Source organism: Thermomonas sp. (assembly GCF_035369645.1).
Lineage (GTDB): Bacteria > Pseudomonadota > Gammaproteobacteria > Xanthomonadales > Xanthomonadaceae > Thermomonas.
The window spans coordinates 1-53,177 of the sequence record NZ_DAOOUM010000012.1; the positions used below are offsets into that span (position 1 = coordinate 1).

49 protein-coding genes and 2 tRNA genes are annotated in these 53,177 nt (G+C 60.2%); 30 read left to right on the forward strand and 21 right to left on the reverse strand.

Features of this window, described 5'->3' with window-relative positions:
* Positions 1–271 precede the first annotated feature (271 nt).
* Together PK789_RS03700 and crcB are read left to right on the forward strand one after the other, a co-directional pair.
* A complete protein-coding gene (locus PK789_RS03700) occupies positions 272–1,552 on the forward strand; it encodes a replication-associated recombination protein A (RefSeq protein ID WP_503011887.1) in 1,281 nt (426 codons plus the stop codon).
* Positions 1,549–1,947, forward strand: a complete 399-nt coding sequence (gene crcB, locus PK789_RS03705; RefSeq protein ID WP_324307108.1) for a fluoride efflux transporter CrcB — start codon at positions 1,549–1,551, stop codon at positions 1,945–1,947. The genes PK789_RS03700 and crcB overlap by 4 nt, the downstream gene beginning before the upstream one ends.
* Positions 1,948–1,976: 29 nt before the next feature.
* Here crcB and PK789_RS03710 read toward each other — a convergent pair whose 3' ends face one another.
* Genes PK789_RS03710 through PK789_RS03735 form a run of 6 tightly spaced genes read right to left on the reverse strand, consistent with a single transcriptional unit; the run spans position 1,977 to position 7,485 of the window.
* Positions 1,977–3,059, reverse strand: a complete 1,083-nt coding sequence (locus PK789_RS03710) for a radical SAM/SPASM domain-containing protein (protein WP_324307109.1) — start codon at positions 3,057–3,059, stop codon at positions 1,977–1,979.
* Positions 3,056–3,349, reverse strand: coding sequence for a PqqD family protein (locus PK789_RS03715; protein WP_324307110.1), 294 nt, complete (start codon positions 3,347–3,349; stop codon positions 3,056–3,058). Before PK789_RS03715 ends, PK789_RS03710 begins: the two co-directional genes overlap by 4 nt.
* 8 nt (positions 3,350–3,357) lie before the next feature.
* Complete coding sequence (locus PK789_RS03720; RefSeq protein WP_324307111.1) at positions 3,358–4,116, reverse strand: hypothetical protein; 759 nt, start codon at positions 4,114–4,116, stop codon at positions 3,358–3,360.
* A 53-nt stretch (positions 4,117–4,169) separates the two neighbouring features.
* Positions 4,170–4,613 carry a S24/S26 family peptidase gene (locus PK789_RS03725; RefSeq protein WP_324307112.1) on the reverse strand — a complete coding sequence of 148 codons (444 nt, stop codon included), beginning with the start codon at positions 4,611–4,613 and terminating at the stop codon, positions 4,170–4,172.
* A 46-nt stretch (positions 4,614–4,659) separates the two neighbouring features.
* Positions 4,660–4,839, reverse strand: coding sequence for a hypothetical protein (locus PK789_RS03730; RefSeq protein WP_324307113.1), 180 nt, complete (start codon positions 4,837–4,839; stop codon positions 4,660–4,662).
* A 21-nt stretch (positions 4,840–4,860) separates the two neighbouring features.
* Positions 4,861–7,485 carry an autotransporter outer membrane beta-barrel domain-containing protein gene (locus tag PK789_RS03735; RefSeq protein ID WP_324307115.1) on the reverse strand — a complete coding sequence of 875 codons (2,625 nt, stop codon included), beginning with the start codon at positions 7,483–7,485 and terminating at the stop codon, positions 4,861–4,863.
* A gap of 172 nt (positions 7,486–7,657) precedes the next feature.
* Here PK789_RS03735 and PK789_RS03740 point away from each other — a divergent pair, with 172 nt between their 5' ends.
* Positions 7,658–8,779 (forward strand): MraY family glycosyltransferase, encoded by a 1,122-nt coding sequence (locus PK789_RS03740; RefSeq protein WP_324307116.1) that lies wholly within the window; start codon positions 7,658–7,660, stop codon positions 8,777–8,779.
* Between the two features lie 28 nt (positions 8,780–8,807).
* Here PK789_RS03740 and PK789_RS03745 read toward each other — a convergent pair whose 3' ends face one another.
* The 3 genes from PK789_RS03745 to PK789_RS03755 form a co-directional block, all read right to left on the reverse strand.
* Positions 8,808–9,671, reverse strand: a complete 864-nt coding sequence (locus PK789_RS03745; RefSeq protein ID WP_324307117.1) for a tetratricopeptide repeat protein — start codon at positions 9,669–9,671, stop codon at positions 8,808–8,810.
* Positions 9,672–9,974: 303 nt separating this feature from the next.
* On the reverse strand, positions 9,975–10,601 hold the full coding sequence (locus PK789_RS03750; RefSeq protein WP_324307118.1) for a TetR/AcrR family transcriptional regulator: 627 nt from the start codon (positions 10,599–10,601) through the stop codon (positions 9,975–9,977).
* A 14-nt stretch (positions 10,602–10,615) separates the two neighbouring features.
* On the reverse strand, positions 10,616–10,873 hold the full coding sequence (locus tag PK789_RS03755) for an acyl-CoA-binding protein (protein ID WP_324307119.1): 258 nt from the start codon (positions 10,871–10,873) through the stop codon (positions 10,616–10,618).
* A 149-nt stretch (positions 10,874–11,022) separates the two neighbouring features.
* Between PK789_RS03755 and PK789_RS03760 the strand changes: the two genes are divergently transcribed.
* Entirely contained in the window at positions 11,023–13,011 is a 1,989-nt protein-coding gene (locus tag PK789_RS03760; RefSeq protein ID WP_324307120.1) for an SDR family oxidoreductase, read from the forward strand.
* 103 nt (positions 13,012–13,114) lie between these two features.
* Here PK789_RS03760 and PK789_RS03765 read toward each other — a convergent pair whose 3' ends face one another.
* From PK789_RS03765 to PK789_RS03775, 3 genes are all read right to left on the reverse strand, one after another.
* Positions 13,115–14,014, reverse strand: a complete 900-nt coding sequence (locus PK789_RS03765) for a restriction endonuclease (protein WP_324307121.1) — start codon at positions 14,012–14,014, stop codon at positions 13,115–13,117.
* Positions 14,015–14,230: 216 nt separating this feature from the next.
* Positions 14,231–14,917 carry a phasin family protein gene (locus PK789_RS03770; protein ID WP_324307123.1) on the reverse strand — a complete coding sequence of 229 codons (687 nt, stop codon included), beginning with the start codon at positions 14,915–14,917 and terminating at the stop codon, positions 14,231–14,233.
* A 94-nt stretch (positions 14,918–15,011) separates the two neighbouring features.
* Positions 15,012–16,277: a patatin-like phospholipase family protein gene (locus PK789_RS03775; protein ID WP_324307124.1), complete on the reverse strand. Its 1,266-nt coding sequence runs from the start codon at positions 16,275–16,277 to the stop codon at positions 15,012–15,014.
* Between the two features lie 88 nt (positions 16,278–16,365).
* Between PK789_RS03775 and PK789_RS03780 the strand changes: the two genes are divergently transcribed.
* On the forward strand, positions 16,366–17,094 hold the full coding sequence (locus PK789_RS03780; RefSeq protein WP_324307126.1) for a DUF8198 family protein: 729 nt from the start codon (positions 16,366–16,368) through the stop codon (positions 17,092–17,094).
* Between the two features lie 32 nt (positions 17,095–17,126).
* On the opposite strand, the gene PK789_RS03785 is transcribed toward PK789_RS03780, so the two are convergent.
* On the reverse strand, positions 17,127–17,933 hold the full coding sequence (locus PK789_RS03785; RefSeq protein ID WP_324307127.1) for an FHA domain-containing protein: 807 nt from the start codon (positions 17,931–17,933) through the stop codon (positions 17,127–17,129).
* A 93-nt stretch (positions 17,934–18,026) separates the two neighbouring features.
* Between PK789_RS03785 and PK789_RS03790 the strand changes: the two genes are divergently transcribed.
* From PK789_RS03790 to aroA, 5 genes are all read left to right on the forward strand, one after another.
* A complete protein-coding gene (locus PK789_RS03790; protein ID WP_324307129.1) occupies positions 18,027–18,299 on the forward strand; it encodes a polyhydroxyalkanoic acid system family protein in 273 nt (90 codons plus the stop codon).
* 116 nt (positions 18,300–18,415) lie between these two features.
* The gene (gene serC / locus PK789_RS03795; protein WP_324307131.1) at positions 18,416–19,501 is read left to right on the forward strand and encodes a 3-phosphoserine/phosphohydroxythreonine transaminase; all 1,086 of its coding nucleotides are present in this window, start codon (positions 18,416–18,418) and stop codon (positions 19,499–19,501) included.
* Positions 19,494–20,630: a prephenate dehydratase gene (gene pheA / locus PK789_RS03800; RefSeq protein ID WP_324307132.1), complete on the forward strand. Its 1,137-nt coding sequence runs from the start codon at positions 19,494–19,496 to the stop codon at positions 20,628–20,630. The genes serC and pheA overlap by 8 nt, the downstream gene beginning before the upstream one ends.
* Positions 20,627–21,739, forward strand: coding sequence for a histidinol-phosphate transaminase (hisC, locus tag PK789_RS03805; protein ID WP_324307133.1), 1,113 nt, complete (start codon positions 20,627–20,629; stop codon positions 21,737–21,739). The genes pheA and hisC overlap by 4 nt, the downstream gene beginning before the upstream one ends.
* Positions 21,736–23,037: a 3-phosphoshikimate 1-carboxyvinyltransferase gene (gene aroA / locus PK789_RS03810; protein ID WP_324307134.1), complete on the forward strand. Its 1,302-nt coding sequence runs from the start codon at positions 21,736–21,738 to the stop codon at positions 23,035–23,037. Before hisC ends, aroA begins: the two co-directional genes overlap by 4 nt.
* A 2-nt stretch (positions 23,038–23,039) precedes the next feature.
* Here the strand turns inward: aroA and PK789_RS03815 are convergent, their stop codons facing one another.
* The 4 genes from PK789_RS03815 to recN are packed head-to-tail and all read right to left on the reverse strand — an operon-like array spanning position 23,040 to position 28,384.
* Positions 23,040–24,395 carry an FAD-dependent oxidoreductase gene (locus PK789_RS03815; RefSeq protein ID WP_324307135.1) on the reverse strand — a complete coding sequence of 452 codons (1,356 nt, stop codon included), beginning with the start codon at positions 24,393–24,395 and terminating at the stop codon, positions 23,040–23,042.
* Entirely contained in the window at positions 24,388–25,659 is a 1,272-nt protein-coding gene (kynU, locus tag PK789_RS03820; protein ID WP_324307136.1) for a kynureninase, read from the reverse strand. The genes PK789_RS03815 and kynU overlap by 8 nt, the downstream gene beginning before the upstream one ends.
* Positions 25,656–26,666 carry an amidohydrolase family protein gene (locus tag PK789_RS03825; protein ID WP_324307137.1) on the reverse strand — a complete coding sequence of 337 codons (1,011 nt, stop codon included), beginning with the start codon at positions 26,664–26,666 and terminating at the stop codon, positions 25,656–25,658. Before PK789_RS03825 ends, kynU begins: the two co-directional genes overlap by 4 nt.
* A gap of 38 nt (positions 26,667–26,704) precedes the next feature.
* Positions 26,705–28,384 carry a DNA repair protein RecN gene (gene recN / locus PK789_RS03830; RefSeq protein ID WP_324307138.1) on the reverse strand — a complete coding sequence of 560 codons (1,680 nt, stop codon included), beginning with the start codon at positions 28,382–28,384 and terminating at the stop codon, positions 26,705–26,707.
* Between the two features lie 94 nt (positions 28,385–28,478).
* Here recN and grpE point away from each other — a divergent pair, with 94 nt between their 5' ends.
* From grpE to PK789_RS03860, 6 genes are all read left to right on the forward strand, one after another.
* Positions 28,479–28,982, forward strand: a complete 504-nt coding sequence (grpE, locus tag PK789_RS03835; protein WP_324307139.1) for a nucleotide exchange factor GrpE — start codon at positions 28,479–28,481, stop codon at positions 28,980–28,982.
* Between the two features lie 117 nt (positions 28,983–29,099).
* Positions 29,100–31,013 carry a molecular chaperone DnaK gene (gene dnaK, locus PK789_RS03840; RefSeq protein ID WP_324307140.1) on the forward strand — a complete coding sequence of 638 codons (1,914 nt, stop codon included), beginning with the start codon at positions 29,100–29,102 and terminating at the stop codon, positions 31,011–31,013.
* 72 nt (positions 31,014–31,085) lie between these two features.
* The gene (gene dnaJ / locus PK789_RS03845) at positions 31,086–32,216 is read left to right on the forward strand and encodes a molecular chaperone DnaJ (RefSeq protein ID WP_324307142.1); all 1,131 of its coding nucleotides are present in this window, start codon (positions 31,086–31,088) and stop codon (positions 32,214–32,216) included.
* Positions 32,217–32,267: 51 nt separating this feature from the next.
* Positions 32,268–33,395: a prephenate dehydrogenase gene (locus tag PK789_RS03850; RefSeq protein ID WP_324307144.1), complete on the forward strand. Its 1,128-nt coding sequence runs from the start codon at positions 32,268–32,270 to the stop codon at positions 33,393–33,395.
* A gap of 116 nt (positions 33,396–33,511) precedes the next feature.
* A complete protein-coding gene (locus PK789_RS03855) occupies positions 33,512–35,758 on the forward strand; it encodes a DUF1631 family protein (RefSeq protein ID WP_324307146.1) in 2,247 nt (748 codons plus the stop codon).
* A 92-nt stretch (positions 35,759–35,850) separates the two neighbouring features.
* On the forward strand, positions 35,851–36,564 hold the full coding sequence (locus PK789_RS03860) for a 4-hydroxy-tetrahydrodipicolinate reductase (RefSeq protein WP_324307148.1): 714 nt from the start codon (positions 35,851–35,853) through the stop codon (positions 36,562–36,564).
* 48 nt (positions 36,565–36,612) lie between these two features.
* On the opposite strand, the gene PK789_RS03865 is transcribed toward PK789_RS03860, so the two are convergent.
* Positions 36,613–36,688, reverse strand: a tRNA-Glu gene (locus PK789_RS03865).
* 141 nt (positions 36,689–36,829) lie between these two features.
* Between PK789_RS03865 and pcnB the strand changes: the two genes are divergently transcribed.
* The 14 genes from pcnB (at position 36,830) to pnp (ending at position 51,649) form a co-directional block, all read left to right on the forward strand.
* The gene (gene pcnB / locus PK789_RS03870; RefSeq protein WP_324307150.1) at positions 36,830–38,179 is read left to right on the forward strand and encodes a polynucleotide adenylyltransferase PcnB; all 1,350 of its coding nucleotides are present in this window, start codon (positions 36,830–36,832) and stop codon (positions 38,177–38,179) included.
* The gene (folK, locus tag PK789_RS03875; RefSeq protein WP_324307151.1) at positions 38,176–38,685 is read left to right on the forward strand and encodes a 2-amino-4-hydroxy-6-hydroxymethyldihydropteridine diphosphokinase; all 510 of its coding nucleotides are present in this window, start codon (positions 38,176–38,178) and stop codon (positions 38,683–38,685) included. The genes pcnB and folK overlap by 4 nt, the downstream gene beginning before the upstream one ends.
* Before the next feature lie 70 nt (positions 38,686–38,755).
* Positions 38,756–39,571: a 3-methyl-2-oxobutanoate hydroxymethyltransferase gene (gene panB, locus PK789_RS03880; RefSeq protein ID WP_324307153.1), complete on the forward strand. Its 816-nt coding sequence runs from the start codon at positions 38,756–38,758 to the stop codon at positions 39,569–39,571.
* Complete coding sequence (gene panC, locus PK789_RS03885; protein WP_324307155.1) at positions 39,568–40,422, forward strand: pantoate--beta-alanine ligase; 855 nt, start codon at positions 39,568–39,570, stop codon at positions 40,420–40,422. The genes panB and panC overlap by 4 nt, the downstream gene beginning before the upstream one ends.
* 93 nt (positions 40,423–40,515) lie before the next feature.
* The gene (gene panD, locus PK789_RS03890; RefSeq protein ID WP_324307156.1) at positions 40,516–40,896 is read left to right on the forward strand and encodes an aspartate 1-decarboxylase; all 381 of its coding nucleotides are present in this window, start codon (positions 40,516–40,518) and stop codon (positions 40,894–40,896) included.
* Entirely contained in the window at positions 40,893–42,413 is a 1,521-nt protein-coding gene (gene pgi, locus PK789_RS03895; protein ID WP_503011888.1) for a glucose-6-phosphate isomerase, read from the forward strand. Before panD ends, pgi begins: the two co-directional genes overlap by 4 nt.
* Before the next feature lie 64 nt (positions 42,414–42,477).
* Positions 42,478–42,554: transfer RNA gene (locus PK789_RS03900), tRNA-Met, on the forward strand.
* A gap of 173 nt (positions 42,555–42,727) precedes the next feature.
* Positions 42,728–43,345, forward strand: a complete 618-nt coding sequence (gene rimP / locus PK789_RS03905) for a ribosome maturation factor RimP (RefSeq protein ID WP_324307158.1) — start codon at positions 42,728–42,730, stop codon at positions 43,343–43,345.
* Between the two features lie 6 nt (positions 43,346–43,351).
* Entirely contained in the window at positions 43,352–44,839 is a 1,488-nt protein-coding gene (nusA, locus tag PK789_RS03910; protein ID WP_324307159.1) for a transcription termination factor NusA, read from the forward strand.
* 116 nt (positions 44,840–44,955) lie between these two features.
* On the forward strand, positions 44,956–47,595 hold the full coding sequence (gene infB, locus PK789_RS03915; RefSeq protein ID WP_324307161.1) for a translation initiation factor IF-2: 2,640 nt from the start codon (positions 44,956–44,958) through the stop codon (positions 47,593–47,595).
* A 15-nt stretch (positions 47,596–47,610) separates the two neighbouring features.
* A complete protein-coding gene (gene rbfA, locus PK789_RS03920) occupies positions 47,611–47,973 on the forward strand; it encodes a 30S ribosome-binding factor RbfA (RefSeq protein ID WP_324307169.1) in 363 nt (120 codons plus the stop codon).
* Positions 47,957–48,964, forward strand: a complete 1,008-nt coding sequence (gene truB / locus PK789_RS03925; protein WP_324307162.1) for a tRNA pseudouridine(55) synthase TruB — start codon at positions 47,957–47,959, stop codon at positions 48,962–48,964. The genes rbfA and truB overlap by 17 nt, the downstream gene beginning before the upstream one ends.
* Before the next feature lie 157 nt (positions 48,965–49,121).
* Positions 49,122–49,382 (forward strand): 30S ribosomal protein S15, encoded by a 261-nt coding sequence (gene rpsO / locus PK789_RS03930; RefSeq protein WP_223627461.1) that lies wholly within the window; start codon positions 49,122–49,124, stop codon positions 49,380–49,382.
* A gap of 161 nt (positions 49,383–49,543) precedes the next feature.
* Complete coding sequence (pnp, locus tag PK789_RS03935) at positions 49,544–51,649, forward strand: polyribonucleotide nucleotidyltransferase (protein WP_324307164.1); 2,106 nt, start codon at positions 49,544–49,546, stop codon at positions 51,647–51,649.
* 100 nt (positions 51,650–51,749) lie between these two features.
* On the opposite strand, the gene PK789_RS03940 is transcribed toward pnp, so the two are convergent.
* The 3 genes from PK789_RS03940 to PK789_RS03950 all read right to left on the reverse strand — a co-directional run.
* Positions 51,750–52,292 carry a 3-hydroxyanthranilate 3,4-dioxygenase gene (locus PK789_RS03940; protein WP_324307165.1) on the reverse strand — a complete coding sequence of 181 codons (543 nt, stop codon included), beginning with the start codon at positions 52,290–52,292 and terminating at the stop codon, positions 51,750–51,752.
* A gap of 4 nt (positions 52,293–52,296) precedes the next feature.
* The gene (locus PK789_RS03945; RefSeq protein WP_324307167.1) at positions 52,297–52,722 is read right to left on the reverse strand and encodes a RidA family protein; all 426 of its coding nucleotides are present in this window, start codon (positions 52,720–52,722) and stop codon (positions 52,297–52,299) included.
* A partial coding sequence (locus PK789_RS03950; protein ID WP_324307168.1) for a carbonic anhydrase occupies positions 52,719–53,177 on the reverse strand: 459 nt, incomplete at its 5' end. The genes PK789_RS03950 and PK789_RS03945, both read right to left, overlap by 4 nt.

Below are 53,177 nucleotides of genomic sequence, written 5' to 3' on the forward strand. Positions count from 1 at the left end.
GGCCTGCCTGCGAACCATTGGTTCGCAGGCCGTTCATTGCCCCGTCGAATAGACGGGGCCGGGGCTCTTGGCCTGCTTGCGAACCATTGGTTCGCAGGCCGTTCATTGCCGCGGCTGTGCGGTTGGACTATCACGGATCGCAGTCGTTGCGACGGTTGAGCTTTACAATTCTCCGGTGAAACGCACCCACACCCCTGCTGCTGATTTACTGCACGCGCAGGCGCAAGCCGACACTGCGACGCAAGCGCTGCTGCAGCCATTGGCTGAACGCATGCGCCCGCGTCAGCTCGGTCAGATGGTGGGGCAGCGTCGGCTGCTGGCCGAAGGCAGCGCACTGCGGCGGGGGATTGAAGCCGGGCATGTGCATTCGATGATCCTGTGGGGGCCGCCAGGTTGCGGCAAGACCACCTTGGCGTTACTGCTGGCGCAGCACGCGCAAGCAGAATTCGTGGCGATTTCGGCGGTGCTGGCGGGCCTGCCGCATGTGCGCGACGTATTGGCGGCGGCGCAAACACGGTTTGATGCCGGGCAGCGCACATTATTGTTTGTCGATGAGGTGCACCGCTTCAACAAGGTACAACAGGATGCTTTTTTGCCGCATATCGAGCGCGGCACGATTGTATTTGTGGGCGCAACCACCGAGAACCCCTCGTTTGAACTCAACTCGGCGCTGTTGTCGCGCTGTCGGGTACACGTGCTGGAGGCGGTGTCGGCCGATGATATCGGCATCGCGTTGGGGCATGCACTGGCCGATAGTGAACACGGCTTGGGTGGACGTGGGCTGGTGATTGCCGATACCGCCGTGCATGAAATTGCGGTGGCCGCCGATGGCGATGTGCGGCGTGCACTGACCTTGCTGGAAATTGCCGCCGATATCGCCCAAGGCGAGGGGGGGCAGATTGGCGTTGAAACCCTGCATCAAGTGTTGGCCGACCGCACCCGCCGGTTTGATAAAGGCGGCGAGCAGTTCTACGACCAGGTTTCTGCCCTCCACAAAACCGTGCGTAGCTCCAATCCCGATGCGGCGGTGTATTGGTTGGCGCGGATGTTGGATGGCGGCTGCGACCCCGCGTACCTGGCGCGCAGATTGACGCGAATGGCGGTGGAAGACATCGGGCTGGCCGACCCGCGTGCATTGCAAATGGCCATCGATGCGTGGGAAACCTTTGACCGCCTGGGCAGCCCAGAAGGTGAGCTGGCGCTAGCGCAACTCACGATTTATTTGGCAAGCACCGCCAAGTCCAATGCCGCCTACACCGCGTGGAAGGCGGCATGCGCCGATGTGCGCGAGTACGGCACGCAAGAAGTGCCCCTGCATATTCGCAATGCGCCGACCCAGTTGATGAAGTCGCTGGACTACGGCAAGGGCTATCAATACGACCACGATGTTGCCGGTGGTGTGGCGCTGGCGCAAACCGGCTTTCCCGATGCAATGGGCGAGCGTGTGTATTACCAGCCGGTGCCGCGTGGGTTGGAAATCAAATTGAAAGAAAAACTTGATGGATTGCGTGCCGCACGTCAGCAAGCGCGCACAAACAAAGGAAACGCATGAGCCTGTGGTGGCAGCAATTGGTCTTGGTAATGTGCGGTGGCGCGCTGGGCGCAGGTGGCCGCTATTGGCTAGGTGGCGCACTGCTGCGACGGTTGGGTGAGGGCATCCCGTGGGGGACCTTGGCGGCCAATTTGATCGGCTCGTTCGCCATTGGCTTTCTGGCCGTCTGGCTGGAAGGCCGCGGCCCGCATACCTTGTATTGGCGGGCATTCTTGATCGTGGGTGTGCTGGGTGGGCTGACCACGTATTCGTCGTTGATGCTGGAAGTCTTGCTACTGGCCCGCGGCCCGCGCAGCACGATGGCACTGCTGTATCTGGGCGCAACCTTGATGTTGGGCTTGTTGCTGGTGTGGCTGGGCACCAAGACCGCAGCAGGGATTCGCGCGCCATTTTGACGCGGACTGTTGGCGGCAGCCGTTAGCGATTACAGCACCGCCATCGGAATGGTGCGCAGCTTTTTCTTTTGCAGGTTGTACGAGGCCACCCCGGTACGGGCATAAGATTTTTCGCAATCTTGAATCGACGGCCCGCGCATATTGCCTTCTAGATACGCCAACCCGGGGCAGCGCGTGCAGTTGGAGCTGTGGATGCAGGACGAACAGCCTTCCAGATCCGAGACTCGGATTGCCCGCACTTCCTGCAATTGTGGGGAGTGCTGCCAAATGTCAACGAAGCGTTGCTTGCGAATATTTCCAGTCAAATAGGGGAATTGCACGCAAGGGAATACCTCGCCATATGGCGAAACATAGCAGGCAGTATGCCCAGCACTACAGGGCAGGCTTAGCTGCGCATCTTCTTTGGATGCCGGCGCCATGGGGGCCGTGGTCATGGCTTCGGCTTCTTCGCCCAAAAGGCTTTGGTCACGAAATACCTCGGCCAATCGGTCTTGGTTCACATTCAAGGACAAGATGGAGCGGTCACCATCCATCATCGGGGTGATAGTGGCATCCATGCTGAAGGCTGCGCCCATGGTCTGCGCCAACGCACGCACGCCGTGATAATCGTCCGCATTATGGGACATCAAGACGCAGGCAAAGCGCACCTTGACGCCGTGTTCGATCAATAGCCGTGCACCTTCCAGCGTGCGTGCGTGCGAGCCCGGGAGCAGGGTGATGGCGTCGTGGGTTTCTGGGATGTGCGAATACAGGCTGATTTGCACTTGATCCAGACCCAGTTGGGCCAGCCGCTTGGCTTTGGCGGCACGGATCATCACCGCATTGGTTTTCAGTTGCACCGAAAAGCGCAGGTCTCTAGCATATTCCAGAATCTGGAACAGATCCTGCCGCATAAAGATCTCGCCGCCACTGATGCTGAGGAAAAACGTACCGGCAGCAGCAAGTTGATCCAGTAGATCCAGAATTTCGGCGGTGGTCATCTCGCCATGATCTTCATGATCCAGATAGCAGTGGACGCAGCGTTCGTTGCAGCGATAAGTCAGATCCAGATGCACCCGCATCGGAATCCCTTGTTCCAATGCCCGTTCGCTCATCCCCTGCATCAGATTCATGACGTGGAGCCCTCAGTTTGGAAAGGCGCATGGGAAAGCTGCAGAATGCCGTTGGCGGCCAGCTGTTCCACCACTTCGCAGGCATCGGTGTATGCCACATCCTGACTGACATCAAATTGTGCGCACAGCGTGCCAACGATGACATCCAGCGGGGTATTGCCGTCGGCGGCATCCCACAGCAAAGCCGCTGTGTCATTGAGGCTGTAAAGCGATGCGTTGCTACTGGCCATCAGCATCAACTCCCCCCCAATTCTTCTGGCGGCGATATTGGGGCTGCGGAGAATGTACATCGGGCTGGTCATTGTGTGTTCCCAATCAGATCCCATACCCGTTGATCGGGCAGGAAGGTCAAGCGTTGCACTGGTACAGCATTTGCCAAGGCAATCGCGGCATCGAATACGGCGGCCGAAAGCTGCGGGTCTTTGGCAAAAAACAGAATATTGCCCATTAAACCACGCACGGCTTCTTGTGGCGTGAGTGTGTCAATCCGGTTTTCGGGGCCCTGCGCAAGCAAAAAGATGCCAGCAAGTGGGGCGTGGATATTCTCGCCTGGGCGCGCCAACTCCCCTGCAAAGGGCGTGCCATAAGCATGATAGCCAGAGGACGTGCGGCGGATGAAGGACATCTCATCGGTCAGCAAGTGCACATCGGTGGGTGCCAGGCGGGAAATGGTGGTCTTGCCAGCGCCGGAAACACCGGTAAACACATAGGCGCGTCCGTTCCGAATGGCGCTGGATGCATGCATCAACATGCTGCCTTCTTGCGCCAGCATGACGGTGTGGACAATCCGCAGTAAAGAATCCAGCGAATAGGGGCTGAGCAACATCTCGGCTTGGCCACGGCGTGCCACCGGATCCCAGCTTGCGGTGAAATCGTTGCGCGTCATCCGCCACAGCGATCCTTCCCTCCAAACTTGGACATCGTCCTCTTGGCGTTCTTCTGGGGCGGGGGGCACCAGTGTGATGGTGAATTCGTAATCCGGGGTTTCAACCTGACCCATGAAGCCGGCGAAGCGCGCGGCCATGGTGGCGGCAAATTCTGCCGATGTGGTGTGCAAGCGGACCCATAAATCGCCGATGCCAACGTCAACCGCGTGAGATGAAATGATCGTCATGAAAGTCTTAGGCAAAAATTGGGCCAATGCAGTATGGCTTTACGCATCAGACTGCTGCGTGCAGCCAGCCAGCGGGTCAGTTTGGCCCAACGGGTTTGCTGCAATGGTCGCAAAGGGATAGGGTTGCCATTGCGGAACTGGGCAACCAGCACGCCAAGGATATCTGCATCGAAAAGTGGGGGATCATCTTGTTGCAGACTGTCGCCGCGGGTGATCCAGCCGGTCGCGGTGCGTGACACCAAGCGATGAACAAAGACGCGCCGCTCACGATGCAGAACAACGATGTTGCCGATTGCAAGCCCAGTACTGCTGCGCACGGGCAAAAAACTTAATTCGTCACCCGGCAAAATGGCGGGCAGCATGCTGCTGCCATAACAACGTAAATGCAGCTTGCCGTGTTGCTGCAGGCTGCTCTTGATGTCTGTGATATGGGGATACATCCAGCTGAAAGGCGGCTACCGGAAGGGTAGCCGCCTGTGTTCAAGGTCAAGACGCTTTGCGCTGCTGCCGGCAGGCGTTCTGGGTGATGGCGATCTTGCCGCAGGCCAAGGCCATGGTTTCAAAAATGGTCTCGCTGCGGAACGCCGGCTTCTGGTAGGGGCGCTTGCCGCCGTCAGTCTGCGGTGATTGATCCTGCGGGGCGTGTGCTTGAGGGGTGGGCATCATGTTGTCTCGACGGTGGTGGGGTCAGTTCAAGCCGTTCTGGGTGGCTTGAATCGCATTACCTTGGGTGGAGGCGGTGCCTTGGGTGATGGTGATGACATTACCCGTTCCGGCAATAGCTTCGGTTACCAGTGTATCGGAAGGGTTGCCCTTCTGGGCATAGGTAATGACCACGGTGCCGTCTGTGCCGTTGCCTTCGCCGGCAATGAAGAAGCCCGGTACTTTGGCCGCCAGCAAGCAGGCGCGCAGTTCAACCGCATCACTTAAAGCATTCCCACCCATGTAGAAGTTGCCGCCGGTACTGGTGCAGCTGGTGGCGGCAGCGTTGCCGGTAAAGGTCACCCCATTGACGGTGAAGGTGCCAGAACTCTGGTCGGCGGCACCTGCAAAGGTCATGGTCCAGCGCTTGAGCACGGCGGTGTCCAGCTGAGTGAAATAGACCTGCGAGCTGCCCAGATCGGCGGCCGGGCGCATATTGTCATACACAATACCGCCGGTGCCACCGGTCACCGCCAAGGACGCGCCGGGGGTGTTGCCCGTACCCCAAGCGATGGGGGTGCTGGAGTCGGGGGTGCCTGCACTGCCATCGGTAAATGCAGAATTGCTAATTCGGTTCATGTTCTCAGTAACATTTGCTGCACCGATACCGCCAGTAGCCATTCTGGTGACCGTAAATTCGCCAGCAGTAGCCGTCGCTTGGGCCTGATAGCCAGAAATGGAATTGATCTTAGTGACCAGTGCAGTGCGATCCTCGTCGCGGTTCCCTGTCGTACTAAAGTCCGTATTCGCTGTGAGTACGGTACCGTTCACCGTGAAGGTGCCAGTTTCATTGCTTGGAATGCCGTTGCCATTGTTGTTGGAAATAGCAAATGTCCAAGTGGCGTTGCTGGCAGGTGTCCCCGGTACAAAGGTGTTAAGGGGGTACATATACACACACGCCCCGGTGCAGCCGCTGGCGGTGGCATCGCGGAATTCACTGAAATAGATGTATTCCAGCAGGGTGTTCGGGTTTCTGGCATAGGTCACCGGGGAGATGTCCAAGATGCTGTTGCTGCAATTGGGCTGCGATGTGCAGGCGGTCACGTTGTTGCCCACTTGCGCGCCTTGGATGGGGTTGCCCATCACCCCCGCCGTCAGCGGTACCTTCCATAGTGATGGCTCATAGGTGGTGCCCGGCTTTCCACCCACGATATACATCGCACCGGTACCATTGGCACTGCTGTAATACGCATCGTCAAACGCACCGGCATACAGGGCGCTGACGCGGCTGTTGCCACGGCCGACATAGGTGCGTTGCAAGGGGGATGCCCCATTGGCAAAGCCGGTGGCAAACCGCACGATGGTACGGCAGGCATCAAAGTTGCCTACGCCTGGGTCGGTTGGCTGACAATAGGTGCCATCGCCGGTGGTGCCGTCATTGAACAAGAACGCGAACACGCTGTTGGTGCCGGCATCTATGATCACCGATTCGCGGATGCCGGTGGAGTCTGCCACGGCCAGCTTGGTGCTGCTGGCTACGCTGCCATTGCTGGCGTTGACGCGGTGCAGCTTGCCGCCCACGGTGCCACTGCCGCTTTGGCTGCCCACATACACATCGGTGCCGGTGGACACGGGAGGCGATAGATCCATACCCGCTTCCACCACGGCGGGGAAGCCGCCGGTGGTCACTTCGGCTGGATTACCTTGGAACACTTGGCGGAACTTGTGCAAGTTGCCATTGCCATCCCCCACCCACAGGTTATCGGCCTCGTAATCGACATAGGGCGAGGAATAGGTGGGCACGTTGTCGTTATTGCTGGTGCCGCTGAACGGGATCACGAAGTAGCAGTTAGATGCACAGGCGCGATACGCCGCAGCCGAGGGTGACAAGGTGGGCGTGGCGGGCGTGGCAACGCTGCCTTGGCCGGCTTGCCACTTCAGCAAGACCAGTTGCAGGCTGCCGTTGCTGGTGTTGCGCTGGACAAAGGCGACCTGCTTGCCGCCGTCTAAGTAGGACAGCACGGGCGAGGTTTCAGTGATAAAGCCTGTGCCCGTGGTGTAGGACCACATGACATTGGGGGCTTTGATGGCACCATTGTTATTCCAAGTGCCTTTGCAGGCGCCTTGATACAGCTGGTTGAAGGCAACGATGCTGGGCTGGGTGCCGGCGGAGGGGGCATTGGTGCCATACACCACGAAGTCATTGGCGCAGCTGGGCGCGGCGGTGACATCAAAATTGTACTTGGCCGGGAACATGCCCACTTTGCCGCTGGCAAAGCTGCCGATGCTGGCGCTCCAGTCACGCTGAATGGCGCTGGGGTCATTGCCGGGCTTGGGCCTAGGCTTGTGGCGGTCTTCGTGGGTATTACGCACGGCGGCCAACGCATCGGTGAGGGCGGTGGGCAATACGGCACGGTGGCCTTCACGTTCTACCCGTTGCAGCACGGCGGCCACATAGCGAGGGTTGCGATAGAGGCGGTTCATGTCGGCACTGCGCCCGGCAGTGAGCAACTCATCCGGGGTCTTGGCATTGCGATAGATGACCGCGCGGTTGCTCCAGTCTTGCGGGGCACCGATGGGTGTTTCGCCGGCTTGGGCCGTGGCGGCAGCGGTAGCAAAAAGACTGGTGGCAATGACCAATGCAGTGCGCTGAGTGCGTGTTTTGAACATTCTGTTTAACCCCCTGATAGGTAAAATAAGGATAACTCGGTCACAAAGTGGCCGTCAAACTGTGCATGTGACGCAAATTGTCAGTGTGTCGACGTCGGGGTAATAGTTCGACATTTGCTTGGTAAACTGCGGGTCTTGTCAGGCTGAAAGGTCGTGGGTGAAGGTGATTAACATGCTGTATGGACTGGACTTCGTTTCTGGGGTCATGTCGTTGCTAGTCACAACCTTGGTCTTATGGGTATTGCAGCCATTGGCGCGGCGCTTGAACTTGTTAGATCACCCGTATGGACGCAAGGATCATGCCAATCCAACCCCGGTGACCGGGGGAGTCGCTATTTTCATTGGGTGTGCGGTTGCGTTTGTCTGGAGTCAAACCAGTACACCCAGTACGCAGGCTTTTTTGGCTGCTGCCGGTGTGGTGGTGGCGATGGGTGTGTATGACGATATGCGGGATATGCGTTGGTACACGCGCATCCTGATTCAGGCATTTGCTGCATTGATCATTATTTTTTGGGGTGGCGTGCGGGTGGAACAATTGGGGCCCGCATTTGGGTTGGAATCGTTGCCCTTGGGCTGGCTGTCGGTTCCGTTCACGGTGTTTGCCACGATTGGCATTATCAATGCCATGAATATGATCGATGGGGCGGATGGCCAGGCGGGGTTGCTGGGTCTGGCTGCATTGGTCATGCTGCTGGCGGCGTCCGTGTATGCCGGCAACATCGTGTTGGCCAGTCGCCTGTCGGTGCTGTGTGGTGCCTTGGCCGCGTTTTTGGCTTGGAACATGCGCCTGCCGTGGCGTCCACGCGCCAAGGTATTTTTGGGGAATGCCGGCAGCGCCTTGCTGGGGCTGATCATTGCTTGGGTGAGTTTTCGGCTGACCCAAAACCCCGGACACCCGGTCAACCCGGTGCTGGCGCTATGGTTGCTGCCAGTACCGATTATGGATTGCCTGGTGGTCAGCGTGCGCCGCCTGCGTGAGGGGCGCTCGCCGTTTGCGGCTGGGCGTGATCACATCCACCACATTTTGCAAGACGCGGGTTTTGGCCCCACCCGGGCGGCGGTGCATTTGACGTGGTTCAGTTTTATTTGTGGGATGTCAGTCGCATTGTTGATACGAACCCACAAAGTGCCGTACCCCGTACTGCTGTTGGGCTTTTTTGTGCTGTGCATGGCGTGGTATGGGTTGAGCTACGACCGTCCGCGTGCGGTGGCGTTATTACACCGTTTGCGCACGCGTGGGCGGGTGGGACGGCGTGAGGCTTTGCAGCCGGACGGAAACGAGACCGGCCGCTAAACCTGTTCGCACCAAATCGGCCGCCACGTTACTCGATCAAGCCCCGCGCGTGTGCTGCATCTAATGCTTCCATGGCATCCAGTGGCTTGCATTTGCCGGCCTTTTCATAGGCACTGGCGGCGGCGTCTTCGTTGCGAGCTTCGTCCAACAGCAACAGCACATTGCCGTGTTCCAGATGAGCAATGGGCGAGGCCGGGGTTAGCTTGAGGGCTTCTTTGATGTGTTTGTCTGCCGCGCTTGCCTTGGCACCATAGGTCAAGCCACCGATCATTGCGCCGATTTTATTGATGATCTCGGCGTGATACACGGCCAGTGCGGTATGCGCTTCGGCGTGCTTGGGAGCTAGCGCCAAGGTGGTGTCCAGTGCGCTGCGCACTTTGCCGGCGATGCCCATTTTCAAGGCTTTGGTGATCGACAGGCCTTGGCTGTAGCGACCCAACGCAAAGGCGTGGCGATAGTGACTGTTGGCTTCGTCGGGAAGGGCTTTGATGGCGGCTTCGGCCAGGCTGGCGGCGTGTTCGTAGCGTTTGAGTTTTTCGTCATCGTCACCCACCAGATAAGTGGCGTGGATACCCAATGCCTTCACCGCAACGGATGCCCCCACCGCGCCCAGAGCGCTGCCGGCATCGAACGCAGTCTTAAAGTTGCCGCTATGAAACGCGCGCCACGCCTCCTGTAAGGCATCTGCCAGTGCATCGGCATCCAGTTTGGGGGCGGCCTTGCCTGCGGCCTTGAGCAAGTGGGCCGCGTGCTTGGTGTCCGGAAAGGGCTCGCAGTCGCCGGCATGCAATTTTGGCCAGGCTTTTTTCAGCGCATCACCGGCGTAGGCATAGGCGTTGGCATCGTGGGGAAAGGCGGCCCAGGAAGATGCGGCGTTTTTTTTGCTGGCCATACGTGCTGCCCTCGTGGTGTGGGTGATGATAATTGGGTGCGATTGAAGATGGGTTGCAGGGGATGCAAGTTGCAGCATCCTGCGGTGATGGGATTCTGGCAAGGGGGCGATAGTGTGTTTGCTCGACGCGGCATGGGCAGGCTGTGCTGCCGTATCTTCACCCAAGAGGGTCGATCATGCCGAAGCTGCACTTTTCTGCTGCTGCGCACGCGCCCAAGCTTGGGCTAGACATCACACCACGGCATCTGTGGCTGGCTTGCCTGGGGGTGTTGGCGCGGCTGCGCAAGGCCGCCGCCACGGAGATCAGGTGATGTAGGCGCGAGTCAGCGTGTTGAGGTGGACGCGCTCGGCATCGCGTAGGAACGGTGCCACCAGCATCATCACTTGCACAATGCCGTCACGGATCGACGCGCGTTCGTCCTTGTCGCCACGTGCGGCGGCGTAGTTCATCCAGAACGTGGCGATCACCAAAATATTGGTGGCGGCGGCATTCACTTCATCGGCCGAGGCACGCATCACCCCGGCCTGCACCAAGCCGCGCATTACCGTGTGGGCCTGTTCGTCGGCGCGCTTCAAAATTCGCGCAAACCGCAATCGTAGGCGGCGATTACGGCTGAGGATATCGACCAGATCACGGTACAAAAAGCGATAGTCCCAGATGCACTCAAACACCAAATGCAGTTGCAGCCAGATGTCTTCCAACCCCGGTAGCCGGCCTTCGGGTGCCACCAGTGCGGTGTCCATGCGCGCTTCGTAGCCGGCAAACAATTGCTCGATGATGTCGTCTTTGTTGCGGAAGTGGTAGTACAGATTGCCAGGGCTGATTTCCAGCTCATCGGCGATGTGGTTGGTGGTGACATTGGGCTCACCTTGCGCGTTGAACATCGTGAGCGATGTTTCCAAGATGCGCTGGCGAGTTTGGCGGGCCATGCGTGCGTGCTCGCTCAGCTGCCGAGTTGCTTGACCAAATCGACGTACTTTTGCATGGCCGCGTCTTGTGCCGTGCCCTTGAGCTTGGCCCACGCCTCGTATTTGGCGGTGCCGACAAAATCGAAGAAGCCCGGCTTGGCACCGCTGACATCGCCTTCCGCGCCTTGCTTGTACAGCGCATACAAGCGTAGCAGGGTGTCGTTGTCGGGGCGCTCGGTCAGCGCGTGCACATCCTTGGCGGCTTGCTCGAACAGGGCTTGCAGATCGGCCATGAGGGTTCCCCTTGATTGATATGTGCATATCACCACGCACACTTGCATGGGTCAATACGCAGGGGAATTGTGAAGTACGCAAAGCTCTGGCAACGTAGGCGACAACGGCACGCACGCGGCCGATCATTTGTCTGACAGGGAGACGCGCAATGAGCTATTTCGTCACCGGTGGTACCGGGTTTATCGGCCAGTACCTGATCGATAACTTGCTCAAGCGCAAGGGCACGGTGCATGTGCTGGTGCGCAAGGCGTCGATGAAAAAGTTTGATGCCATGGCAAAAGCGCGCGGCTGGGATCCTAAGCGGGTGCTGGCGGTGGCTGGTGATATGACCGCAGCCAACTGCGGGGTCAGCGCGGTGCAACTGCGTGCACTGGCCGGCAAGGTGCAGCATTTTTTCCATCTGGCGGCGATTTACGATGTCACTGCCAGCGCCGAGAGTCAGCAGGCCGCGAATGTGGATGGCACCCAGCACGCATTGGACCTTGCCGCTGCACTCAAGGTGAAGTGCTTCCATCACGCCAGCTCGATTGCTGCTGCCGGGTTGTATCAAGGCGTGTTCCGCGAGGATATGTTCGAGGAAGCCGAAGGCCTGGATGACCCGTATCTGCGCACCAAGCACGATTCCGAAGGGTTGGTGCGCGCAGAAAAACGCAGCAAGTGGCGGATCTACCGCCCGGGCATGGTGGTGGGGCATTCCAAGACGGGTTATATCGACAAGATCGATGGCCCGTACTACTTCTTCACCTTTCTCAAAAAACTGCGCGAAATGCTGCCACCGTGGATGCCAACCTTGGGGATCGAAGGCGGGCGCATCAATATCGTGCCGGTGGATTTTGTGGCCGATGCGATGGATCACATCGCGCATAAGCCCAAGCTCGACGGCCATTGTTTCCACCTGACCGACCCTGACCCGATGCGGGTGGGCGAGGTGCTGAACACGTTTGCACGGGCCGGGCATGCGCCAGAAATGACCATGCGCATCGACGCGCGAATGTTCGCGTTCTTGCCGGGCAGTGTGCGCATGGCGGTGGGTGGTTTGCCGCCGGTGCGGCGCTTTATCGGCATGTTGCTGCGCGATTTCCGGATCCCCAAAGAGACGTTGAAGTTCATCACCTATCCCACCCGTTTTGACAACCGCGAAACCGAGCGCGCGCTGAAAGGCAGCGGGATTGCGGTGCCGCGCCTGGACGATTACGCATGGCGGCTATGGGATTACTGGGAGCGCCATCTTGACCCCGACTTGTTCATCGACCGCAGCCTGAAGGGCAAGGTCAAGGGCAAGGTGGTGGTGATTACCGGGGGGTCGTCGGGGATTGGCTTGTCCACCGCGCAACGGGTGGCCGAAGCCGGCGCCACCACCATTATCGTGGCGCGCGGCGAGGAAGAATTGTTCAAGGCGCGTGATGCGATGAAAAAGGCCGGCGGCAAGGTGTTTGCTTACACCGCAGATTTGGCCGACTTGGCCAGCTGCGACCGTTTGGTGGCCACTATCCTCAGCGAGCACGGGCATGTGGATGTGCTGGTCAACAATGCCGGGCGTTCGATTCGGCGCTCGATCGAGGCCAGCTACGACCGCTTCCACGATTTTGAACGTACCATGCAGTTGAATTACTTTGGCAGCATCCGTCTGATCATGGGTTTCATGCCGACGATGGTGGAGCGCCGACGCGGCCACATCATCAATATCAGCTCGATTGGGGTGCTGGCCAACTCGCCACGGTTCTCGGCGTATGTGGCATCCAAGGCGGCGTTGGATGCCTTCAGCCGCTGCGCGCAGGGCGAGTTGTCGGGCAAGGGGATCAGCTTCACCACCATCAATATGCCGCTGGTGAAGACGCCGATGATTGCGCCCACCAAGATGTACGACAGCGTGCCGACGTTATCACCCGACGAGGCGGCGGATTTGGTGGTCAAGGGCATTATCGAAAAGCCCAGCCGGATTGCCACGCGCTTGGGCATCTTCAGTGCGCTGATCAATGCGGTGGCCCCCAAGGCCTATGAGGTGGTGATGAATACCGCATTCGAGCTGTTCCCTGATTCTGCGGCGGCCAAGGGTGACAAAAAGGCCTTGCGCGATGAAACCCCCAGCCAGGAGCAAATCGCGTTTGCCGCGCTGATGCGCGGGGTGCACTGGTAAGCGTGGCCTGCTGCTAAATCAAAAAGCCAACCTGAGCGGGTTGGCTTTTTGTTTGGTCGATGTGCGGATGATTTAACCGATCAGGCGGGATTGCTGGCGCCGGTCAATACGTGCGGCACTGCTTGAAGCGTACTGCTTTGGTGCTGCCGGGCGGTGGTTGCAGCTGCACACGCGATGAAGCCAGCTCAGGGTAGCGCTCCAGCAACGGGCACAGCTCATTGATGGGGTCAGATTGCTCGGAGTTGAGATACACCATCAAAGTGGACTGGGTGGACCACAACGCGCGATCGACGCCAAACAAAGTAGAGATGGCGTTGGCGGCTTCACGGCGATGCCGTTCGATCACGGCGGGATCGGTGGGGTAGGGCTCGCTGCTTCGGGCAACGGCTGGCTTGGCGTTGGGCGCGCTGGTCTTGGCGGGTGTTGAGGGTGAGGCTGCTATCGCGGTGGCGACCGCGGGCGTTGGCTCGGAAGGGGCTTCGGTGGCCGGTTGCAAGCCTTGGGCAATAAACCACACCACGGCAGCAATCAGTGCAGCACCGCCCCATGCCATCAGCGCAGCATTCGCTTGTGGTGCCGGCGCTATTGGCGTGGCATCTTGTGGGCGTGCTACGTACGGGCGAACTTCCGGCCACAGCTCGCCACCATCGATCAGCTCAATATGCTGCGGCACAGCGATACGTTCGGCCTCATCGTCAAATTTGCCGGGCGTCACCACGATGACATTGACGGCACCCCGCAGGCTGGCTGATTTGGACAAGCCCAGCAGCGATTGCGCGCTGACGATAGAGCCAGTGCCATATTTGCACGACAACAGGGCGCGCTCGTCGCCGCGCTCCAGCAAGATGTCACTGCCATCGGTAGGGATGCCATCAGCAGGCGTGCCTGTTTCGATCACGGGCCGATAACCGCGCCCGTGCATGGCCTGTAGCACCAGCTTGGTGAAGTCGCGCCAGCGGAGTTGGGCAAGTTGCTCGGCACCCCGGGTGGCGGATTCACCCACAGGCTGAGACTTCTGCTTTTGCTTAAGCCAGAAGCTTAGGCCAAAGCCCGATAGAGCGAATACGAAGAGGGCAATCAGGGCTGCGATCATAAAAGTAGGTAGTGCCGAAAACGAAGGTGGCAACTATACCGACTGCAACGCAGGAAGCGTGTAATCCCCGGACAGGCGGGTGTGGGTTTGGGTTAGCAAACGGTGCACACCCGCATGTGTGCAGACTCAGACGGCGTCAGTGATGGGTGCGGTTTCAACCGCGACTGCCGGCTTGACCACGGACTTGCGGCTCAGCTTGGCAGGCTTGCTGGCCGGCTTGCTGGCTTTGGGCGCCTTGGCCTTGGCGACTGGCGCGGCTTTGGCGGTTTTTGCGGGCTTGGCCGGTTTGCTGGATTTAACCGGCTTGACGGCTTTGGCAGGGGTCTTGCTGCTTGCCGGTTTGCCGGGGCTCTTGCGCAACTCAGCGGTTAGGCGTTCTACACGCTGGGTCAGGGCATTGAGGTCTTCGCGCCCCGGCACGCCCAATTTGACCAGCGCACGCTGGACGCGTTCTTCGAATACCTTTTCCAGCTTGTCCCAGGTATCGGCGGCGCGTTCACGGGCCTGATCAACGCGACCTTCCACAGCATCACGCACCACCCCGGCGCGGCTGCCGGCAAACTTGCGTGCGGTTTGCTCCAGCGACAGTCCATCACGCACCAGAGTTTCGAACAATTTGCTGCCTTCAGACTGTGCGCGATTGAATGCACCCATACCGGCCAGCCAGATGTGCTGCGCCGATTCGGTGATCGACTTCGGGCTGAGTGCGGCGTGCGGCTTGCCAGCAGCGGCCTTGCGGGGGGACGTTTTGCCGGCCGGCTTGCTGGCCGGTTTGGCGGTGGAAGGACGCACGGTTTTTTTCAGCTTGGCCATGTGGATAGCTCCGCGTCTGGATGACGCATTGGGAAAAATGCAGGGGACAACAATGCAGCAGTGCGATGCAGAATCGCGGGCTTGTCTAGAGCATTCACACCATGCGCTGACGTTGCAGGCGATGTTCAATCTCATCCAATGCGCGATTGAGGCGCGCGGTGGTTTCGGTCATGCGGGGGGCAGATGGAAGGTGCGCAACGATCGAACGCGGGCGATCGGCAATGACATCCTCGCGCAGATGGATGCCATGCCTGGCCAGCACCGGTGCCAGCTCGGCGCGACGCAGGCGCAGGTCGGTCAATGTATTGCGATACGCCAATTGCGAGATGCGGCGGCGTGCGGAGAAGCTAAACACATTGGTGTAGAACAATTCGCGGTCGGCGGCGTTGGGCTCGAATACCGCTTGGTCGATGTGTGGATACTGCTGCGGGTAGCGCGCCAGCCCCACCTGCATGCGTGATTGCAGCATGGTGCGTAACGTTTGCGAGAGCACGCCGGGCAGGCCGCCTTCGGCAATCCGGCGGTCACTGTCGCGATGCTGTTGTGCGTCCTCACTGCTGTCATCGCCGGGGTTGAACGGCACCAACGGGTTGATGCCCAGCAGCAAATCAACATCACGCTCCAACACGACCGAGGCATGCATGGTGCGGCGTAGCGCCCCATCCACGATATGCCGTGTGCGTCCGTTTTTGTCATGCAATTCCACCGGCGGATATAGGCCGGGCAGCGCCGCGCTGGCTTGCACTGCTTGGGAAATGGGGATGTCATCCCAACCAGCATCACCAAACCGCACCGCTTCGCCACTGTCGAGATCCACGCCAATGACATAGAGCGGTCGATCTAGCTTACGAAAATCGTTGCTGCGGCCTTGGCGGGTAAATACGTCGTGCAGAAAACGCTCGACTTCGCGGTTATCAAACAAACCGGTGGGCACCAAACTTCCGACGCGATTGAGCAAATCCGACCAGCGCGAATCACTGCGGCCATGCCATAGGTCGCGTAGCAAACGCGCGGAAAGCGTGGGGATGGCAGTGGCACGGCGCAGGTATTCGCCAAGTGCTGGGCGCAGGAAGGTTTCGGGGTTGAACTGCACGTCCTGACTGTCGCCGGTGATGAAGATGCGGCATAGCTCGGCGGTGTCCATGCGGTTGGCTAGGCCGGCGGCAAAAAATGCGCCGGAACTGACCCCGACATAGCAATCCAAACGGGTGAGATCTAGACCATCGCAGGCTTCGTCCAGTGCGCGCAATGCGCCCAATTCATACATCGCGCCGACGGGGCCGCCGCCGGCAATGGCCAAGCCGATACGCGGCTGGCGCGAACGCGAGTTTGGGCTGTGAGCGGCGTGCAGTGACAGCATGGGAAAGCTCTGTGGCAGGGTTGGCCCGAGTGTAGCGGAGTGAATTGGAGTATTGCGTCCATGCACCTGTTGCCCCGACACTGCACGCATGTCCACGCGCCCAGATCTGCAAGCGCGGCTTGCACGCCAATTATTCAATCATCAACGTTTGTTTGACCCGCACCGCGAGCCACGCAATCAGCTGCGATGGTTGCAGCCGTTGCAACGCTGGCAGGCGCAACGCTTGGAGCACAGTTTTGCGGGATTCTTGCAAGACCCTAGGCGGCGGGCTGCGGCCAAGTTTTTTTTGACCGATGTGTACGGCGATCGCGATTTTAGTCAGCGCGATGCCGACATCGCCAACGTGCTTCCCAAAATGCAGCGGCTGTTGCCGGCCAGTTTGTTGGCGACAATGGCCGACGGGATCGAATTGGCGGCCTTGAGTCATGCCTTCGACCTGCACATGGCGGGCGCATTGCAAGACATCGCCATGCCGGATGCAGGACGCATATTGGATGTGCAGATGTATGCACAGGCGTATCGCAGGGTGGGGCATCGGCGTCTGCGTACGCATCAAATCCGCTTGATTGGTGAGGTGGGCCACGGATTGGCGGCAGCGTTGCGGGTGCCAGGGGTGAGTACGCTGTTGCGCGTATCACGCTTGCCGGCGCGTTCGGCGGGACTGGGCGAGTTGCAGTCCTTCCTTGAGCGTGGGTTTGCAGCCTTTACCCAACTGGGCGACGCGGCTGCGTTTTTGGCTGATATTCAGCAGAGTGAAACCCGAGTGATGCAGCGGTTGTTTGCTGGGGTGGCGGCACCTTTCACGAACGACCCATAAGCGCGTACCAGCATGTACCGCAGGGGCGCGGATCAGCGTGCGCCAAATACCAACAGTCCGGAAAGCGCGGCGGCCAGCAACACAGCGGCTACCAATAACCACGGAACCCGCGCGCTCCAGCGGCGACTGGCTGGCGGTGTGGGGGGGGCATCGGCATGCAGGTCTGCGGATTGCTGCGGGCACGCAGCATCGGCGGCAAGCACGTTGGAGCCTTCCACCACAAACCGATGCTGCACGCCAAAGAACAGTTGATCACCCGGTTGGAGTTGTGCCTGCTGCACCGGGCGACCATTCAAGCGCACACTGGCCGCCGCATTGCGCAGCACTGGCGTGCTGCCAGCCATTTCAACCAAGGCATGTTCAGCACTGATGCCGTGGCCTTCAATGCGCAAATCGGCATTGGCGGCGCTGCCAATCCGGCGTGGACGTTCCAAGCTCAGGCTGCGGCCATGATGTGGGCCACCAACACCGCGCAGCACCAAGCGCAAGTTACCGGCCGCATCGCGGGATGCGTCATTGGCGGGTTGTGCAGCGTCATTGCTTGCACGCAGCAGCAATTCTTGACCTTCCACATGAATACTGTCGCCGGCGCGCAGCAGTGCCAGTTGCAGCACCGGCCGGCCGTTCACATGCACCCCGCGCAGGCCTTCGGCAACGTGCAGCCAAAGGCCGCGGCGGTCATTGCATAGTTGCAGCAGCCAAGGGCCATCGGCGGCCATCGGGCTTAGCCCTGCTTGGCTGTGGCCCAGCGCAAGCACGCCGGTGTCTAGCGGCAGGTCAGCACGGGTGTTGTCGCAAAAATGCAGGCACAGGTCATTCATCGCCGTGCAATCTAGCATGTGAGCATGTGGTTACGGCAGCCATCGTCACGTGCTGTTCGTGCGCGGGTGGAAACGGCAAAATGGGGGCCACACCATCAGCCAATCACCGCCATGTCCAAAATTGATATTCGTCATGCTCACTCCCTGCCAATGCCGCAAGCACGCAAGGCAATCGAAGACGTCGCCAAGAAATTGGAAGACCGCTTCCAGATTGACTATGACTGGGACGGGGATATCTTGAATTTCAAGCGCTCGGGTATCGATGGGCATATCGAGGTATTGGAAAACACCTTGCACGTCCACGCCAAGCTGGGCTTTCTGGCGGCGATGTTCAAAGACCCCATCGAGGCGGAAATTCAGCGGGTATTGAAAGAAAAGTTCTAACCAACGAGCGGGTTCTGGCGTGATGCCAATCGGTCATGGACGGTTTCGCCGGAAACCGCGCGCGCAAGCGTGCTGCGCTGCGGCATACTTGGGACTTTCCGTTTTGAGAGACAGCCATGACGCGCGCGTTCAACTTCAGCCCGGGCCCGGCGATGCTGCCCGAATCCGTGTTGCGCCAAGCGCAGGCCACGATGCTGGAGTTTGGGAGTACCGGCGCGTCGATTCTGGAAATCAGCCATCGTGGCGCGGATTTTATTGCCGTTGCACAGAAGGCCGAGGCCGACTTGCGCACCCTGCTTGCCATTCCCGACGACTATGCGGTGATTTTTACCGCTGGTGGTGCCACCACCGTGCAAGCGCTGCTGCCACTCAATTTTGCCGCACCCGGGCAAGCCGCCGATTACGTGGTCAGCGGCCACTGGGGCAAGACCGCGCTCAAACAAGCCGCGCCTTGCGTGGATGCGCGTATCGCGGCCAGCAGTGAGGCCGGTGGCTTTCGTGATGTGCCGGGGCGTGCGCAATGGCGGCTGTCGCCCGATGCGGCGTATGTGCATGTGACTGCCAATGAAACCATCCACGGTGTGGAATGGCAGAACATCCCCGAGGCTGGCAATGCGCCGTTGATTGCCGATTTCAGTTCCTCAATTGCGTCAGAGCCGCTGGATATTTCGAAGTTCGGCATCGTCTACGCCGGCGCGCAAAAAAATCTGGGGCCGGTGGGCATCACGGTGGTGATCGTGCGCCGTGACCTGCTGGAGCGTGCCGGCCAGCCGCGTGCGCCGATATTTGACTATCGCGCGCAAGCCCAGGCCGAGTCGATGCTCAACACGCCGCCCAGTTGGAATTGGTATGTGCTGGGTCTGACCGTGCAATGGATGTTGGAGCAAGGCGGCGTGGCCGAATTCGCCCGCCGCAATGCAGGCAAAGCGGCGCTGTTGTATGCCGCGATTGATGACTCAGGCGGCTTTTATCGCAATGACGTGGCCGCCGCTGCGCGTTCGCGCATGAACGTGCCGTTCTTTTTGCACGATGCGGCGCTGGACAAGGTGTTTTTGGACGAGGCCAAGCAAGCCGGGTTGCTGGCACTGAAGGGCCATCGCGTCTTGGGCGGGATGCGCGCCTCGTTGTACAACGCCATGCCCGAAGCAGGTGTGCAGGCGCTGGTTACTTTCATGCAGGAGTTCAAACAGCGTCATGGCTAAGAAAATTTCAAGCAAAGTGCCAACAAACACGGCCGCGCCTATCGCCGAGGCCAAGCCCGACCTGGCCCAGGTCCGTGCGCAGATCGACGGGATCGACCAACAAATTCAAGCCCTGATTGCCGAGCGCGCCAACTGGGCGCACCAAGTGGGCAAAGCCAAGGGAAAATTGGCCGCAGCGGTGGATTACTACCGCCCCGAGCGCGAAGCACAAGTGCTGCGGCGGGTGGTGGACCGCAACGATGGTCCACTGCCCGATGCCCAATTGGTGCGCTTGTTCCGCGAAATCATGTCGGCATGTTTGGCCCAACAAGAACCATTGAAAATTGGCTACCTCGGCCCCGAGGGCACTTTCAGCCAGCAGGCGGTGAACAAGCATTTTGGCCATTCTGCGCTGGGTCTGCCGCTGGCCAGCATCGAAGAAGTGTTCGAAGACGTGGCCGCTGGCGATGCCGATTTTGGCGTGGTGCCGGTAGAAAACTCGGGGCAGGGCACCATTCAAGTCACCTTGGATTTGTTCTTGACCTCGCCGCTGCGCATTTGCGGTGAAGTGGAGTTGCGCGTGCACCAGCATCTGCTGTCACGCAGTGGCCGCATCGACGATGTGGAGCGCGTGTTTGGCCACCCGCAAGCGCTGGCACAGTGCAGTGGTTGGCTGCGCAAAAATTTGCCGGGGATCGAAAAAATTCCGGTTTCCAGCAATGCCGAAGGTGCCCGCCGTGCACGCAGTGCCGACGATGCCGCCGCGATTGCCGGCGAAACCGCCGCCTTGGTGTATGGCCTGAAAAAAATCGCCGGCCCGATTGAAGACCGCAGCGACAACACCACGCGCTTTTTGGTCATCGGCCGGCAGGCGTTTCCGCCGTCGGGCAATGACCGCACCTCGCTGTTGGTGTTCATCCGCGACCGCCCCGGCGCGTTGTATGGCGTCCTGGAGCCGCTGGCACGGCGCGGCATCAGCATGAACCGGATCGAATCGCGGCCCGAGCACGGGCACAAATGGCAATACGCCTTCTTCATCGACGTCACCGGCCACTGCGAGGAGTCGCCGCTGAAAGACGCGCTGGATGAAATTGGCGCACAGGGGGATGAAGTGCGGGTGTTGGGCTCGTACCCGGTGGCGATCGCATGATCGATTTCAACACGCTGGCGCAAGCCGGCATTCGCAGTTTGCGTGCGTATGATCCGGGGCACGACTTGGTGGCGTTGCGCAAACAGGCAACGCAATCTTTGTTGGAATTGGGTTCCAACGAAAACCCGTATGGTGCCAGCCCGCAGGCCAAGCAGGCGGTCATTGCGGCACTCGATACCGCGCATATTTATCCCGATCCACTGGGCGGTGATTTGAAGCGCGCGCTGGCGCAGCGGCATGCCGTGGATGCCGCCAATATCCTGCTGGGCAATGGTTCGCACGAATTGCTGATGCAGTTTGCGCAGGTGTTTGCCGGGCCGGGCGATGAGGTCGTGGCTTCGCAATACGGGTTTGCGGTGTATGCGCTGGCCGCGCAGGCGGCCGGTGCCCGCTTGGTGTTGGCCAAGGCCAATCCTCACGACCACGCAATGCCGCGCGGACATGATCTGGATGCGCTGTTGGCCGCCGTCACCCCGCGCACCAAGTTGGTCTATTTGGCCAACCCCAATAACCCCACCGGCACGTGGTACAGCCAGCAAGCGTTCGCAAACTTTCTTGCACAGTTGCCGGTGCAGGTGTTGTTGGTGGTGGATGAGGCCTATGCCGAATTTGTGGATGCACCCGACTATGCCAGCGCGTTGGCATTACGCGATCAGCACCCTAATGTGATCGTCACCCGCACCTTCAGCAAAGCCTATGCCTTGGCGGGTTTGCGGGTGGGTTTTGCGGTGGTGCATCCCGATTGCATCGCAGTGATGGAGCGCGTGCGCGAGAGTTTCAACGTCAATGCGTTGGGCTTGGCGGCAGCAGATGCCGCACTCCGTGACGCTGCGCATTTGGTGGCAGCGGTGGCCGGCAATCGCCACCAGCGTGAAGCCTTGGCCGCCGCGTTACGGCAACGCGGGCTGATGGTGTCGCCTTCGCAAACCAATTTTTTGCTGGCCGAATTTGGCGCGGCCACGGCCAGTATCGAAGCGGCATTGGTCGCACGCGGAGTGATCTTGCGGCCGATGGGGGGCTATGGTTTGGGCGATTGTCTGCGCATCACCGTCGGCACCGAACACGAAAACGCGCGCCTGCTGGTAGCGCTGGATGAGGTGATGGCGTGAGTGGAAGCAATTGGCGCGCAAGTGCGGGAACCTCGCTGCGCGGAACCCTGGCCATTCCGGGCGATAAATCGGTCTCGCATCGTTCGGTGATGTTTGCCGCATTGGCCGATGGCACCTCGACGATTGATGGGTTTTTAGAAGGCGACGACACCCGCGCCACCGCCGCAATTTTTGCGCAACTGGGCGTACGCATTGAGACCCCGTCGGCCTCGCAGCGCATCGTGCATGGCGTGGGCGTGGACGGCTTGCGTGCTGCCGAGGGGCCGCTGGACTGCGGCAATGCCGGCACCGGCATGCGCCTGCTGGCGGGGCTGTTGGCGGCGCAGCGGTTTGACAGCGTCTTGGTGGGCGACGCTTCGCTGAGCAAGCGGCCAATGCGCCGCGTCACCGTGCCGCTGGCAAAAATGGGCGCGCGCATCGACACCCAAGAGGGCGGCCTGCCGCCGCTGCATATCCACGGTGGGCAAGCCTTGCAGGGCATCGACCATACCTTGGACGTGGCCAGCGCGCAGGTGAAGTCGGCGCTCTTGTTGGCGGGCTTATACGCTCAGGGCGACACCATCGTGCGCGAGCCGCACCCCACCCGCGACTACACCGAACGCATGTTGCACGCCTTCGGTGTGGATATCGAATTTTCTCCTGGCTACGCGCGCCTGCGCGGTGGCCAACGCTTGCGCGCCACCGACGTGGCAGTGCCGGCGGATTTTTCATCGGCGGCATTTTTTTTGGTTGCAGCCAGCATTGTGCCCGGCTCCGATGTGCGCCTGCGCCAAGTCGGCCTGAACCCGCGCCGCACCGGCCTGCTGCAAGCTTTGCGCATGATGGGTGCGGATATCCGCGAAGAACATGCCGGCACCCACGGCGGCGAGCCGGTGGCCGATTTATTGGTGCGCTATGCGCCGCTGCGCGGAATCGAGGTGCCCGAAGCCTTGGTGCCGGACATGATCGACGAGTTCCCGGCGCTGTTCATCGCCGCCGCCTGTGCCGAGGGCCCCACCGTGGTGCGCGGCGCGGCCGAGTTGCGGGTGAAAGAGTCCGACCGTTTGGGCGTGATGGCCGCCGGCCTGCGCACGCTTGGCCTGCGCGTGGATGAAACCGCCGATGGTGCCACGATTTTCCCCGGCGCACTGGGCGGCGGCGACATCGCCAGCCAACACGACCACCGCATTGCGATGGCATTTGCAGTCGCCGCGCAGCGTGTCACTGGTGAAGTACGTATTCGCGATGTGGACACCGTCGCCACATCCTTCCCCGGTTTTGCCGAACTGGCGCGCGGGACGGGGTTTGGTTTGGGGTGAGGCTAGGGCAGCAACGGCGAAAGTTTTGCCAGCACCGCAGCATCCAGCGCTGGCCAATCCACGCCATCCAGGGTGGTCAGCCCATGCGTGGCTTCGACCAAAAGTTCGCGTTGCAGGTCGCTGCGTTGCAAGGCGACAGCGTAAGGAATGCGCATGAAGGTGACCATGCTGTAGTGCGGTACGAAGCGGCCGGGGTGGCGTTCTTGCAGGGCAAGTTCTAATTGGCGTTGCAGCAAGAAGGCGGCATCGTCCACTTTGTCGCGCATCTCGATGTAATTTTCTAAGGCCATTTGCTGGATGGCTTCGGCATTGGGTTTGCGTTGCTCTTCAAACGCGGCAAAGGCCTGTGCCAGTTCCGGTGTGGAGGCCAGTTGCTCGGCCAGCGCGACACAATCTTCGAATGCGCAATTCATGCCTTGGCCGTGGAAGGGCACCATCGCGTGCGCGGCATCGCCCAGCAACACGGCTTGCCCACCCAAATGCCAACGATCCAAATACAGCGTGGCCAATGTGCCTACCGGGTTGGCGTCATAGTCATGCTGCAGTTGCGGGATCAACACCAAAGCGTCGGGGAAGTCGCGCGCAAACAAGGCCTGCGCGTCTGCGCCCGTTTGCACCTGCGCAAAACTGGGATAACTGCCTTCGCGCGGCATGAACAAAGTCACCGTGAAGGTGCGCTCGTCATTGGGTAACGCAATGCACATGTAATGGCCGCGCGGCCAGATGTGCAAGGCATTGGGCTCGATCCGGAAGTCACCCGCCAGACTGGGCGGGATTTCCAGTTCTTTGTAGCCATGCCCCAGCCCTTCGCTGCGCTCCCCCAGCGGCTGCACCTTGGCGATTTGTGCACGCAAGGTAGAGCCTGCACCATCGGCACCGATCAACGCACGAAAGGCGTGTGTAATTTCGGCATCATGATGGCGGAAATAGGCGGTGTGATCGGCAAAATCGGCGCGCTCCAATGCGTGGTCAAAATGCAGGCGCGCGCCGTGCGATTCGGCGATATCCAGCAGCACGATATTGAGCTCGCCACGGCTGATCGAGTAGATCACTTCGGAGTCATCGCGCCCGTAGCGTTGCAGGCTGGGCGTGCCATGCAGCGGATGCACAAACCGCCCGCGCATCATCACGGCTTGTTTCAATACATCGACATCGGCGCCGGCTTGGCGTAATGCGTGCAGGCCACGTTCGGCCAATGCCAGATTGATCGAACGGCCACCGGCATAGCCGCCAATACGCGGGTCGCCGCGACGTTCAAACACATCCACCGACCAGCCGCGCTGCGTCAATAAAATCGCCAGCAGCGCACCCGCCAGACCGCCGCCGATGATGGAAAGTTGTTTGGTTTCATTACCCATGACGCCACTCCTGTACGCTGCGGGCAAAGCGCAGTACGTCGGCGAAGGTGTTGTAGAGCGGGACAGGTGAGATGCGGATCACGTCGGGTTCGCGCCAGTCGCCCAGCACGCCGTTTGCGGCGAGATGGTCGAACAAATCGCGGCCACGCGCGCGGCCGCCGATCACGCGGATCGAGAGCTGGCAGCCGCGTTGGGCGGGGTCGCGTGGGGTGAGCACTTGCAGCACATCGCGCAGGTCGGCATCGATCAGTTGTTCCAGATAGCCGGTGAGCGCTGCGGATTTGCTGCGCAGTGCGGGCAGAGTGGCGCGGTCGAATAGATCCAGCGCGGCGCGCAGCGGGGCCAGCCCCAAAATCGGGGGGTTGGATAACTGCCAGCCATCGGCACCGGGGGTGGGGCAAAAGTCGGTGCCCATTTTGAAGCGCACGGCCTCGTCATTGCCCCACCAGCCGGCAAAGCGCGGGCGATCGCTGTGGGCGTGGCGCGCGTGCACAAAGCAGCCGGCCACCGCGCCGGGCCCGGAGTTCAAATATTTGTAGTGGCACCACACCGCAAAATCGGCGTTGGCATCGTGCAATTGCAGCGCCAGATTGCCTACGGCGTGCGCCAAATCGAAGCCTGCAATCGCGCCGGCGGCGTGCGCCCATTGTGTGATTTTGGCCAAGTCAAATGCCTGCCCGCTGCGGTATTGCACGCCCGGCCATAGCACCAGTGCCAGCCGTGATGCGTGCTGCGCGATGGCGTGTTCGATGGCCTGCATCGAGAACGTGCCATCGGCTTGGTCGGGTTCGACTTCGATCAGCGCCGTGGCCGGGTCGATGCCGTGAAACCGCAATTGCGATTCCACCGCGTAGCGGTCCGATGGAAAACTGCCGGCTTCGATCAAGATCGCATTGCGCGCGCCTTCGGGCCGATAAAAGCTGACCATCATCAAATGCAGATTGGCGGACAGCGAATTCATCGCCACCACTTCCGACGGCTGCGCGCCCACCAGCCGCGCCAAGCCATCGCGCACCAGCGCGTGGTAGGTCATCCACTGCGCATCGCCGGTGAAATGGCCCTCCACCGCAGCGTGCGCCCATTTGTCCAGCACTTGTTCGATATGGGCGCGGGCGGCTTTGGGTTGCAGGCCCAGCGAGTTGCCCACGAAATACGCTTGCGGCGCACCGTTGTGCAGAGGGATGTGAAAGGCGTCGCGATATTCGCGCAGCGGGTCGGCAGCGTCGCGGGCGGCGGCGTAGGCGTCGGTGTACAAATCGGTCATGCAAACCTCGATGCGGAGAGCCCCAGCCATTCCAGCGCGGTGCCGTGATACAGGCGGTTGCGGTCGGGGTCGGGCAGTTGGAGACGTTCGATGCCTTCGCCGGGGACTTGTTCGCCCAAGGGAAACGGGTAGTCGGTGCCCAGCATGATGCGGTCGCTGCCGCAGGCGTCCAGCAGATAGCGCAAGGCGGCATCGTCGGCCACCCACGAATCAAAATACAGGCGCTTCAAATACTCGCGTGGATTGCGGAAATTATCGGTGGCCACCAAGTCCGGGCGCATATTGAAACCGTGCTCGATGCGGCCAATCGAATACGGAAAACTGCCGCCACCGTGGGCCAGCGCGATGCGCAATTTGGGCAGGCGCTCCAGCACGCCACCAAACACCAAACAGCACGCCGCGCGCGCTTGTTCGGCGGGCATCCCCACCAGCCACGGCAGCCAATATTTGGGCATCGAATCGGTGCCCATCATGTCCCACGGGTGCACCAATACCGCTGCGCCCAGCTCACTGGCGGCTTCAAAAAACTCGAACAACTCTGGCGCATCCAAATTCCAGTCGTTCACATGCGAGCCAATCTGCACGCCTTGCAAGCCCAGCTCGTCCATGCAGCGTTCCAACTCGCGCACCGCCAACTGCGGCGATTGCAGCGGCACCGTGCCGATGCCGGCGTAGTGGCGTGGGAAGGTGCGGCAGGTCTGCGCCATGTGGTCATTGAGTGCGCGATGCAGCTCCAGCGCGTGGTGCCCTTTGGCCCAGTAGCTGAACATCACCGGCACCGTGGACAGCACTTGCACCTGCACACCAAAGCCGGCGTAGTCATCAATACGAATTTGCGGGTCCCAAGTCTTGGGCCAAATTTCGCGGAAAAACTTGCCGTCTTTGTAGATGCGATGGCGACCGTCGTCGCCGTGGTGGATCACCGGGAAGCGGTTGTCGCCGTACTTGGCGGCCATATCCGGCCAGTCGCGCGGCAGGTAATGGGCGTGGGTGTCGATCTTGAGCATGTGATGCATTCCGGTTCAAACTTAAAGGGAACATGTCATCAACCGTTTTCCAGCAAGCGCTTGGCCGCGGCGCGGGCTTCTGCGCTAACGTCGATGCCACCTAACATGCGAGCGATTTCATCGATGCGGCCAGCGGCATCCAGCGCCAAGACCGAAGATTGGGTGATGCCGTCTTGGGCGGCTTTGCGGACTTGGTATTGGGCGTGGCCAGCAGCGGCCACTTGCGGTTGATGGGTGACGCACAGCACCTGTCGCACGCTACCCAAGGCCCGCAATTTGGCACCCACGGCAGCGGCCACGGCCCCGCCAATGCCGGCATCCACTTCGTCAAACACCATGGTGGGCACGGCATCCAGCCCTTGGGTGGTCACTTCAATGGCCAGCGAAATGCGTGACAACTCACCGCCCGAGGCCACTTTACGCAGCGGGCGCGGCGGTTGCCCGGGGTTGGCGGCAACCAAGAATTCGGCGCGTTCATTGCCATTGGGGTCGGGTGTTTGCGGCGCGGGTTGGGCCTCCCATTGCACGTCGAAACGACCGCCAGCCATGCCCAAGCCGTCGATCAAATGGGCCACACCGCTGGCCAGTGCCGCACCGGCTTGGTGGCGCGATGCAGACAGCTGTTGTGCGGCGTGTTGCCATTGCAGCAAGGCGTTGGCGATGTCGGTATCGAGTTGTGTCAGGCGGGTATCGGCATCGGCCAGAGTGTCCAGTTCCAACCGCAATGCGTCGCGGTGGCTGGCCAGTTGGTTGGGCGCGATGCGGTGCTTGCGGGCGAGGTCTTGCACGCGGGTCAGGCGGTGTTCGATATCGCGCAAGGCCTCCGGATCCAGGTCGAGGTCGTCGCGGATACGCTCCAGCAGGGCAAGGGCTTCATCCAGTTGGATGGCGGCCGAATCCAGCAGCGCATCGACTTCGCCCAAGCGTGGCTCGTGGCTGATTTCGCGATGCAGATGGGTGCGCAAGTGTTGCAGTTGGGTGGGGATGGCATCATCGCCAGCAAGCCGTTGCAAGGCGTACTCACAGGCGGCAATCAGCGCGGCGGAGTGGGCCTGTCGACGGTGATTGGCATCCAGTTGCGCCAGCGCTTCGGGCTCCAATGCTTCTGCCTGCAATTCTGTCAGCTGGTGTTGCAGCCATGTTTGGCGCTCGGCCACGTCGCCACGCGCCAGCAAGGCATCACGCAGGTCTTGGAGCTGCCGCCAGTGCAGCGCCGTGCTGCGAACCGCTGTCAGCAATGCCGGGTGTTTGGCGAAGGCGTCCAGCAATTGGGTCTGGGTGCTGCGCGATAAAAGAGCTTGTTGTTCGTGCTGGCCGTGGATTTCAACCAACAAGGCGGCCAATTCAGCCAGTTGGGTCAGGCTGGCGGCGCGGCCATTGATCCACGCCTTAGAACCACCATCGGCGCGCAGGGTGCGGCGCAGCCGGCAATGGTCAGGGTCGCCGCCTGGTTCGGTGTCATCCAACTCTGCATCGCGCAGCCAGTGGGCGGCAGGCGCGCAGTCATGAAGCTGGAACTCGGCTTCTAGCTCGGCACGGCTGGCCCCGTGACGCACCGCGCCGGCGTCTGCGCGGGCACCGCACAAAAAGCCCAGCGCATCCACCAACAGGGATTTACCGGCGCCGGTTTCGCCGGAAATGACGGTCAGGCCTTGCGCAAACGTCAGTTCGGCATGGGCAACTACGGCAAAATCACGGATCGATAGGCGGGTCAGCATGGGTCGATTGTAGTGGGCGCGGTCTTGAATCCGGAAGCCAGCGGCCCCATAGCCTTGCACGGTGCGGCGATTGGCCGCGAATTGAACCGTGAACATGAGCAACGACCCGACCCAGCAAGAGAATGATGTGGCCGACGCCCCGATGCCGTTGGACGAGATGGAAGCCCTGCGTGGCGAAATTGAGCAGCTCAAGGCGCAATCCTTGATCGAGCGTGCCGACTTGGACAACCAGCGTAAGCGGTTGGCGCGCGATATCGAGATGGCCCGCAAATTCGCCAATGAGCGTCTGCTGGGTGACCTGCTGCCGGTGTTTGACAGTCTGGATGCCGGCTTGATGGCGGCAGGTGCGGACGCTGGCGCACTGCGCGATGGCTTGGAGTTGACTTACAAGCAATTATTGAAAGTGGCGGCGGATAACGGCATGGAAGTGCTAGATCCGACCGGGCAGGTATTCAATCCTGAGCACCACCAAGCCATCAGCCAGGGCGAGTCGGAAGGCGTGCCGCCAGGCCATGTGATCACCGTGTTCCAGAAGGGGTATGTGCTCAATGGGCGGCTGCTGCGCCCGGCACTGGTCATCGTGGCCAAACACGACTGAGCTGTTCTTTTCAATGATCGTGGCTCTCCCTCCCCTTGAAGGGAAGGGTTTGAACCCCAAATAGCCATCATCGGCGCAACGCGCCATCCAAATAGCAAGATTCAAGAGGACATCGTCATGGGTAAGATCATCGGTATCGACTTGGGCACCACCAACTCCTGCGTTTCCATCATGGAAGGCGGCAAAGCCCGGGTCATCGAAAACAGCGAGGGGGATCGCACCACCCCGTCCATCGTCGCTTGGACCAAAGACGGCGAAGTGTTGGTGGGCGCATCGGCCAAGCGGCAGACCGTCACCAACCCAAAAAATACCTTCTACGCGGTGAAGCGCCTGATTGGCCGCAAGTTCACCGATGCCGAAGTGCAAAAAGATCTAGGTTTGGTGCCGTATGCCATCACCCAGCACGACAATGGCGATGCGTGGGTGGCACTGGCCGATGGCAAGAAGCTGGCCCCGCAGGAAGTCTCGGCTAAAGTGCTAGAGAAAATGAAGAAGACCGCCGAAGCTTTCCTCGGCGAGACCGTCACCGAGGCTGTGATTACGGTGCCGGCCTACTTCAACGATAGCCAGCGTCAGGCCACCAAAGACGCCGGCCGCATCGCTGGTTTGGATGTCAAGCGCATCATCAACGAGCCCACTGCGGCGGCCTTGGCCTATGGTTTGGACAAGGGCGACACCAAGGATCGCAAAGTCGTGGTGTATGACTTGGGCGGCGGCACCTTTGACGTGTCGATCATTGAAATCGCCAACATCGACGGTGAAAAGCAGTTTGAAGTACTCGCCACCAACGGCGACACCTTCTTGGGCGGCGAAGATTTCGACAACCGCGTCATTGACTATTTGGTGGAAGAATTCCAGAAGACCGATGGCGTGGATTTGCGCAAAGATCCGCTGGCCTTGCAACGCCTGAAGGACGCTGCCGAGCGCGCCAAGATCGAGCTGTCGTCCAGCCAACAAACCGATGTCAACCTGCCGTATGTGACTGCCGATGCCACCGGCCCCAAGCATCTGAACATCAAGCTAACCCGCGCCAAGCTAGAAGCCTTGGTGGATGACTTGGTGAAGAAGACCATCGAGCCCTGCCGAGTGGCACTGAACGATGCTGGCCTGCGTGCTTCCGAGATCAGCGAAGTGATCTTGGTGGGCGGCCAGACCCGTATGCCGAAGGTACAGCAGGCGGTGACCGAGTTCTTTGGCAAAGAGCCGAAGAAAGACGTGAACCCCGACGAAGCCGTGGCCATTGGCGCGGCGGTGCAGGGCGGCGTGTTGGCGGGCGATGTGAAAGACGTGCTGCTGCTGGACGTGACCCCGTTGTCGCTGGGTATTGAAACCTTGGGTGGCGTATTCACCAAAATTATTGAGAAAAACACCACCATCCCGACCAAGGCCTCGCAGGTGTTCAGCACCGCCGAGGACAACCAGAGCGCGGTGACCGTGCATGTGTTGCAAGGTGAGCGTGAGCAAGCCCGTTACAACAAATCGCTGGCCAAGTTTGACCTGTCCGGTATCGACGCGGCACCGCGCGGTATGCCGCAAGTGGAAGTGAGCTTTGACATCGACGCCAACGGCATCGTGCATGTCACCGCCAAGGACAAGAAAACCGGCAAGGAACAAAAGGTTGAAATCAAGGCTGGCTCGGGTCTGAGCGATGACGAAATTCAGCGCATGGTGCAAGACGCCGAAGCCAACCGCGAAGAAGACAAGAAGTTCCACGAGTTGGTGCAGGCGCGCAATCACGCCGATGGTCTGATCCACGCTGCGCGCAGCACCATCAAGGACAACGGCGATAAATTGCCGGGCGATGCAATTGGGCGTGCAGAAGCGGCCATTGCTGAGCTGGAAACCGCGATGAAGGGCGACGACAAGGGCCAGATCGAAGCCAAGGCCAAGGCATTGGAAGACGTGGCGCAGTCGTTGTTTGCTGCCGCTGCTGCTGCGGGCCAACCGGCGGGTGATGCCGGTGCTGCCCCCGCCGGTGATGATGTGGTGGACGCCGAGTTCACCGAAGTCAAGGACGACAAGAAGGCCTGATCGATCGGCATGTTGAGTACAGCGGGCAGGCCATTGGTCTGCCCGTTGTCGTGAAGGAAACAGGTGGATGCAATGAGCAAACGCGACTACTACGACGTGCTGGGCGTGGCCCGCAATGCCAGCGATGAAGACCTCAAAAAGGCCTATCGTCGCTGCGCGATGAAGCATCACCCGGACCGCAATCCGGGCGACAAAAATGCCGAGGCTGCGTTCAAAGAATGCAAAGAAGCCTATGAAGTGCTGAGTGACGGCGGCAAGCGCCGGATGTACGACCAGCACGGCCATGCCGCTTTTGAAAATGGCATGGGTGGCGGCAATGCCGGCCCCGGGTTTGGGGGTGCCGACATGGGCGATATTTTTGGCGACATTTTCGGCAATATTTTTGGTGGTGGTCGCCAGCAGCGGCCGCGGCGTGGCGCAGATGTCGGCTACATGCTGGAGCTGGATTTGGAAGAAGCCGTTGCCGGTGTCGAAAAGCAGATCCACATCCCCACCTTGGCGCATTGCGAGCCGTGTAAGGGAAGTGGTTCGGTCGATGGCAAAGTGGACACCTGTACCACCTGCAAGGGTCGTGGCCAGGTGCATATGCAGCGCGGCCCGTTCACCATGCAGGCTCCGTGTCCCCATTGCGAAGGTGCTGGCAAAATCATTGCCAACCCATGCAAGCACTGCAATGGCAATGGTCGCGTAGAGGAAGAAAAAACTCTGTCGGTGAAAATCCCGGCGGGCGTGGACAATGGCGACCGCATTCGTTTGGCGGGTGAGGGCGAAGCCGGCCCAACCGGCGCGCCTCCCGGGGATTTGTATGTGGAAGTGCGGGTGCGCGAGCACGCCATTTTCCAGCGAGACGGTGATGATCTGCATTGCGAAGTACCCATTCGTATTTCGCAAGCAGCCTTGGGCGATACCGTCCGTGTGCCCACCTTGGGTGGCGAAGTGGAGCTACGGATTCCTGTCGAAACACAAACGGGCAAGGTGTTCCGGCTGCGTGACCGTGGCGTGAAATCAGTGCGTAGCCGCGCGCCCGGGGACTTGTACTGCAAGGTGGTGGTGGAAACCCCGGTCAACCTGACCACCGAGCAGCGCGATTTGCTGGAACAATTTGAAGCCACTTTCAGTGGTGAGGGCGCACGCCGGCATTCGCCCAAATCCAGCACCTTCTTGGATGGTGTCAAAGGTTTCTGGGACCGAATGGTTTCGTAAGCCACCAACGGCCCGCAAATGCACGGGCAGACGTAAACTCCGGGCTCCTTGATGGAGCCCGTTGCATTGAAGACATCCCCCCTCATCGGCATCGTGGGTAGCGCCGGCGCGTATGGCCGCTGGTTGCGCGCATTTTTTGAAACCACGATGGGTTTGGCCGTCATCGGCCACGACCCCACCGATGCCACATCGCACAGCACAGAAGACCTGCTCGAACACGCGGATGTCCTGTTGTTTTCCGCCCCCATCCGCCACACGCCGGCGTTGATCGAACGCTATGTCGCGCAGTCGGCAGGGCGCGAGGCCGGCAATTTGTGGCTGGATATCACCTCGGTCAAAGTTGCGCCGGTGGCGGCGATGCTGCATTCCAAGGCCGACGTGGTGGGCTTGCATCCCATGACCGCGCCACCCAAATCGCCGACCTTGCGGGGCCGGGTCATGGTGGTGTGTGAGGCCCGTCTGACGCACTGGAAACCGTGGCTGGATACCCTGCTGGCCGCGCTGGATGCCGAATGCGTACCCGCCACCACCGAACAACACGACCGTGCGATGGCGCTGGTGCAAGCCTTGGTGCATGCCGGCCACCTTTCGCAAGCGGGGGTCTTGAATGCCCCGGAGATGTGGGCGGGCAGCCTTGCCAGTTTGCTGCCGTTTCGTTCGGCATCGTTTGAAATGGATGTCGCCATCGCCGCCCGCATGTTGTCGCTCAACCCCGCCATCTATGAGGATATTCAATTTGGCAACCCGCATGTGCCTGGCGTATTGCAAGCGGTTGCGACGCGGATGCAGCGCATCGCAGATTTGGTGCGCGACGGCAGCGATGCGGCGCGCACTGCGTTTCGCGATGAATTTTTACATGCCAACCAAGAGGGTTTTGGCGAATCGGTATTGGCTGCGGGTAATAACACGTTCGAGCGTTTGGGTTATTTGCTGGCCGACCTACACGACCCGCACAGCATGAGCATTCATTTGCCCGAAGATCGCCCAGGGTCTTTGTGTGAGCTACTTCATATTTTTGAGCGGCATGATGTCAGCATTGCGTCGTTGCACTCTTCACGCACCCCGGCTGGCGAGGTGCATTTTCGTTTAGGTTTTAATCGCGGCACGCGGCCAGAGCAGCTTGTGGCGGTAGAGGTTGCGTTGCATGCAAGTGGCGTCGGGCGGGTGCTGATGGGCTGAACGGTCATTACCGAGGGGCAAACGGTGCCGGCAATGCGCTGAATCATGACGCTTATCAATATTGTCAATCGCTGATTCGGCTATTGTTGTCACTGAGAAAAACAGGTTCTCCTGTCATGACATTCCGTTCCCCCGCGGGATCCACTACTGACTTCCAACACCCGTATGGGTCGTTGCTTGACGCCCTGCAAAAGCGCGTGCTCGACAGCGTTGCGCCGGCGCTTGAAACCAGCCTGTCCGAGCTGGACGACTACCTGTTCGACCGCAGCCAAAACGGCGAAGAAGCTTTGGGCATGCCGGCCCTGCGGGAGATGCGCCGGGTGCGCAGCGATTTAGTCAAGAATTATCGCCAAATCATCGCTGGTCGGTTCCGCGAGCTGCGTCAGCGTCAGCTGCCAAAAGACGAACAGGCGAGCACAGATGCCGGTCTTAGCCTGCTGTCCGACCAAGACTTGGAGCAGCAACTTGCGGTTGATCAGCTGGCGATGTCGGCTTTGCGCAATGTGATGCCGCTGTACGAATTGGCGGTGCAGCGCTTTTGTGTGGTTATCGGGCAAGCACAGCTTGAGCCCAACGCCAACCCACTCAGTCCCGCTTACCTTGCCGCTGCGCTGGGTAAAGTGATGGATCAACTGGAAATTGAAGCCGAGCTGCGAATCGTCGTATTCAAATTCTTCGAACGTGCGCTGGCGGAAGTGTTGGGCGAATGCTATGAGCGCTGCAATGGGTTGATGGTTAGTGCCGGGGTCTTGCCCGAACTGCGCGCGACCGGCAAAGCGCAGCACGCGCATTCAAGAGCCCATGCAAAACGGCCCGAAGCGCACGATGATGCTACCGCGCAGGCCGCCATGCAGGGCCACGGTCACGGCCAGGACAATCAAGTACCGCAGCGCGCACAGGCAACCGGCGGCTGGGACACGGCGCAGGTTCAAATCAATAGCGCCGACCAAGCATTGTTTGCCAGCATGCTGGGGCAGTTGCAGGGCTGGCGGAGTGCCCACAACGTGGCACCGCCGCAGGATCCCGCAAGTCAGGGGACAACACTCTCCACGCATGATCTGCTCTCCATCCTCTCGTTGATGCAACGCGATGCCGATCCATTGCCCGCACGCGAGCCACAAAGCGGCGGGCAACCGCAATCGTTTGCGGGGCAGTTGCGTCAGCAGATGGCGCAAAGTGCCCGCAAACTAGGGGTTGCAGGCGATAACTTGAATCTTGATGGGCTGGATGGCGATGCCGTCGATCTGGTTGCCTTGTTGTTTGATGTCTTGTTGGATGGCCCGCAATATGACAACCGGATCCGGCAAAAAATTGGCCGTATGCTGGTGCCGTTTGTGAAGGTGGCGGTCAAAGATCGGCGCATGTTCTTATACAAGGAACACCCGGCGCGGCGCTTGCTCAACACCGTGGCGGAGGCCTGTGAGGGCAATCGCGGCGAAGCACCGCAAGAACAAGAGCTGCTGGATCACGTCGATCACACCATTGATCGTCTCGTGTCTGAGTTCAACGAAGATGTGGCCATTTTCGAAGCCTTGGAACAAGACCTGCGCATGTATATGGCGCAGCATCGCAAGCGTTTTGAGTTGGCCGAAAAGCGCACCACGGAGGCGCATCGCGGGCGTGAGCGCTTAGAGCAAGCGCGAAGTGAAGTTGCCGCCGATATTGAGTTGCATCGTGGTGGGCGCGAGCTGCCGTCAGTAATCGATGAATTTGTGTCTACCCATACACAACATCATCTGACTCAGATCGTGCTGCGCGATGGCCGTGACTCCGGACGTTATCAAGAAGCGTTGCAAGGGCTGGATACATTACTGCTGGCGGTTGATGCGGCAATGCAAGGGAACCTGCTGCCATTACCCAACACCGAGCTATTGGCGATTTTGGCCAGCGCCGGCTGCGTGGGTGAGGACGGGCAGGCGGCTCTGGATGCGTTGACCGACATCATTACCAGACTATCGGTGGGTCAGGCCACAAAAATCAGTGATGAGCGCATCCCGGCGCCTATTGTGCTGGCCGAGCCACCCCCAGCACCAACTCCGCAATTGGAAGTCGTGGGTGGTACCGAAACGCTGGAATGCGATGGCAATCTGTTGGAGCGCATCAGCAAACTGCAAGTAGGTAACTGGCTGCAACTGCAAGGCGCAGATGGACAATTTGCACCAGCCAAAGTGTCTTGGATCAGCCCGATCTCGGCGCGCTTGTTGCTGGTGAACCGGCGTGGCATTCGGGTGCTTGTGGCCTCGGTGCGCGAATTGGCGGTGATGGCAGCATTGGGCAAAGTCACTTTGCGTGATGGTGATGCCGCATTCGACGATGCCATGCATCAGGTGGCGGGCCGGTTGCGTGGTGCTGCGCAAGCGTAATGAAACACGCCGGCAAGCCCGATGATCCGGCTTTTTTTTGGAAAGACTAGCCTGGCCTTGCCGTTAACGTAGGCAGCGGCTAGCCTTTCTAAATGAAAACACCTGTTCGCATTCTGATCCACGGTAGTAGTGGCCGCATGGGCCAAGCTTTGTTGCGGCTGAGTAAGCAACCCGATAGTGGATGCGTAGTGGTGGCCACGGTGGCGCGCCGGGTTGCTCTGTGCGTTATCGATGGCGTGCCGCAGTTTGCGGCCAGTGAGCTTGCCAGCGTGCCGGATTTCGATGTCGCCATCGATTTCAGCCTGCCGGAAGGGTTTGATGCCATCTTGGCGCTCTGCCTGGCGCGAAAACGTGCCTTGGTGTCTGGCACCACGGGGTTGTCGCCCGCGCAGCAAGCTGCGTTGGCAGCCGCCAGCACACAGATTGCGTTGACTTGGGCCAGCAACTTCAGCCTCGGCGTGGCCGTGTTGCATGATTTGGTCGAACGCGCCGCCGTGTTGTTGCAAGGATGGGACTGCGACATCGTCGAATCCCACCACACACGCAAGCAAGATGCCCCATCGGGCACGGCACTGACGCTGGGCTCCGCTGCTGCCCAAGCCGGCGCACAACCGCATTACGCCAGCATTCGCGCGGGTGACATCATCGGCGAACACCTAGTGCAGTTCACCGCCGCCGGTGAGCGCATCGAGTTAGTGCATCGCGCCAGCAACCGCGATATTTTCGCCCACGGTGCGCTGCACGTCGCGCAGCGCGTCTATGCAAAACCCGCAGGGCGCTATCGGGTGGGCGAGTTGTTGGGGTGAGGCACAACAAAATCCCGCGTGCCGTGAAGCATGCGGGATCTGGAAGTATGGCGCTCCCTACGGGATTCGAACCCGTGTTTTAGCCTTGAGAGGGCCACGTCCTGGGCCTCTAGACGAAGGGAGCAATTGTGTTCGGCAGAGTGCCGCCGGTGGGACAACCGGCTCGGCGCAGCAGACATCTGCGCGGAGCTTGTTAGTATAAGGGCCTGCGCAAGCCACTGGCAATGCGCTTTTCTCCCTTTGAGCTGCGGCTTAGCCGCTACGCATGACAGAAATTCAACCTATTCCTGCTACCGTCGTCCCTCAACTGCGCGTGATCACGCGCGATGCGCATGGGCTTTCCCGAAAGCAAATGAGCCAAAGCGCATTGCGCGTGCTGTATCGCTTGCGTGAAGCCGGCTTTGGCGCATTTTTGGTCGGTGGTGCCGTACGCGATTTGCTGGTGGGCGGTGAGCCCAAAGACTTCGACGTGGCCACCGATGCCACACCAGAACAAGTCAAAGCCCTGTTTCGTAATTGTCGCCTGATAGGCCGGCGCTTCCGCTTGGCGCATGTGGTGTATGGCCGCGAAATTATTGAAGTGGCCACCTTCCGCGCCAATGGTGGCGATGACGAGGGTGACCGTCAAACCGACGATGGCGGCCGTCTGTTGCGCGATAACGTGTATGGCAGCATTGAAGACGATGCAGTACGTCGCGATTTCACCGCCAATGCGCTGTATTACGCGATCGAAGATTTCTCGGTGCGCGATTACGTGGGCGGTTTCGAAGATGTGCAGGCGCGAGTACTGCGTCTGATTGGTGACCCGGAAGCACGCTACCGCGAAGACCCGGTACGCATGCTGCGGGCGGCGCGGTTGGCGGCCAAACTAGGCTTCACGATCGAGCCGGCCACCGCCGAGCCGATTGCACGGCTGGCCCCGTTATTGGCTGATGCCTCGCCGGCGCGCTTGTTCGAAGAAACCTTAAAGATGTTCTTGGCAGGTCATGCAGCGGCCAGTTTTGAATTACTGGAAGCGCACGGTTTGCTGCCGGTATTGCTGCCGGAAACCGCGCAGGCACTGGCGTCGAACAAGTCCGGTGCATTGCGATGCATGTTGATGCAAGGCCTGCGTAATACCGATGCGCGGGTACAGGCCGAGCAACCGGTGTCGCCTGCATTTTTGTATGCGGTGTTGTTGTGGCCGGCCTATTGCCGGGCATTGGCGCTCTTGCAAGCGCAGGGTGTGCATGCAGTCGAGGCACAGCGGCGTGCCGCAGATCGGGTCACCATGCACCAAGTGGCGCGGATTGCGTTGCCTCGACGGTTTTCGCAGCCCATGCAAGAGATCTGGTTACTACAACCGCGTTTTGCGTTGCGTATGCGCAAACGTGTATTTCGGCTATTGGCGCATCCACGTTTTCGTGCCGCGTTTGATTTTTTGGAATTACGCTTGGCCGCATCCAATACCCATGCCGAGGATGTGGCGTTTTGGCGTGAAGCGCAGCTACACCCCGCCGAATCGGTGGCAGCCAATGCGCAAGAGACGCAGCCGGAGGAGGGCGACGAGATACAAAATGCCCCACGCAAACGGCGTCGCCGCCGACGTCCTGCCGACAAGGGCCCCGCCGAATGACTGCGGCAACCCTGGCCGCAATTGGCTTGGGCGCCAATCTTGGGGATTCGATGCGTGCCGTGACCGATGCCATTCACGCGCTGGCACAGTTGCCGGAGACCCAGTTGGTGGCCGCATCGCGCTTGTATCGCACACCCGCATGGGGACGTGTCGATCAGCCTGACTTCATCAATGCGGCGGCACTGGTAAAGACGCAGTTGCCCGCGGTGGCCTTGCTTGCACATGTATTGGACATCGAACGTAACGCCGGCCGCCGACGTGATGATGATCACGCCGCGATGCGCTGGGGGCCGCGGGTATTGGATCTGGATGTGTTGCTGTATGGCGATGCTGTGATCAATGCGCCGGGCTTGCGGGTGCCGCATCCGTATCTGCACGAGCGCGCGTTTGCCTTGGTACCGCTGGCCGAAATTGCCGCAGCGTTGCCGTTTCCTGGGCATGGCAGTGTGGGCGAAGCCGTGCGGCATATCGACGTACACGCGGTAGAAGCCATCGGCCTTGCTTGAGAGCGCGCGGCCTGCACAGGCACAAGTGGAATCTGCGCGATAATGCGGCCTTGTTTCATTGGGGATCACGATGAGCGTACATGCCGAATCGAAAGCTTGGAGCGTGCCGCAGCTTGCGCAGGCGCGTGCGGCGGGCCGCAAATTGGTGATGCTGACGTGCTACGACGCCAGTTTTGCGCGGGTGTTGGAGGCAACCGATGTTGATTTGATTTTGATTGGTGATTCGCTGGGCATGGTGGTGCAAGGGCATGACTCCACCTTGCCGGTGCAGGTGGACGACATCGTTTATCACACCGCAGCGGTGGCGCGTGCGGCCAAGCAGCCTTTGAAAATTGCAGATTTCCCGTTTGGTAGCGATGGCACAGCCGCGCAAGCGTATGCGGCGGCGGTGCGCTTTATTCAAGCGGGCGCAGCCATGGTCAAACTGGAGGGTGCGGGCCACAAGCTGGACACGATCCGCTATTTGGTGGATCGCGAAATCCCGGTCTGCGCGCATTTGGGGTTGACCCCGCAATCGGTGCTGAAGATGGGCGGCTTCAAGGTGCAGGGGCGCGAGCAATCGGCGGCCGAGCGTTTGCAAGCCGAAGCCTTGGCGGTGGCGGACGCCGGTGCATCACTCTTGGTGTTGGAAGGTGTGCCGGCAGCATTGGCAGCGCAGATCACCCAAGCCAGCCCCATTCCCACTATTGGGATTGGTGCCGGTGCCGGGTGTGATGGGCAGGTCTTGGTGTTGCACGACTTGCTGGGCATTGATACTGGGCACCGCAAGCCCAAATTCGTCAAGGATTTCTTGGCCGAAGGCGGCTCGATTGCCGGTGCCGTGCGCGCATTTGTCGAGGCCGTGCGTGCCGGCCGCTTCCCCGATGCGGAGCATAGCTACACATGATTGAAACCATCACTCAATTGGCGGTACTGCGTGAGCGTATTCGTCAATGGCGGCGCGAAGGCCAGACGGTGGGCTTTGTGCCCACTATGGGTAATCTGCATGCAGGGCATTATTCCTTGGTGAAATTAGCCCGCCAACACGCCGACAAAGTGGTGTCCAGCGTGTTCGTCAATCCGACCCAGTTTGGCCCCAGCGAAGACTTCACCCGCTATCCACGCACGCCCGATGCCGACACCAGCGGCCTGCAAGCCGCCGGCTGCGATGTGCTGTGGCTGCCAGAAGTAGAGGCGATGTATCCGTTTGGCGTGCCGTTGGCAGCCAATGTGCATGTGCCCGGCATCAGCAGCGTGCTGGAAGGTGCTTGCCGACCGGGTCATTTCGACGGCGTGTGCACCGTGGTCACACGCTTGTTCAACCAGGTGCAGGCGGATGTCGCCGCGTTCGGGAAAAAAGATTTTCAGCAACTGGCCGTGATTCGCCAGATGGTGGTGGATTTGCATCTGCCCACCGCCATCATCGCCGGTAGCATCGTACGTGAAGCCGATGGTTTGGCGATGAGCTCACGCAATCAATATTTGTCGGAGCAAGATCGCGCGACTGCGCCGGTCATTTATCGCTGCCTGTTGGCGATGCGCGATGCCGCCTTGGCGGGTGTACCGCGAGCCCAGGTGGAAGCGGAGGCCGATGGCATGCTGCGTCGCGCTGGCTTTGAGCCGGACTATGCAGTGTTGCGCAGCCCCGACTTCAATGCACCACAAGACGGACATGAAGGGCCGTATGTGGCACTGATCGCGGCCCGTTTGGGGCGGACACGGTTGATCGACAATTTAGAGTTTGATTTGCCCGGATAAATATTGTTTTTGTGAATGTTGCAGTGCGCCATTTGCGCCCTATACTGCGACCATCGCGGTCGTTAGCCGTCACTGTGTCATCGGAGCCACGTCATGCAACTCACCCTGCTCAAGGGCAAAATTCATCGCGCCACCGTCACCCACGCCGAGCTGCACTACGAAGGCTCCTGCGCCATCGACGGACGGTTGCTTGATATTGCCGGTATTCGCGAATACGAGCAGATCCATATCTACGACGTCACCAGTGGCGAGCGCTATTCCACGTATGCCATTCGTGGCGAAGAGGGCAGCGGAGTGATTTCGGTCAATGGTGCGGCCGCACACAAATCACGGGTGGGTGATCTGGTCATCATCTGCGCCTATGTGCAGTGTGATGCCGAAGAAGCCAAGGCGTACAAGCCGACCTGTGTGTATGTGGATCGCGACAATCGCTTGACCCACACCAATCACTCCATGCCCCAGCAGGCCGCATAACCATGACGCACTTGCTGGCGGGTCTGGATGCACATGCACAACGACTGGCCAGCACTTCGCTGGCGCAATTGATTGCATCCGATCCTGCGCGTGCGCAGGATTTTTCTTTGCGTTGCGGGCCGTTGTACGCCAATTTTGCGCGGCAGCGTTATGACCGCGTGGCGCAGGCGACCTTGTTTGATATCGCTAAGCAGGCAGATCTTGCCGGCGCGATGCAGCAACTCTTGGGCGGCGAAACCGTCAATGGCACCGAGGGCCGCGCCGCGTTGCATAGCGCGTTGCGTGGTGGTGCGGTGGGCTCGGCATTTGCATTGGCTGCGCGCGCGCAGGCGGTGTCGGCACAACTGCGGATGCGTGAGCTGATCGATGCACTGGCGGCCACCGAAGTGACCGACATCGTCAGCGTTGGGATTGGCGGCTCTGATCTTGGCCCGCGCCTGATCGTGGATGCGCTGGCGCAGACGGGTGCGCGTTTTCGTGTGCACTTTATTTCCAATGTTGACGGCAATGCGGCACGCCGTGTGCTAGCAGGGCTAGATCCAGCCAAGACCGCTGGCATCGTGATTTCCAAAACCTTTAGTACGCAGGAAACCTTACTCAACGGCAGCATCGTGCGCGCGTGGTTAGCGAATGACACGCGCCTGTACGCGGTCAGCACCAATGCACAGCGAGTGGCCGATTTCGGCATTCCACCCGAGCGCACCCTGCCGATGTGGGACTGGGTGGGGGGGCGGTATTCATTGTGGTCCGCGGTGGGCTTTCCGATTGCGCTGGCGCTGGGTATGGATCGCTTTGAGCAATTGCTGGAGGGTGCCGCAGCGTTGGATGCGCACGCCTTGCATACGCCACTGCACGCCAATATCGCGGTGTGGCACGCACTGACGGCAATATGGAATCGCAATGGACTGCATGCGGCGACCCAAGCGGTGCTGCCGTATGACGACCGGTTGAAATTGCTGCCCAATTATTTGCAACAGCTGGTGATGGAAAGTTTGGGTAAATCGGTGCAGGTGGATGGCAATGCCATCACCACCGAGACCGTGCCGGTTTGGTGGGGCGGTGCCGGTACCGACACCCAGCACAGTTTCTTCCAAGCCCTGCATCAAGGCACCCAGATTGTGCCGGCCGACTTCATCGGCGTGCTCAAAGCCGACCATCCACATGCGGCCAATCACGCCGCGTTGTTGGCGAATTTATTGGCGCAAACCGAAGCGCTGGCCAATGGTCAGGACAGTGAAGACCCACACCGTCGCTACCCCGGCAACCGCCCCAGCACATTGCTGCTACTGGATGCACTGACGCCGCACAGCCTGGGCATGTTGGTCGCGCTGTACGAGCACAGCGTGTATCTGCAATCGGTGTTGTGGGGGATCAATGCCTTCGATCAATTTGGTGTGGAGTTGGGCAAGCAGGTGGCCAGTCGTCTGTTACCGGCATTGCACGGCGAATCCCAAGCCAGCGATGTGGTGACGCAGGCGCTGCTGGCGGTGATCCACAGCCAAGCAAATGCAAATTAAATAGTCATCGGGCAATAAAACGGTTGCATGTTGTATACGTACTGCCTACAATGCGCGACTCTGATGCGGGGTGGAGCAGTCTGGCAGCTCGTCGGGCTCATAACCCGAAGGTCGCAGGTTCAAATCCTGCCCCCGCTACCAAGTTTCAATGCCGATTGATTGGCATCGGGCTCGGGCTCGCGAAAGTATCTCCAGGCTTTCGCAATCCAGCGTCATCGGAAAAGGGCCCAACGGGTCCTTTTTCGTTTCTGGAATCTTGGATTTTGAATTCGATTTCGAATTCACTGCATTGACACTTTCTTGACAGGCGCACCGTGACAGACAAGGCCGACGAAATCGTCGCACTGCTTGCTCCCACCATTGCAGCGATGGGGCTGGAGTTGTTGGGTATCGACTATCTGCCAGCATCTGGCAGTGCCTTGCTGCGTGTGTATATCGATGTGCCGCCAACAGATGCGGCAACCCGCAGTGTTGGCATCAACGAATGTGAGGCCGTCAGTCGCGAGATTTCCGCGCAGCTTGATGTGGCTGACCCCATCAGCGCCAACTACACCTTGGAAGTGTCTTCGCCGGGTGTGGATCGTCCGTTGTTTGGTGCGGCGCAATTTGCACGCTTTATTGGTGAGACTGCAAAAGTCACACTAAAGCTGCCGCAGGATGGGCGCCGCCGCTTGCAAGGGGAAATTTTGCGCGTGGAAGGCCAGCAGATCGTGCTCGCTGTCGATGCTCAAGAACTGGCTGTGGATGCCGCTAACGTGGACAAGGCCAAACTTGTCCCCGATTGGGTCGCGCTCGGGCTGGCACCGGCACAAGACAAGTCCGGGCGTGATGCACGGCCAGGCAAGCAAAAAGCGTCGGCGGGCCAGAAGCCCGCTGCAAAGAAAAAACCAACCAACAAGACGGCGGCCGCTGGGTCGTCTGATGCGGAGTAAGCGGGCATGAGCAAGGAACTATTGCTGGTCGTCGATGCGGTGGCTGCCGAAAAAGGCGTGCCGGAATCGGTCATCTTGGAAGCCATCGAAGCGGCATTGGCCTCGGCGGCAAAGAAGCGCTATATCGACCAAGACGTGCTGGTGCGCGTGCAGATCGATGCCAAAGACGGCAGCTATGAAACCTTCCGTCGCTGGGAAGTGGTGGCCGACGATGTGGTGATGGAATCCCCGGACCGGCAAGTGCGCCTGATGGATGCACTGGACGAAAGCGATGAAGTCGAAGTAGGCGATTACATCGAAGAGCAAATCGAAAATCCCGACTTCGGGCGTATCGCCGCGCAGGCGGCCAAGCAGGTCATTGTGCAGCGCGTGCGCGAGGCTGAGCGCCAGCAGGTGGTGGATGCGTGGAAAGATCGCGTGGGCGAGTTGATCACGGGCGTGGTCAAGCGTGTCGAACGCGGCAATATTTATGTGGATCTGGGTGGTAATGCCGAGGCCATCATCGCCAAAGACAAAGGCATTCCGCGTGACGTGCTGCGCACTGGCGACCGTGTCCGAGGGTACTTGTTCGATGTGCGCAGCGAATCGCGCGGTCCGCAATTGTTCATCAGCCGCGCCGCGCCTGAATTCATGATGGAGCTATTCAAGCTGGAAGTGCCGGAAGTGGGGCAAGGCTTGGTGTCGATCATGGCATGTGCGCGTGATCCGGGCGATCGCGCCAAAATCGCGGTGCTGGCGCACGACAATCGCACGGATCCAATCGGCGCGTGTATTGGTATGCGCGGTTCACGCGTGCAGGCAGTGACCAATGAACTGAACGGCGAGCGCGTGGACATCGTGTTGTGGAGTGACAACCCGGCGCAGTTCGTCATCAATGCGATGGCGCCGGCAGAAGTGCAGTCGATCATCGTGGATGAAGACAAGCACGCGATGGACCTGGCTGTGGCCGAAGAGAATTTGGCCAAGGCGATTGGCCGCGGCGGTCAAAATGTGCGTCTGGCCAGCCGCCTGACAGGTTGGCAGCTCAATGTGATGACCGCCGATCAAGTGCAGGCCAAGACCGATTCCGAACAAGCTGCGGCGCGCCAATTGTTTGTTGACAAGCTGGAAGTGGATGAAGAAATCGCCGGCATTCTGGTCGGCGAGGGCTTCAATACCGTTGAAGAAGTGGCGTATGTGCCGGTGGCGGAATTGCTGGCTGTGGACGGTTTTGACGAAGACATCGTCGAAGAACTGCGTTCGCGCGCGCGTGATGCCCTGCTCAATGAAGCACTGGCGGCCGAAGAGGGGCTGGAAGAGCATCAGCCGGCAGAAGATTTGTTGAACCTTGCCGGGATGGATGAAGCCACGGCCTATGCCTTGGCGGAACGCGGCATTCGCACCCGTGAAGATTTGGCGGAAGCGGCAACCGATGAAATCGCGGATCTAGACGACGTGGGCGCGGAGCGCGCTGCGGCATTGATCATGGAAGCGCGCAAGCACTGGTTCGAATGATGCATGGCACGGCACCGGCCTTGGTCGGTACCGCCTGATTGGCCGGCGGGCCAAGACCCGCCCTACAATCCACAGATTCGGTCGCCCTTGCGGCGGCCAAAGACACCGGAAACCGAATGTCGCAGCAAACCACCATCCGTAAGCTCGCCGAACTGGTGAATACACCGGTCGATAAACTACTTGAACAACTGGCCACTGCCGGTATGACGTTCAGTGGCCCCGATCAGGTCATCACCAGCGCCGAGAAACTTAAACTTCACGGTTTTTTGCGCCGTGCCCACGGCAAGACCGAAAAGCCAGCCGAAGAGACCATCGCGGCGGGCAAGATCACCTTGAACCGTAGCCGCAAGCAGGAAATCAGCGTCGGCAGCAGCAACAAGACCGGGCGCGGGGCCGGCACCATTGAAGTGGTGACGCGCAAGAAAATCACCCTGAAGCCCGGTGAGGGACGTGCGCAGACGGCCAACGAAAAACTGGATGCCGAGCGGACGGATGCGCTGCGCAAGCTGGAAGAGTCGCGTGCGCGCAACCTTGCAGAGCAGCAAGCGCTGGCAGAAAAAGATCGTCAGCGCGCAGAAGTGATTGCTGAGCAAAAACGCCTTGAGCAAGAGCAGCTTGATCGCGCCGCCGCCGAGGCCGCGGCCGCTGCGGAGGCGGCACTGGAGGAAGCGAGCAAAGCCAAAGGTCACGGCCATGGCCATGGTCACGGTGCAGCTCATGCCAAACCGGCGGCACCCGCCCGTGAGGCGGATAAAGCCGCTCCGGCGGTCAAGGGTAAGCCACCGCTTCAGCGTGGCTCGCATGCCATGGTGTCCGGGGTTGAGGATGATGATCGTACCGAGCGCTTTGCTGGCCAGCTGCACCTGTCGGCATCCGATCGTGCGCGCCGCAGCAGCAACACGCGCGGCAAGGGCAAGTCGAGTGGTGGTGGTCGTCGCGCACCCGATCAATCTCGCACTGGCACGGGCTTCAACAAGCCCACCACGCCGGTGGTGCGTGAGGTTGCCATCGGCGATGCGATTACCGTGGCCGATCTTGCCCAGAAGCTGGCACTGAAGGGAGGTGATGTGGTCAAGGCGTTGTTCAAGATGGGTGTGATGGCCACCATCACCCAATCCATCGACCATGACACAGCGGTCTTGATCACCGAAGAGTTGGGGCACAAGGCAGTGGCAGCCAATGCCAATGATGCCGAGTCCGAATTGTTGGCGCATGCCGAAGAAGTGCAGGGCGAGAAGCAACAACGCCCGCCGGTGGTGACCATCATGGGTCACGTCGATCACGGCAAGACCTCGCTGCTGGACTACATTCGCCGTACCAAGGTAGCCACCGGTGAAGCCGGCGGCATTACCCAGCACATCGGCGCATATCACGTCGAAACGCCGAAGGGCGTGATCAGCTTCCTCGACACCCCCGGCCATGCTGCCTTCACCCAAATGCGTCAGCGTGGTGCCAAGCTCACCGATATCGTGGTGTTGGTAGTGGCTGCCGACGATGGCGTGATGCCACAAACTGCCGAAGCCATTCAGCACGCCAAGGCGGCCAAGGTGCCGTTGATCGTGGCAATCAACAAGATCGACAAGTCCGATGCTGACCCATCGCGGGTCAAGAGCGATCTGTTGACCTACGAAGTGGTAGCCGAAGAATTTGGTGGCGACATCCAGATGGTGGAGCTGTCCGCCAAGACAGGGCAAGGTGTGGACGATCTGCTTGACGCCATCTTGCTACAGTCGGAAGTGCTGGATCTGCAAGCCGTGTTCGAAGGCCGTGCCATGGGCGTGGTCATCGAGTCCGCGCTGGACAAGGGCCGTGGCCCGGTGGCGACGGTATTGGTGCAGCAGGGCATGTTGTCGAAGGGCGACTACCTGGTGTGCGGGATTCAATACGGCCGCGTGCGCGCTTTGTTCAACGAAAATGGCAGCCAAGTGCAAGACGCTGGGCCGTCGATCCCGGTGCAAATTCTGGGCCTCTCTGGCGTACCGGAAGCGGGCGATGATTTTGTCGTCGTCGCCGATGAGCGGCTGGCCAAAGATGTAGCCCAGCAGCGCGATACCAAGCGCCGTGAATTGCGTTTGGTGGCGTCGGCCGGCAACCGCATGGAAGACATCCTGGCGCAAATGGGCGAGGGCAGTGCGGCACAGCAACTCACCCTCAACTTGGTGGTCAAGGCCGATGTGCACGGCACCATGCAGGCCCTGCGTGAAGCCCTGACCGGGCTGTCCAACGAGCAGATCAAGATCAATGTGATTGGCTCGGGCGTGGGTGGCATTACCGAGTCGGACGCGCAATTGGCTGCCACATCGAAGGCCGCCGTGATCGGCTTCAACGTGCGTGCCGATGCTTCGGCGCGCAAGGTGATCGAGGGCAATGGCATCGACCTGCGTTACTTCTCGATCATCTATGACGTGATCGATCAGGTGAAGCAGATCGCCTCCGGCGTGTTGGGCAAGGAAGTGCGCGAGGAAATCATCGGCACCGCATCCGTCCAGCAGGTGTTCCGCCATTCCAAGTTTGGCTCGATTGCGGGCTCGGTGGTGATCGAAGGTGTGATTCGCAAGGGCAAGCCGATCCGCGTGCTGCGCGACGACACCGTCATCTTCTCGGGCGAATTGGATTCGCTGCGTCGCTTCCAAGAGAATGTGGATGAAGTGCGCAATGGCACCGAGTGCGGTATTGGTGTGAAGGGCTACGATCAGGTCAAGCCTGGCGACAAGATCGAATGCTTCGAGCGCATCGAGGTGCAGCGTACGCTGTAAGGCGTGCCTGAGCATATGGCGCAAAAATCATTCCATCGCACCGATCGCGTATCTGCCCAGCTCCGACGTGAGCTGGGTACCTTGGTGCATGCGGCCGTGCGCGAGCATGGGCTGGCGTCCACCAGTGTGTCCGATGTCGAAGTGACGCGGGATATGGCGCATGCCAAGGTGTTTGTTACCGTACTGCAGTCCGATCGGGCCAACGAAACCATCAAGGCATTGAAGGCACTGGCACCGGAAATCCGCTACCAACTGGCGCGTGCGGTCAAACTGCGGCACGTGCCGGAGCTGCATTTCCACTACGATGAATCGGTGGATCGCGGCGAGCGCATCGACAACCTTCTGCGCGACCTGCGCCCCAGTGGCGACGCCGAATAACCCGCGCGAGCGTCGCCCGCGCACCGTCTTCCGTCAGCTAGACGGCATCTTGCTGCTGGACAAGCCGCAGGGGCTATCGTCCAACCAGGCCTTGCAGCGTGTGCGGCATTTGTTCCGCGCGGAAAAGGGCGGACATACCGGCAGCTTGGATCCTTTGGCCACGGGCTTGTTGCCGGTGTGTTTTGGTGAGGCCACCAAGATTGCTGGCGGGCTATTGGGTGCGCGTAAAGCCTACGAAACCGTGGCTCGTTTGGGCATCGTCACCGATACCGACGATGCCGAAGGGCAACCACTGCGCACACGTGCGGTGCCGGCACATTCCATCGACACCCTCGATGCGGCGCTCAAGCAGCTGACCGGCCGCATTCGGCAACGTCCCCCCATTTATTCGGCGCTCAAACGCGGCGGTGAGCCGTTGTATGTCAAAGCTAGGCGTGGTGAAACGATCGAGATCGAAGCGCGCGATATCGATGTCCATGCTTTCGAATTACTCAACGCAGCCGATTTGCTGGATACCACGCTGGAGAACGGGGCGTCCCCGAATTTGCGCCTGCACGTTGAATGCGGCTCGGGTACGTATGTGCGCAGTCTGGTGCGTGATCTAGGCGAGCTGCTGGGCTGTGGTGCGCATGTGGCGCAACTGCGCAGGCTGTGGGTGGACCCGTTCCGCGAACCACGCATGTGGACGCTGGATGCGTTACAAAATTTGCGCGAGCAGGCCGGTGAGCATGTCTTGGATGCCTGTCTGTTGCCGATTGAAGCCGGTATGGCGTCGTGGCCGCAGGTGCGGGTCAATCCCGCACAGGCGCACCGGTTGGGGCATGGGCAAGGCCTGCGCGGGCCTTATCCGGCGCGTGGGCAGGTGGCAATTTTGGATGAGCACGGGCGCGGCTTGGGCTTGGGTGATGTGGATGCCGAGGGCGGGCTGCGACCAATCCGGCTGTTCCGCTGGGCACTGACCACTGCGACCACCCCACAGGTCGCAGGCTGATCGCAAATATGCAGACAGATGTGCTGCATTGCCGCATGACCGGACTCAGGCTATAATTCCGCTGCTCAGTCGAGCATTTCTTTATTTCAACCTTCACGACGAGCCGGGCGGTGCGGGTATTACCTGTTCCTGCCGGTCACGCGACTACGAGGCAACCATGTCCATCGATTCTCAGAAAGTCATCAACGAACACAAGCGCGGCGACAACGATACCGGCTCACCGGAAGTGCAAGTTGCACTACTGACCGCCCGCATCGAACTGCTCACCGAGCATTTCAAGGCACACAAGCAAGATCACCACAGCCGTCGCGGTTTGTTGATGATGGTCAATCGCCGCCGTAGCCTGCTCGACTACCTGCACCGCAAGGATGGCGAGCGTTACAAGGCGTTGATTGGCAAACTCGGCCTGCGTCGCTGATTGAACACCCACCGCGGCGCAGGAATGCGCCGCGGTTCGTTTTTGCGTGAGTGAAGTTTCAACCCTGCGGTAACCCCGCATTCCCGCATCGCAACGCGATGCAGCGCAGCAAGCGGGGCTTGCCTGCGTTGACGAATCAAGACAAACCAAGGATTCCCAAAGTGGCGAAGATCAGCAAGAGCTTCCAGTACGGCAACCAGACCGTCACCCTCGAAACCGGCGAAATCGCGCGCCAGGCCGGTGGTGCGGTGATGGTGTCGTGTGACGGCACCGTGGTGCTGTGCACCGCCGTGGCCGCCAAGACCCAGCGTGAAGGGCAGGACTTCTTCCCGCTCACCGTGGACTATCAAGAAAAGTTCTACGCCGGTGGCCGCATCCCCGGTGGTTTCTTCAAGCGCGAAGGCCGCGCGACCGAGAAAGAAACCCTGACCAGCCGCCTGATCGACCGTCCGCTGCGTCCGCTGTTCCCGGAAGAGTTCAAGAACGAAGTGCAGGTCATCGCCACCGTGATGTCGCTGAACCCGGAAGTGGACGGCGACATTCTGGCGCTGATCGGCTGCTCCGCCGCTGTCGCCCTGACCGGCGCGCCGTTCCAAGGCCCGATTGGTGCTGCCAAGGTGGGCTACAAGAACGGCCAATACCTGCTCAACCCCAGCGTCAATGATTTGCTGGATTCCGAACTGGAGCTGGTGGTTGCCGGCACCCAAGACGCCGTGTTGATGGTGGAATCGGAAGCCCGTGAATTGTCGGAAGACGTGATGTTGGGTGCGGTGATGTTTGGCCATCAGCAGATGCAGGTCGCCATCAGCGCCATCAATGCCTTGGTGGCCGAAGCCGGCAAGCCGAAGTGGGACTGGCAGGCACCGGCCAAGAATGACGCCCTGATCAGTACGCTCAAGGCCGCTATTGGCGACAAGCTGGCCGCCGCCTTCCAGGTGCGCGACAAGCTGGAGCGCAAGGACGCCATCTCCGCACTGAAGAAGGCGGTGCTGGCCGAGATCGCCCCGCAGATCGAAGCCAATGGCTGGAGCGCAGGCGAAGCCTCGAAGGAATTCGGCGAGCTGGAATACCAGACCATGCGCGGCTCGGTGCTGGCCACCAAGGTACGTATCGATGGCCGTGCGCTGGACACCGTGCGCCCGATCAGCTCCAAGGTCGGCGTGCTGCCGCGCGTGCACGGCTCCTCGCTGTTCACCCGCGGTGAAACCCAAGCAATTGTCGCCGTGACCCTGGGCACCGCACGCGATGGTCAGGTCATCGATGCCGTCGCCGGCGAGTACAAGGAGCACTTCCTGTTCCATTACAACTTCCCCCCCTATTCGGTGGGTGAAGCTGGCCGCATGATGGGCCCGAAGCGCCGTGAAATCGGCCATGGCCGTCTGGCCAAGCGTGGTGTGTTGGCGGTGATGCCAACCATGGAAGCCTTCCCGTACACCATTCGCGTAGTCTCGGAAATTACCGAATCCAACGGCTCGTCGTCGATGGCCTCGGTCTGCGGCAGCTCGCTGGCGCTGATGGATGCCGGCGTGCCGGTGAAGGCACCGGTGGCGGGTATCGCCATGGGCTTGGTCAAGGAAGGCAGCGACTTCGTGGTGTTGTCCGACATCCTCGGCGACGAGGATCATTTGGGCGATATGGACTTCAAGGTTGCCGGTACCAGCAATGGCGTGTCTGCGCTGCAGATGGACATCAAGATTCAAGGCATCACCGAAGAAATCATGAAGGTCGCACTGGCGCAGGCCAAGGCCGGCCGTCTGCACATCCTCGGCGAAATGGCCAATGCGCTGACCGCGCCGCGTGGTGAGCTGTCCGAGTTCGCGCCGCGTCTGCTGACCATCAAGATTCACCCCGACAAGATCCGTGAGGTGATCGGCAAGGGTGGTTCGGTGATTCAAGCCATCACCAAAGAAACCGGCACCCAAATCGACATCCAAGACGATGGCACCATCACTATCGCTTCGGTGAATGCCGCTGCTGGTCAGGCTGCCAAGCAGCGCATCGAGCAGATCACCAGCGACGTCGAGCCGGGCCGCATCTACGAGGGCAAGGTCGCCAAGATCATGGACTTCGGTGCGTTTGTCACCATTGCCCCCGGCAAGGATGGTTTGGTGCACGTCTCGCAGATCTCCAGCGAGCGCGTCGAGAAGGTCTCCGATGTGCTCAAGGAAGGCGATGTGGTCAAGGTCAAGGTGTTGGAAGTGGACAAGCAAGGCCGCATTCGCCTGTCGATCAAGGCCGTCACCGAGGGCGAGGGCGCTGGCGCGTAAGCGTTACGTCTCAGCCGGATAAACGAAAAGCGGGCTTCGGCCCGCTTTTTCGTTCTGGCATTTCCTTCTCCCCGCTGCGCGGGGAGAAGGTGATCCATGCTCATTTGATGGTTTCGTACCGTCCCGGCCGCGGGTTGAGCGTGCCGCATTGGGTGCAGGTGCGTTTGTGGTCATCGCGATAAAAGTGCTCAAACACGCGAAAGAAATCTTGCTCGATATCCCGCAGGTGAAAAAATTCCTCGTATAACTTGTAGTTGCAGTTCACGCAAAACCACAGCAAGGCATCGTCTTCGTGCGCAAGCCGTTTGCGTTCAATCACCAGCCCCACCGAGCCGGGCATGCGCTGCGGTGAGTGCGGCACATGCGGGGGCAGATAAAACACCTCGCCGGCGCGGATCGGGATGTCACGCAAGCTGCCGCGTTGGCCGTCATAGTCCTCCTGCACGCGCAGCACCATCTCGCCTTCCAACTGGTAGAACCACTCCGCGCCGTCTTCGTAGTGATAGTCGGTGCGTGCATTAGGACCGCCCACGATCATCACGATGAAATCGTCTTGCACGATGCATTTATTGGCCACCGGTGGTTTCAGCAAATGTCGGTGCTCGTCGATCCAGGCATGCAAGTTGAACGCGGCAGGCAACATGCAATCAATCCTCGATTTTGGCGATGCATTTAAGTTCAATGGCAATCGGCGTGGGCAATGCGGTGATGCCCAGCGTGGTGCGGCAAGGTGCGCTGGCAGCATCTGGGAAATACTCGGCCCAGATCGCGTTATAGGTCTTGAAGTCGCGCGCCATGTCGGTCAAAAACACGGTGACATCGACCAGATCTTCCCAGCGTGCGCCACTGGCGTCCAACACCGCACGGACATTCGCAAACACTGCATGCACCTGCGCGTCGAAGGCATAACTGCGCAGGCGACCATCGGCAAAATACGTGTTACCGGGAATGCTGTTATCGGTGGGGTCACGCGGGCCGATGCCTGACAGCAGCAGCAAATTGCCCACGCGGCGTGCATGCGGGTAATGGCCAACGGCCTTGGGCGCAGCGGCGGCGTGGATGGACGCACTCATGCACTCGCCCTGCGCCGCTCACCCACACCGGCCACCGCCCAGGTGTAGTTGGCTTCCAGTGTTTCCGGCGAATCCACATCCATGCCCAACTCGCGTACCCGGCCATCGGCCAAGCTGTACACCCAGCCGTGCACCGCCAATTGTTGGCCGCGCGCCCAAGCGTCGCTGATGACCGTGGTCAGGCACACGTTTTCGGCCTGCTCGATGGCGTTGAGCTCGCAAAGTGCGTCGTGGCGCTCGTGCTCAGGAAGTTTGTCCAGCAAATCGGCATGCTTTTGCGCCACGTCACCCACATGCCGAATCCAGTTATCTACCAAGCCCAAGCGCGTGCCATGTAATGCCGCACCCACGCCACCACACCCATAGTGGCCCACCACCAAAATATGCCGCACCTTGAGCACATCCACCGCAAATTGAATCGTGGACATGCAGTTGAGGTCGGTATGCACCATCAC

Excerpts from the sequence above, each read along its gene's own strand:
- PK789_RS03700 (WP_503011887.1), top strand. The coding sequence starts at position 272 with ATGCGCCCGCGTCAGCTCGGTCAGATGGTGGGGCAGCGTCGGCTGCTG.
- crcB (WP_324307108.1), top strand. The coding sequence starts at position 1,549 with ATGAGCCTGTGGTGGCAGCAATTGGTCTTGGTAATGTGCGGTGGCGCG.
- PK789_RS03710 (WP_324307109.1), bottom strand. The coding sequence starts at position 3,059 with ATGAATCTGATGCAGGGGATGAGCGAACGGGCATTGGAACAAGGGATT.
- PK789_RS03715 (WP_324307110.1), bottom strand. The coding sequence starts at position 3,349 with ATGTACATTCTCCGCAGCCCCAATATCGCCGCCAGAAGAATTGGGGGG.
- PK789_RS03725 (WP_324307112.1), bottom strand. The coding sequence starts at position 4,613 with ATGTATCCCCATATCACAGACATCAAGAGCAGCCTGCAGCAACACGGC.
- PK789_RS03730 (WP_324307113.1), bottom strand. The coding sequence starts at position 4,839 with ATGATGCCCACCCCTCAAGCACACGCCCCGCAGGATCAATCACCGCAG.
- PK789_RS03735 (WP_324307115.1), bottom strand. The coding sequence starts at position 7,485 with ATGTTCAAAACACGCACTCAGCGCACTGCATTGGTCATTGCCACCAGT.
- PK789_RS03740 (WP_324307116.1), top strand. The coding sequence starts at position 7,658 with ATGCTGTATGGACTGGACTTCGTTTCTGGGGTCATGTCGTTGCTAGTC.
- PK789_RS03745 (WP_324307117.1), bottom strand. The coding sequence starts at position 9,671 with ATGGCCAGCAAAAAAAACGCCGCATCTTCCTGGGCCGCCTTTCCCCAC.
- PK789_RS03750 (WP_324307118.1), bottom strand. The coding sequence starts at position 10,601 with ATGGCCCGCCAAACTCGCCAGCGCATCTTGGAAACATCGCTCACGATG.
- PK789_RS03755 (WP_324307119.1), bottom strand. The coding sequence starts at position 10,873 with ATGGCCGATCTGCAAGCCCTGTTCGAGCAAGCCGCCAAGGATGTGCAC.
- PK789_RS03760 (WP_324307120.1), top strand. The coding sequence starts at position 11,023 with ATGAGCTATTTCGTCACCGGTGGTACCGGGTTTATCGGCCAGTACCTG.
- PK789_RS03770 (WP_324307123.1), bottom strand. The coding sequence starts at position 14,917 with ATGGCCAAGCTGAAAAAAACCGTGCGTCCTTCCACCGCCAAACCGGCC.
- PK789_RS03775 (WP_324307124.1), bottom strand. The coding sequence starts at position 16,277 with ATGCTGTCACTGCACGCCGCTCACAGCCCAAACTCGCGTTCGCGCCAG.
- PK789_RS03780 (WP_324307126.1), top strand. The coding sequence starts at position 16,366 with ATGTCCACGCGCCCAGATCTGCAAGCGCGGCTTGCACGCCAATTATTC.
- PK789_RS03785 (WP_324307127.1), bottom strand. The coding sequence starts at position 17,933 with ATGCTAGATTGCACGGCGATGAATGACCTGTGCCTGCATTTTTGCGAC.
- PK789_RS03790 (WP_324307129.1), top strand. The coding sequence starts at position 18,027 with ATGTCCAAAATTGATATTCGTCATGCTCACTCCCTGCCAATGCCGCAA.
- serC (WP_324307131.1), top strand. The coding sequence starts at position 18,416 with ATGACGCGCGCGTTCAACTTCAGCCCGGGCCCGGCGATGCTGCCCGAA.
- pheA (WP_324307132.1), top strand. The coding sequence starts at position 19,494 with ATGGCTAAGAAAATTTCAAGCAAAGTGCCAACAAACACGGCCGCGCCT.
- hisC (WP_324307133.1), top strand. The coding sequence starts at position 20,627 with ATGATCGATTTCAACACGCTGGCGCAAGCCGGCATTCGCAGTTTGCGT.
- PK789_RS03815 (WP_324307135.1), bottom strand. The coding sequence starts at position 24,395 with ATGGGTAATGAAACCAAACAACTTTCCATCATCGGCGGCGGTCTGGCG.
- kynU (WP_324307136.1), bottom strand. The coding sequence starts at position 25,659 with ATGACCGATTTGTACACCGACGCCTACGCCGCCGCCCGCGACGCTGCC.
- PK789_RS03825 (WP_324307137.1), bottom strand. The coding sequence starts at position 26,666 with ATGCTCAAGATCGACACCCACGCCCATTACCTGCCGCGCGACTGGCCG.
- recN (WP_324307138.1), bottom strand. The coding sequence starts at position 28,384 with ATGCTGACCCGCCTATCGATCCGTGATTTTGCCGTAGTTGCCCATGCC.
- grpE (WP_324307139.1), top strand. The coding sequence starts at position 28,479 with ATGAGCAACGACCCGACCCAGCAAGAGAATGATGTGGCCGACGCCCCG.
- dnaK (WP_324307140.1), top strand. The coding sequence starts at position 29,100 with ATGGGTAAGATCATCGGTATCGACTTGGGCACCACCAACTCCTGCGTT.
- dnaJ (WP_324307142.1), top strand. The coding sequence starts at position 31,086 with ATGAGCAAACGCGACTACTACGACGTGCTGGGCGTGGCCCGCAATGCC.
- PK789_RS03850 (WP_324307144.1), top strand. The coding sequence starts at position 32,268 with ATGGAGCCCGTTGCATTGAAGACATCCCCCCTCATCGGCATCGTGGGT.
- PK789_RS03855 (WP_324307146.1), top strand. The coding sequence starts at position 33,512 with ATGACATTCCGTTCCCCCGCGGGATCCACTACTGACTTCCAACACCCG.
- PK789_RS03860 (WP_324307148.1), top strand. The coding sequence starts at position 35,851 with ATGAAAACACCTGTTCGCATTCTGATCCACGGTAGTAGTGGCCGCATG.
- pcnB (WP_324307150.1), top strand. The coding sequence starts at position 36,830 with ATGACAGAAATTCAACCTATTCCTGCTACCGTCGTCCCTCAACTGCGC.
- folK (WP_324307151.1), top strand. The coding sequence starts at position 38,176 with ATGACTGCGGCAACCCTGGCCGCAATTGGCTTGGGCGCCAATCTTGGG.
- panB (WP_324307153.1), top strand. The coding sequence starts at position 38,756 with ATGAGCGTACATGCCGAATCGAAAGCTTGGAGCGTGCCGCAGCTTGCG.
- panC (WP_324307155.1), top strand. The coding sequence starts at position 39,568 with ATGATTGAAACCATCACTCAATTGGCGGTACTGCGTGAGCGTATTCGT.
- panD (WP_324307156.1), top strand. The coding sequence starts at position 40,516 with ATGCAACTCACCCTGCTCAAGGGCAAAATTCATCGCGCCACCGTCACC.
- nusA (WP_324307159.1), top strand. The coding sequence starts at position 43,352 with ATGAGCAAGGAACTATTGCTGGTCGTCGATGCGGTGGCTGCCGAAAAA.
- infB (WP_324307161.1), top strand. The coding sequence starts at position 44,956 with ATGTCGCAGCAAACCACCATCCGTAAGCTCGCCGAACTGGTGAATACA.
- rbfA (WP_324307169.1), top strand. The coding sequence starts at position 47,611 with ATGGCGCAAAAATCATTCCATCGCACCGATCGCGTATCTGCCCAGCTC.
- rpsO (WP_223627461.1), top strand. The coding sequence starts at position 49,122 with ATGTCCATCGATTCTCAGAAAGTCATCAACGAACACAAGCGCGGCGAC.
- PK789_RS03940 (WP_324307165.1), bottom strand. The coding sequence starts at position 52,292 with ATGTTGCCTGCCGCGTTCAACTTGCATGCCTGGATCGACGAGCACCGA.
- PK789_RS03945 (WP_324307167.1), bottom strand. The coding sequence starts at position 52,722 with ATGAGTGCGTCCATCCACGCCGCCGCTGCGCCCAAGGCCGTTGGCCAT.